Source organism: Nocardioides nanhaiensis, assembly GCF_039542785.1.
GTDB classification, from domain to species: domain Bacteria; phylum Actinomycetota; class Actinomycetes; order Propionibacteriales; family Nocardioidaceae; genus Nocardioides; species Nocardioides nanhaiensis.
On sequence record NZ_BAABIM010000001.1, the window covers coordinates 1,256,445 to 1,313,140 of the forward strand.

The 56,696-nt window shown below is 74.1% G+C and carries 51 protein-coding genes and 1 tRNA gene (2 of these 52 cut by a window edge); 24 read left to right on the top strand and 28 right to left on the bottom strand.

Annotation, left to right across the window (positions count from 1 at the left end):
* Window positions 1–556, top strand: partial view of a preprotein translocase subunit SecA gene (gene secA, locus ABD948_RS05990; protein ID WP_345263646.1) — the final stretch only. 2,276 nt of this gene lie to the left of the window's left edge; only the last 556 of its 2,832 coding nucleotides appear in the window; its start codon lies beyond the left edge, outside the window; it ends in the stop codon at window positions 554–556.
* Between the two features lie 360 nt (window positions 557–916).
* Here secA and ABD948_RS05995 read toward each other — a convergent pair whose 3' ends face one another.
* Both ABD948_RS05995 and ABD948_RS06000 read right to left on the bottom strand, forming a co-directional pair.
* Window positions 917–1,432, bottom strand: coding sequence for an Rv3235 family protein (locus ABD948_RS05995; protein ID WP_345263648.1), 516 nt, complete (start codon window positions 1,430–1,432; stop codon window positions 917–919).
* Window positions 1,429–2,220 (bottom strand): LysM peptidoglycan-binding domain-containing protein, encoded by a 792-nt coding sequence (locus ABD948_RS06000; RefSeq protein ID WP_345263650.1) that lies wholly within the window; start codon window positions 2,218–2,220, stop codon window positions 1,429–1,431. Before ABD948_RS06000 ends, ABD948_RS05995 begins: the two co-directional genes overlap by 4 nt.
* Before the next feature lie 130 nt (window positions 2,221–2,350).
* Here ABD948_RS06000 and ABD948_RS06005 point away from each other — a divergent pair, with 130 nt between their 5' ends.
* Window positions 2,351–2,896 (top strand): hypothetical protein, encoded by a 546-nt coding sequence (locus ABD948_RS06005; RefSeq protein ID WP_345263652.1) that lies wholly within the window; start codon window positions 2,351–2,353, stop codon window positions 2,894–2,896.
* A gap of 59 nt (window positions 2,897–2,955) precedes the next feature.
* Here ABD948_RS06005 and ABD948_RS06010 read toward each other — a convergent pair whose 3' ends face one another.
* The 4 genes from ABD948_RS06010 to ABD948_RS06025 form a co-directional block, all read right to left on the bottom strand.
* On the bottom strand, window positions 2,956–3,297 hold the full coding sequence (locus ABD948_RS06010) for a sec-independent translocase (protein WP_345263654.1): 342 nt from the start codon (window positions 3,295–3,297) through the stop codon (window positions 2,956–2,958).
* A gap of 72 nt (window positions 3,298–3,369) precedes the next feature.
* Complete coding sequence (locus ABD948_RS06015; RefSeq protein WP_345263656.1) at window positions 3,370–4,539, bottom strand: Mrp/NBP35 family ATP-binding protein; 1,170 nt, start codon at window positions 4,537–4,539, stop codon at window positions 3,370–3,372.
* A gap of 11 nt (window positions 4,540–4,550) precedes the next feature.
* A complete protein-coding gene (locus ABD948_RS06020) occupies window positions 4,551–5,153 on the bottom strand; it encodes a DUF1003 domain-containing protein (protein WP_345263658.1) in 603 nt (200 codons plus the stop codon).
* On the bottom strand, window positions 5,146–6,417 hold the full coding sequence (locus tag ABD948_RS06025) for a magnesium transporter MgtE N-terminal domain-containing protein (RefSeq protein ID WP_345263660.1): 1,272 nt from the start codon (window positions 6,415–6,417) through the stop codon (window positions 5,146–5,148). Before ABD948_RS06025 ends, ABD948_RS06020 begins: the two co-directional genes overlap by 8 nt.
* A gap of 61 nt (window positions 6,418–6,478) precedes the next feature.
* Between ABD948_RS06025 and ABD948_RS06030 the strand changes: the two genes are divergently transcribed.
* From ABD948_RS06030 to ABD948_RS06040, 3 genes are all read left to right on the top strand, one after another.
* Window positions 6,479–7,633, top strand: coding sequence for a hypothetical protein (locus ABD948_RS06030; RefSeq protein ID WP_345263662.1), 1,155 nt, complete (start codon window positions 6,479–6,481; stop codon window positions 7,631–7,633).
* A gap of 10 nt (window positions 7,634–7,643) precedes the next feature.
* Window positions 7,644–8,132 carry a hypothetical protein gene (locus ABD948_RS06035; RefSeq protein WP_345263664.1) on the top strand — a complete coding sequence of 163 codons (489 nt, stop codon included), beginning with the start codon at window positions 7,644–7,646 and terminating at the stop codon, window positions 8,130–8,132.
* 106 nt (window positions 8,133–8,238) lie between these two features.
* A complete protein-coding gene (locus ABD948_RS06040) occupies window positions 8,239–10,248 on the top strand; it encodes an RCC1 domain-containing protein (protein ID WP_345263666.1) in 2,010 nt (669 codons plus the stop codon).
* Between the two features lie 9 nt (window positions 10,249–10,257).
* Here the strand turns inward: ABD948_RS06040 and ABD948_RS06045 are convergent, their stop codons facing one another.
* Genes ABD948_RS06045 through ABD948_RS06060 form a run of 4 tightly spaced genes read right to left on the bottom strand, consistent with a single transcriptional unit; the run spans window position 10,258 to window position 14,313 of the window.
* Window positions 10,258–11,358, bottom strand: a complete 1,101-nt coding sequence (locus ABD948_RS06045; RefSeq protein ID WP_345263668.1) for a hypothetical protein — start codon at window positions 11,356–11,358, stop codon at window positions 10,258–10,260.
* Window positions 11,359–11,362: 4 nt separating this feature from the next.
* Window positions 11,363–11,638: a DUF6752 domain-containing protein gene (locus tag ABD948_RS06050; RefSeq protein ID WP_345263670.1), complete on the bottom strand. Its 276-nt coding sequence runs from the start codon at window positions 11,636–11,638 to the stop codon at window positions 11,363–11,365.
* Window positions 11,635–13,215: a class I SAM-dependent methyltransferase gene (locus ABD948_RS06055; RefSeq protein WP_345263672.1), complete on the bottom strand. Its 1,581-nt coding sequence runs from the start codon at window positions 13,213–13,215 to the stop codon at window positions 11,635–11,637. Before ABD948_RS06055 ends, ABD948_RS06050 begins: the two co-directional genes overlap by 4 nt.
* Before the next feature lie 60 nt (window positions 13,216–13,275).
* Window positions 13,276–14,313 carry a glycosyltransferase family 2 protein gene (locus tag ABD948_RS06060; RefSeq protein WP_345263674.1) on the bottom strand — a complete coding sequence of 346 codons (1,038 nt, stop codon included), beginning with the start codon at window positions 14,311–14,313 and terminating at the stop codon, window positions 13,276–13,278.
* A 73-nt stretch (window positions 14,314–14,386) separates the two neighbouring features.
* Between ABD948_RS06060 and ABD948_RS06065 the strand changes: the two genes are divergently transcribed.
* Genes ABD948_RS06065 through ABD948_RS06080 form a run of 4 tightly spaced genes read left to right on the top strand, consistent with a single transcriptional unit; the run spans window position 14,387 to window position 20,001 of the window.
* The gene (locus ABD948_RS06065; protein ID WP_345263676.1) at window positions 14,387–16,504 is read left to right on the top strand and encodes a DUF6077 domain-containing protein; all 2,118 of its coding nucleotides are present in this window, start codon (window positions 14,387–14,389) and stop codon (window positions 16,502–16,504) included.
* 49 nt (window positions 16,505–16,553) lie between these two features.
* Window positions 16,554–17,651, top strand: a complete 1,098-nt coding sequence (locus tag ABD948_RS06070; protein WP_345263678.1) for a hypothetical protein — start codon at window positions 16,554–16,556, stop codon at window positions 17,649–17,651.
* A complete protein-coding gene (locus ABD948_RS06075; RefSeq protein WP_345263680.1) occupies window positions 17,648–18,214 on the top strand; it encodes a hypothetical protein in 567 nt (188 codons plus the stop codon). Before ABD948_RS06070 ends, ABD948_RS06075 begins: the two co-directional genes overlap by 4 nt.
* A 47-nt stretch (window positions 18,215–18,261) precedes the next feature.
* Window positions 18,262–20,001, top strand: a complete 1,740-nt coding sequence (locus ABD948_RS06080; protein WP_345263682.1) for a peptidoglycan DD-metalloendopeptidase family protein — start codon at window positions 18,262–18,264, stop codon at window positions 19,999–20,001.
* Window positions 20,002–20,011: 10 nt separating this feature from the next.
* Here ABD948_RS06080 and ABD948_RS06085 read toward each other — a convergent pair whose 3' ends face one another.
* Together ABD948_RS06085 and ABD948_RS06090 are read right to left on the bottom strand one after the other, a co-directional pair.
* On the bottom strand, window positions 20,012–20,404 hold the full coding sequence (locus tag ABD948_RS06085) for a DUF2304 domain-containing protein (protein ID WP_345263684.1): 393 nt from the start codon (window positions 20,402–20,404) through the stop codon (window positions 20,012–20,014).
* On the bottom strand, window positions 20,401–21,186 hold the full coding sequence (locus tag ABD948_RS06090) for a glycosyltransferase family 2 protein (protein WP_345263686.1): 786 nt from the start codon (window positions 21,184–21,186) through the stop codon (window positions 20,401–20,403). Before ABD948_RS06090 ends, ABD948_RS06085 begins: the two co-directional genes overlap by 4 nt.
* Before the next feature lie 167 nt (window positions 21,187–21,353).
* Here ABD948_RS06090 and ABD948_RS06095 point away from each other — a divergent pair, with 167 nt between their 5' ends.
* The 4 genes from ABD948_RS06095 to ABD948_RS06110 all read left to right on the top strand — a co-directional run bounded on the left by ABD948_RS06095 (window position 21,354) and on the right by ABD948_RS06110 (window position 27,590).
* Entirely contained in the window at window positions 21,354–22,553 is a 1,200-nt protein-coding gene (locus tag ABD948_RS06095) for an acyl-CoA dehydrogenase family protein (protein ID WP_345263688.1), read from the top strand.
* A gap of 138 nt (window positions 22,554–22,691) precedes the next feature.
* Window positions 22,692–24,044, top strand: coding sequence for a phospholipase D-like domain-containing protein (locus ABD948_RS06100; protein WP_345263690.1), 1,353 nt, complete (start codon window positions 22,692–22,694; stop codon window positions 24,042–24,044).
* A gap of 74 nt (window positions 24,045–24,118) precedes the next feature.
* Complete coding sequence (locus tag ABD948_RS06105) at window positions 24,119–26,221, top strand: acyltransferase family protein (protein ID WP_345263692.1); 2,103 nt, start codon at window positions 24,119–24,121, stop codon at window positions 26,219–26,221.
* Between the two features lie 46 nt (window positions 26,222–26,267).
* Window positions 26,268–27,590: a phospholipase D-like domain-containing protein gene (locus ABD948_RS06110; protein WP_345263694.1), complete on the top strand. Its 1,323-nt coding sequence runs from the start codon at window positions 26,268–26,270 to the stop codon at window positions 27,588–27,590.
* Between the two features lie 43 nt (window positions 27,591–27,633).
* Here the strand turns inward: ABD948_RS06110 and ABD948_RS06115 are convergent, their stop codons facing one another.
* On the bottom strand, window positions 27,634–28,074 hold the full coding sequence (locus ABD948_RS06115) for a VOC family protein (protein ID WP_345263696.1): 441 nt from the start codon (window positions 28,072–28,074) through the stop codon (window positions 27,634–27,636).
* Between the two features lie 9 nt (window positions 28,075–28,083).
* On the opposite strand from ABD948_RS06115, the gene ABD948_RS06120 reads away from it, so the two are divergent.
* Complete coding sequence (locus ABD948_RS06120; RefSeq protein ID WP_345264477.1) at window positions 28,084–28,662, top strand: MaoC family dehydratase; 579 nt, start codon at window positions 28,084–28,086, stop codon at window positions 28,660–28,662.
* A 7-nt stretch (window positions 28,663–28,669) separates the two neighbouring features.
* On the opposite strand, the gene ABD948_RS06125 is transcribed toward ABD948_RS06120, so the two are convergent.
* Both ABD948_RS06125 and ABD948_RS06130 read right to left on the bottom strand, forming a co-directional pair.
* Complete coding sequence (locus ABD948_RS06125) at window positions 28,670–29,644, bottom strand: NYN domain-containing protein (protein WP_345263698.1); 975 nt, start codon at window positions 29,642–29,644, stop codon at window positions 28,670–28,672.
* Between the two features lie 10 nt (window positions 29,645–29,654).
* Window positions 29,655–30,815, bottom strand: coding sequence for an MFS transporter (locus ABD948_RS06130; RefSeq protein ID WP_345263700.1), 1,161 nt, complete (start codon window positions 30,813–30,815; stop codon window positions 29,655–29,657).
* A gap of 59 nt (window positions 30,816–30,874) precedes the next feature.
* Between ABD948_RS06130 and ABD948_RS06135 the strand changes: the two genes are divergently transcribed.
* Genes ABD948_RS06135 through ABD948_RS06145 form a run of 3 tightly spaced genes read left to right on the top strand, consistent with a single transcriptional unit; the run spans window position 30,875 to window position 34,099 of the window.
* The gene (locus tag ABD948_RS06135) at window positions 30,875–32,836 is read left to right on the top strand and encodes a CASTOR/POLLUX-related putative ion channel (RefSeq protein WP_345263702.1); all 1,962 of its coding nucleotides are present in this window, start codon (window positions 30,875–30,877) and stop codon (window positions 32,834–32,836) included.
* 38 nt (window positions 32,837–32,874) lie between these two features.
* Window positions 32,875–33,432, top strand: coding sequence for a histidine phosphatase family protein (locus tag ABD948_RS06140; RefSeq protein WP_345263704.1), 558 nt, complete (start codon window positions 32,875–32,877; stop codon window positions 33,430–33,432).
* Window positions 33,433–33,463: 31 nt separating this feature from the next.
* Window positions 33,464–34,099, top strand: a complete 636-nt coding sequence (locus tag ABD948_RS06145; protein WP_345263706.1) for a DUF6758 family protein — start codon at window positions 33,464–33,466, stop codon at window positions 34,097–34,099.
* A 3-nt stretch (window positions 34,100–34,102) separates the two neighbouring features.
* On the opposite strand, the gene ABD948_RS06150 is transcribed toward ABD948_RS06145, so the two are convergent.
* Window positions 34,103–34,855: an SDR family NAD(P)-dependent oxidoreductase gene (locus tag ABD948_RS06150; RefSeq protein ID WP_345263708.1), complete on the bottom strand. Its 753-nt coding sequence runs from the start codon at window positions 34,853–34,855 to the stop codon at window positions 34,103–34,105.
* A 60-nt stretch (window positions 34,856–34,915) separates the two neighbouring features.
* On the opposite strand from ABD948_RS06150, the gene ABD948_RS06155 reads away from it, so the two are divergent.
* Window positions 34,916–35,725 carry a ParA family protein gene (locus ABD948_RS06155; protein WP_345263710.1) on the top strand — a complete coding sequence of 270 codons (810 nt, stop codon included), beginning with the start codon at window positions 34,916–34,918 and terminating at the stop codon, window positions 35,723–35,725.
* A complete protein-coding gene (locus tag ABD948_RS06160) occupies window positions 35,722–36,447 on the top strand; it encodes a L,D-transpeptidase (protein WP_345263712.1) in 726 nt (241 codons plus the stop codon). Before ABD948_RS06155 ends, ABD948_RS06160 begins: the two co-directional genes overlap by 4 nt.
* Here ABD948_RS06160 and ABD948_RS06165 read toward each other — a convergent pair.
* A complete protein-coding gene (locus ABD948_RS06165; RefSeq protein WP_345263714.1) occupies window positions 36,437–37,543 on the bottom strand; it encodes a hypothetical protein in 1,107 nt (368 codons plus the stop codon). The two genes, ABD948_RS06160 and ABD948_RS06165, sit on opposite strands and share 11 nt — an antisense overlap.
* Before the next feature lie 7 nt (window positions 37,544–37,550).
* Window positions 37,551–39,071, bottom strand: coding sequence for a DEAD/DEAH box helicase (locus ABD948_RS06170; protein ID WP_345263716.1), 1,521 nt, complete (start codon window positions 39,069–39,071; stop codon window positions 37,551–37,553).
* A 153-nt stretch (window positions 39,072–39,224) separates the two neighbouring features.
* Between ABD948_RS06170 and ABD948_RS06175 the strand changes: the two genes are divergently transcribed.
* Window positions 39,225–39,926, top strand: coding sequence for a ferritin-like fold-containing protein (locus ABD948_RS06175; protein ID WP_345263718.1), 702 nt, complete (start codon window positions 39,225–39,227; stop codon window positions 39,924–39,926).
* A gap of 43 nt (window positions 39,927–39,969) precedes the next feature.
* Here ABD948_RS06175 and ABD948_RS06180 read toward each other — a convergent pair whose 3' ends face one another.
* Window positions 39,970–41,295: a GNAT family N-acetyltransferase gene (locus ABD948_RS06180; protein ID WP_345263720.1), complete on the bottom strand. Its 1,326-nt coding sequence runs from the start codon at window positions 41,293–41,295 to the stop codon at window positions 39,970–39,972.
* Between the two features lie 46 nt (window positions 41,296–41,341).
* Between ABD948_RS06180 and ABD948_RS06185 the strand changes: the two genes are divergently transcribed.
* Both ABD948_RS06185 and ABD948_RS06190 read left to right on the top strand, forming a co-directional pair.
* Entirely contained in the window at window positions 41,342–42,430 is a 1,089-nt protein-coding gene (locus ABD948_RS06185; protein ID WP_345263722.1) for a DNA polymerase domain-containing protein, read from the top strand.
* A gap of 126 nt (window positions 42,431–42,556) precedes the next feature.
* The gene (locus ABD948_RS06190) at window positions 42,557–42,946 is read left to right on the top strand and encodes a hypothetical protein (protein ID WP_345263724.1); all 390 of its coding nucleotides are present in this window, start codon (window positions 42,557–42,559) and stop codon (window positions 42,944–42,946) included.
* Window positions 42,947–43,223: 277 nt separating this feature from the next.
* Here ABD948_RS06190 and ABD948_RS06195 read toward each other — a convergent pair whose 3' ends face one another.
* From ABD948_RS06195 to ABD948_RS06220, 6 genes are all read right to left on the bottom strand, one after another.
* Window positions 43,224–44,795, bottom strand: coding sequence for a glycosyltransferase (locus ABD948_RS06195; protein WP_345263726.1), 1,572 nt, complete (start codon window positions 44,793–44,795; stop codon window positions 43,224–43,226).
* On the bottom strand, window positions 44,792–45,499 hold the full coding sequence (locus ABD948_RS06200) for a hypothetical protein (RefSeq protein WP_345263728.1): 708 nt from the start codon (window positions 45,497–45,499) through the stop codon (window positions 44,792–44,794). Before ABD948_RS06200 ends, ABD948_RS06195 begins: the two co-directional genes overlap by 4 nt.
* A complete protein-coding gene (locus tag ABD948_RS06205; RefSeq protein WP_345263730.1) occupies window positions 45,499–48,189 on the bottom strand; it encodes a stealth conserved region 3 domain-containing protein in 2,691 nt (896 codons plus the stop codon). Before ABD948_RS06205 ends, ABD948_RS06200 begins: the two co-directional genes overlap by 1 nt.
* Window positions 48,186–49,004, bottom strand: coding sequence for a hypothetical protein (locus tag ABD948_RS06210; protein ID WP_345263732.1), 819 nt, complete (start codon window positions 49,002–49,004; stop codon window positions 48,186–48,188). Before ABD948_RS06210 ends, ABD948_RS06205 begins: the two co-directional genes overlap by 4 nt.
* 194 nt (window positions 49,005–49,198) lie before the next feature.
* On the bottom strand, window positions 49,199–49,789 hold the full coding sequence (locus ABD948_RS06215; RefSeq protein WP_345263734.1) for a hypothetical protein: 591 nt from the start codon (window positions 49,787–49,789) through the stop codon (window positions 49,199–49,201).
* A 175-nt stretch (window positions 49,790–49,964) separates the two neighbouring features.
* Window positions 49,965–51,071, bottom strand: coding sequence for an ATP-dependent DNA ligase (locus ABD948_RS06220; RefSeq protein WP_345263736.1), 1,107 nt, complete (start codon window positions 51,069–51,071; stop codon window positions 49,965–49,967).
* A 40-nt stretch (window positions 51,072–51,111) separates the two neighbouring features.
* On the opposite strand from ABD948_RS06220, the gene ABD948_RS06225 reads away from it, so the two are divergent.
* Window positions 51,112–51,190: transfer RNA gene (locus tag ABD948_RS06225), tRNA-Gln, on the top strand.
* Window positions 51,191–51,220: 30 nt separating this feature from the next.
* On the opposite strand, the gene ABD948_RS06230 is transcribed toward ABD948_RS06225, so the two are convergent.
* Together ABD948_RS06230 and ABD948_RS06235 are read right to left on the bottom strand one after the other, a co-directional pair.
* Window positions 51,221–53,218, bottom strand: coding sequence for a vWA domain-containing protein (locus ABD948_RS06230; RefSeq protein WP_345263738.1), 1,998 nt, complete (start codon window positions 53,216–53,218; stop codon window positions 51,221–51,223).
* 77 nt (window positions 53,219–53,295) lie between these two features.
* Window positions 53,296–55,557: a choice-of-anchor I family protein gene (locus ABD948_RS06235; protein WP_345263740.1), complete on the bottom strand. Its 2,262-nt coding sequence runs from the start codon at window positions 55,555–55,557 to the stop codon at window positions 53,296–53,298.
* Window positions 55,558–55,675: 118 nt separating this feature from the next.
* Here ABD948_RS06235 and ABD948_RS06240 point away from each other — a divergent pair, with 118 nt between their 5' ends.
* Window positions 55,676–56,398: a mycothiol-dependent nitroreductase Rv2466c family protein gene (locus ABD948_RS06240; protein WP_345263742.1), complete on the top strand. Its 723-nt coding sequence runs from the start codon at window positions 55,676–55,678 to the stop codon at window positions 56,396–56,398.
* Between the two features lie 23 nt (window positions 56,399–56,421).
* Here the strand turns inward: ABD948_RS06240 and ABD948_RS06245 are convergent, their stop codons facing one another.
* Window positions 56,422–56,696, bottom strand: partial view of a hypothetical protein gene (locus tag ABD948_RS06245; protein WP_345263744.1) — the 3' portion only. 220 nt of this gene lie beyond the right edge of the window; 275 of the gene's 495 nt are visible here — the last part of the coding sequence; the start codon falls outside the window, past its right edge; its stop codon occupies window positions 56,422–56,424.

Genomic DNA, 56,696 nt, shown 5'->3' on the forward strand with positions numbered 1-56,696 from the left:
GCTCGAGCGCCGCGTCCTGCTCTCGGTGCTCGACCGCAAGTGGCGCGAGCACCTCTACGAGATGGACTACCTGCGCGAGGGCATCTACCTGCGTGCCTACTCCCAGCGCGACCCGCTCGTGGAGTACCAGCGCGAGGGCTACGACATGTTCACCGCCATGATGGACGGCATCAAGGAGGAGACGGTCGGCTTCCTGTTCAACCTGGAGGTCCAGGTCGAGGAGGACCAGGGCGAGCTCGAGCTGGAGGGCGAGGAGGACGAGGCGGAGGAGCCGCTGCGCCGCGAGCTGCCCTCCCAGGAGCAGCCCGACCACCAGCACACGCCGCAGATCCGGGCCAAGGGCCTGGAGACGCCGCGCACCCCGCAGAACCTCTCCTACTCCGCGCCCACCGAGGACGGCGACGTGGAGGTCGTCGGCGCCACGGCACCGGCGGAGGACGACGAGTTCTCCGACGTGGGACGCAACTCGCTGTGCCCCTGCGGCTCGGGCAAGAAGTACAAGCGCTGCCACGGCGCCCCCGGCGGGCCCACCGGCCTCGCCGCCCGCATCGGCTGACGCCGCACGAATCGCTGGTCGAGCAGGACCGCACCACACCGCTGGTCGAGTAGACCCACGAACACCACTGGTCGAGTGGGCCCGCGAACACCGCTGGTCGAGTAGCGCCGCCCCGAGCTTGCGAGGGGCGGCGCGTACCGAGACCCGGTGAGCCAGGCGCCCTCCGGTGAGCGGGCAGGGTTCGGCTCGCTCTCCGCGGGTTCGTTCCTCACCCGCGGGTCGCTCGCCTCGCGCACGTTCGGTGAGCCAGCGGGTCTCGACGCGCTCCTCGCGGGTTCGCGGGCTCACACGCGCTCCGCGCGGGTTCGCGGGCTCACACGCGGTCGCTTGCTCGACCACCGATGAGTTCGGGTTCGTTCCTCACCCGAACTCGAGCGCGGTGGCGACCCAGCGGTGCTGGCGCAGCTCGAAGCGTGCGGCGAGGGCACGGGAGCGCTCGCCGTGGCGCACGTGCACGCTGGCCTCGGCGACGTCGGCCGCCAGGAAGCACAGGCGCACGCTGTGGACGCGCGGGCGCACCGCCATCACGCGGCCCAGTCCCGGGCGGTGGCAGCCGGCGCGCGCCACCAGCAGCGCGCGGCGGTGCAGGTCGGCGTAGGTGTCTCGATCGGTGTGGCGCACCAGCTGCTCGGCGGGCCGGTCGCCGCCGGCGATCTCGACGGCCGCCTGCGCGAAGCGCACCACCCAGTCGTGCAGGCCCCGGTGGCGGCGGGGGTCGAGCGGCACCACCTCGGCGGTCGGCGGCTCGAGCAGGGGCTCCAGCTCCAGGGCCAGGGTGCCCTGCACCGGGGCCACGGCCACGGGACGGCGGGGCAGCTGCACGACCCGGGAGGAGCGCGGGTGCGGTGCCAGGGTGGTCGGGCTGCTGGTGGTCATCGGTGGTCCTCTCGCGGGTGGTCGGTGGTGCTCTCCACGGGCGGCAGCAGCAGCCGCTGCCCGGGGGTGATCAGGTCGGGGTCCGCGCCGAGGACGGCGCGGTTCGCCGCGTGCAGCCGCGGCCAGTAGGCCGCCACGGCCGCTGCGTGCGCCGGGGCAGGGACTGCGGAGCGGGCGATCGTCCACAACGACTCGCCCGGTGCGACGACGTGATGGCGTCCTCCCGGCTCGCGCCCCGGGTCGGCCACGTGAGGGGGCGGCTCGCGGTCGGGGGGTGCGGTCACCGGACCCGGGGACCCGCTCGTGAGGAGCAGGCCGCCGACGAGGTCGGTGACCGAGCCGGCCTGCGCTCGTTCGGGCAGGGGCAGCCCGTGCAGTCCGGGGAGACGATCCTGGCCCCCGGTGGCCGCGGGCCCCGGGGCGGGGTCCGCGGCGTGGGCGCCCGCGGGGATGCCGGCCACCACCGCAGCGCCGCACGCGGCCAGGACCAGCCGTCGGCTCCAGGCGGGGACGCCGGCCCCGGAGGCGGTGGGCGCACCTCGCAGCGCCTCCAGGACGACGACGCTGGTCACGTACCCGGCCCACCCGGCGCACCCCGCCAGCGCGGCGGCGGCCACCCAGGCGAGCCACCGGGCGAAGGGCTGGGCGTCGGCCGGGCCCGTGCCGAGGAGGTGGTGCCCGGCGTCGCGCAGGTCGGGGAGCACCCAGGCCACCACGGCGACGACGGCGGCCAACGCCGCCAGCCAGACGGCCAGGCACCGCGTCCGGGTGGGCGGGGAGTGGTGCACGGCTACCTCGCTGGGGTCTCAGAACCTTGTGTTTGACGTAGTTTGCTTCTGTTGGAAGCAGTCAAGATCGATTCGATACCGATGTCAACGCTCTCTCCACAGTGGTGCCGACGTCTGGCAGGCTGGCGCCATGGCGTGGGAGGAGCAGCTGTTCGCGCTCTTCGAGGACCTCGAGCAGCAGGCCGAGGCGCTGGCCGACGCGGCGCGCGCGCCCGACCTGCTCGACCGCGGGCGCGCGGAGTACCAGCAGGTCAGCCTCGCGAGCCGCCTGGTGGCCTCGCTGGAGCTCCCGCTGCTGCTGGAGGTCGAGGGCGTGGGGCCGCTGCGCGGGCGCCTGGAGCGGGTGGGCACCGGCTGGTGCCTGCTGAGCGGTGACGGCGGGAGCGCCCAGGACTGGATCGTCTCGCTCGCGGCCGTGACGGGTGCGACGGGTGTCTCCGAGCGCTCCGTGCCGGAGGTGGCGTGGTCGCCGCTCACGCGGCTGACCCTGGGCTCGGCGCTGCGCCGGTTGGCGGAGGCGGGGGAGCGCTGCGTGCTGCACCGCCGTGACGGGTCACGCCTCGAGGGGGTCCTGCGTCGGGTCGGCGCGGACTTCGCCGAGCTGCGCGAGCCGTCGGGGCGGCTGGTGCTGGTGGCGTTCGCGGCGATCGCGGCCGCCCAGGGCGAGGACGCGTGATGCCGCGACCGGGGTGAGCCCGGGATCAGGTGGCGCCCGGGATCAGGTGGCGCCCGGGATCAGGTGGCGTCCGGGTCGTACGGCGGCAGCTCGCCGTCGCCCAGCGGCGCACGGCCGGGTCGCGCCTTGGCCTTCTCGGCCTCCTCGCCGGCGTCCTCCATGGCCTCCACGATGTGGCGGCGCACGATCGAGCGGGGGTCGAGGTCGCGCAGCTCGAGGTCCTTGTACTCCTCGCCCAGCTCGGTGCGCAGCTCGTCGCGCGCCGAGTTGGCGAAGTCGCGGGCCTTGCGCAGCATCGCGCCGGCCTGCTTGGCCAGCTCGGGGAGCTTGTCGGGGCCGAAGACGACGATCGCCACGACGGCGATGACGACCAGCTCAGCGAAGCCGATGTCCCCGATCACGACAGTGAACCTAGCGGGTGACCGGCTGGGGTGACCTGCACGGCCCGCACTTCGGCCCGGTCGGGGCCGGCGTCAGAGCCGGTTGGCCGGGGTGAGGCCCAGCTGCATGCCGGCCAGGCCGCGCCCGCGACCGGCGAGCGTGTTGGCCACCTCGTGCAGCACCCGCGCGGCCGGTGCGGTGGGGTCGGACTCCACGATCGGCTTGCCGGCGTCACCGCCCTCGCGCAGCGAGGGGTCGAGCGGCACCTGGCCGAGCAGCGGCACGTCGTAGCCGAACCGCGCCGAGAGGGTCGAGGCGACCCGCTCGCCGCCTCCGGAGCCGAAGACCTCCAGGCGCTGCTCGGAGCCGTCGGGGTTGGTGTGCAGCAGGTAGCTCATGTTCTCGACCACGCCGACCACGCGCTGGTGCATCATCGAGGCCATGGTGCCGGCGCGCTCGGCGACCTCGGCGGCGGCCTCCTGCGGCGTCGTGACGACGACGACCTCCGCACCGGGCAGGTGCTGGCCCAGCGAGATGGCGACGTCGCCGGTGCCCGGCGGCAGGTCGAGCAGCAGGACGTCGAGGTCGCCCCAGAACACGTCGGCGAGCATCTGCACGAGGGCGCGGTCGAGCATGGGGCCGCGCCAGGCGACCACCTGGTCGCGGCGGGGCTTGAGCATGCCGATGGAGATCACCGAGACGCCGCTGGCGGTGGGGACGGGCATGATCAGGTCGTCGACCTGGGTGGGGCGCGAGTCGGCGACGCCGAGCATGGCCGGCACCGAGTGGCCGTAGATGTCGGCGTCGACGATGCCCACGCGCAGCCCCTGGCCGGCCATCGACAGCGCGAGGTTGACCGTCACCGAGGACTTGCCGACGCCGCCCTTGCCGCTGGCGATCGCGTAGACCTTGGTGAGCGACCCGGGCTGGGCGAAGGGGATCTCGCGCTCGGCCTTGCCGCCCGCGAGCACCTCCTTGAGGCCGGCCCGCTGCTCGGCGGTCATCACCCCGAGCTGCAGCTCGACACCGGTGACGCCCTCGACCTTGGTCACCGCGGCGGTGACGTCGCGGTTGATGGTGTCCTTGAGCGGGCAGCCCGCCACGGTGAGCAGCACGGTGAGGTGCACGACCCCGGCCTCGTCGATCTCGACGGTGTCGACCATGCCGAGCTCGGTGATCGGGCGCTTGATCTCCGGGTCGTTGACGGTCGCGAGGGCCGCCTGGACCTGCTCCACGGTGGGCTGGGTGCCGGGGGTGCTCATGGTCACCCAGTCTAGGTCGCGGCGGTGGGGTGCTCCCCATCGTCGGCCGAGGGGGCCCCGTGAGACTCCCCACGCCGCTCGGCCCGCTCCAGGCGGTCCTCGATGCGGTCGTCGAGGTCGCTGAGCAGCGCGCGCAGCTCCGAGCGCAGGTAGTCGCGGGTGGCCACCTCGCCCACCGACATGCGCAGCGAGGCCACCTCGCGGGCGAGGAACTCCATGTCGGCGTGCGCCCGCGCGTTGACCTGCCGGTCCTGCTCGGCGATGACCTTGTCGCGGGTCTCCTGCCGGTTCTGGGCCAGCAGGATGAGCGGCGCCGCGTAGGAGGCCTGCAGGCTGAGCATCAGGGTGAGGAAGATGAAGGGGAACTCGTCGAAGCGCAGCGCGGCGGGCGCCAGCACGTTCCACACGATCCACAGGGCCACGAACCCGGTCATGTAGAGCAGGAACGTGGCGGTGCCCATGAACCGCGCGAACTGCTCGGCGAAGACGCCGAAGCCCTCGCTGGAGACGCTCGGCACCCGGATCTGACGGCGCGAGGCCTGCGGGGTGTCGAGTCGGTTGCCCGGGGAGCGGCTGGTGAACCAGCGCTCGTCGGGATCCCTGCGCTCAGCCACGGCCCGCCTCCTCCCCGCGCCGCACGGCCCGGTCCCGCCAGTTGTCGGGGAGCAGGTGGTCGAGCAGGTCGTCCACCGTGACGGCGCCGAGCAGGTGCCCGGCCTCGTCGACGACGGGCGCGGCCACGAGGTTGTACATCGCGAGGTGGGCCGCCACCTCGTCCTTGGAGGCCTCGGGGCGCAGCACCTCGAATGAGGTGTCGAGCGCGCCGGCCACCAGCGTGGAGGGCGGCTCGCGCAGCAGCCGCTGGATGTGCGCGACGCCCAGCAGCTTGCCGGTCGGGGTCTCCAGCGGCTGGCGGCACACGTAGACCAGCGCCGCCAGCGACGGCGTCAGGTCGGGGTTGCGCACGTGGGCCAGCGCGTCGGCGATGGTGGCGTCGGGCCCCAGGATGACCGGCTCGGAGGTCATCATCGCGCCCGCGGTGTCCTCGACGTAGGCCATCAGGCGGCGCACGTCCTCGGCCTCGTCGGGCTCCATCAGGTGGAGCAGGATCTCCTGGGTCTCCGGGGGCAGGTCGGCCATCAGGTCCGCGGCGTCGTCGGGCGACATCTCCTCGAGCACGTCCGCGGCCCGCTCGGAGTCGAGGTTCTCCAGGATCGCCACCTGGTCCACCTCCGGCATCTCCTCGAGCACGTCGGCCAGGCGCTCGTCGTCGAGGGCGGCGGCGACGGCGGCCCGTCGGTCCAGGGGGAGGTCGTGCAGCATGTTGGCGGCGTCGGCGGGGCGCATCTCGTTGAGGGCCGCGGCCAGGTGGGTGGCGCCCTGCTCCTCCTCGCTGCGCGCCAGGCCGGCGACGTCGCGCCACTCCACGGTGTGGGTCTGGCCCCGGCGACGCAGACCCTTGCCGGGTTCCTGGACGGCGACGCGGCTGATCACCCAGTCGCGGTTGCGCGCCTGCTCCATGCCGACGTCGTAGACCGTGCCGTCGACCGACCCACCGCTGGTGCGCACGGTGACGCGCCGGTCGAGCATCTGCCCGATGACCAGGGTCTCGGTGGAGCGCTGCTCGAAGCGGCGCATGTTGAGCAGGCCGGTGGTGTAGACCTGACCGCTGTCGATGTTGGTGACCCGGGTCATCGGCACGAAGATCCGCCGGCGACCGAACACCTCCGCCACCAGGCCGAGGACCCGCGGCTGGCTGACGTCGTTGCGGATGGTGACCACGAGGTCGCGCACCTTGCCGACCTGGTCGCCCTGTGGGTCGAAGATCGGCAGCCCGACCAGTCGGGCCGCGTAGACGCGGGTGGGGGCGGTGCTCACGCGGCGAGGTTACCGGCGTCGGGCGACCGGCGTGCGCCACGACGGCCCACGGTGGGCCACCATGGGCACCGTGAGCGTCGTCGTGCACGTCGGGCTGCCGAAGACCGGCACCACCTACCTGCAGCGGGTGCTGGCCGAGCACCGCGAGCAGCTGCGCGAGGCCGGCGTCCTGCACCCGAGGTTGCGGCCTGGCGCGCACTTCGAGGCGGCGGTGGAGGTGCGCGGCAGCGCCGCCAAGTTCGGTCTGGACCCGACGGCGATCGCGGGCACCTGGGAGCAGCTGTGTGCCGAGGCCCGCGCCTGGCACGAGCAGGGCGGGACGGCCGTGCTGGGGCACGAGGTGCTCGGGGGCGCCTCGCCGTCCGAGGTGGCCGGAGCCCTGGCGCCACTGGCCGGCTGCGAGGTGCACGTGGTGGCGACGGCGCGCGACCTGGGCCGGCAGGCCACCGCGCACTGGCAGGAGGAGGTGAAGCTGGGCGCCGACTGGACCTTCGCCGACCTCGAGCGCACCCAGCTGCGCGCGGACACCGGCCGCGACCAGGGGCCGGACGCCGGCGGACGCCGTCCGCACTTCTGGCACGCCCAGGACTGGGTGGACGCCCTGACCCGGTGGGGCGGTGGCCTGCCGCCCGAGCGCGTGCACCTGGTGGTCTGCCCGGCCCCCGGTGCACCCCCCGGGGAGCTGTGGCGCCGCTTCGCCGACGCCGTGGGGCCGGGGGCCGGCGCGCTGCGCCCCGACGACGCCGCGCTGCCGCCCGCGAACCCCTCGCTGCCGCCGGCGGAGGTGGCGCTGCTGCGCGAGGTGCACCGGGCACTGGCCGTGCGCGCGGAGCGTGGCGGGGAGGCACTGGACCGCTCCACCGCCCTGCGGCTGGTCAAGCGTGAGTGGGCCGAGCGCGAGCTGGCGCGCGGGGGGCCCGCGGCCCGCACGCCCGCGGCGCTCGGCCCGCTGCTGACCGAGGTGACCGAGGCCTGGGTGACCGAGACCCGCGCCTCCGGGTGGCGCGTGCACGGCAGCCGCGCGGACCTGCGCGACCTCAGCCCGGTGGTGGGGGAGCCCGGCGACCCGCACCCCGACCAGCCTCCGCCCGCGGGCAGCGACCCCGACGCGCTGGCCGCGGCGTTCCTGGAGCGGGCCCGCGAGCAGGCCGGACAGGCCACGACGGCGCGCCGGGGGCTGCTCGCGCGCCTGCGTCGGGGGAAGGGCCCGGCGTAGGGTGGCGGGCATGCGCACCCCTCGTCTGATCGCCGCCCTGGCCCTGCCGCTGGCCCTGGCCGCCGGCCTGAGCGCCTGCGGCACCGACGAGGGGGAGGGGGCCGAGCAGAGCAGCGCCGTCGAGACCACCGAGACGGCCAGCGAGACAGCCAGCGAGACGGCCAGCGAGTCGCCGAGCGAGAGCCCGACCGAGAGCGAGCTCCCGCAGGAGACGCCGACCCCGATCGAGACCGAGAGCCCCACCGAGGAGGTCGGTGCCGACTGGCCGGCCTGTGCCGAGGTGTGGGTCGACGACGCGCGGATGCCCGGCGGCTACGCCGGCTGCCGCGAGGGGGACACCGCGGTGCCCGCCGAGAAGCGCGGCTGCGCGTTCGGGCGCCCGCTGATCACCTACGCCGACCGGTTCTGGGGCGTCCCGACCGGCATCGTCCACGAGGCCGACGGGCCGCTGGAGCGCGACCGCGCCTACCGCAGCGACCTCGCCTCCTGCACGGGCTGACCGCGATCTTCCCGGGAGGATCCGGTCCCGCCCCGCGTGTCGGCTGTCGTCACACGGGTTTCTCTGATACCTGGCGTCACACGAGTCACACGGTTACCCTCCTGGGGTGAATGCGCACAGGTCCCCCCGTCACCTGGTCGCGCTCGGTCTCGGAGGACTGGCCCTCGCGGTCGGCCTGGTCGCACCCACGGCCCCCGTCACCGCAGCCGCCCCCGTGAACGCCCCGGTCACCGTCTCCGCCCCGGCCTCCGCGTCAGCGCTCGAGCCCACCCCCGGGTCGGCCCAGTCCGCCGGGGGCCAGAACACCTGCGAGGTCCGCGCGGACGCCACGCTGTGGTGCAGCGGTGACAACGCCTGGGGCCAGGTGGGCAACGGGACCCGCACCGACGCGCTGGCCCCCGTGCAGGTCGGGGACGCCGAGTGGGCCTCGGTCAGCACCGGCGGAGCCACCACCTGCGCCATCACGCTGACCACCCAGCTCCTCTGCTGGGGGCACAACACCCGCGGCCAGCTCGGCATCGGTGACAAGCCCCAGCAGTGGAGGCCCACCGCGGTGCCGGGTACCGGCTGGACGCAGGTCTCCGCGAGCTGGCTGCACAGCTGCGGCATCAAGGCCGAGGGCACGCTGTGGTGCTGGGGCAACAACGACCGCGGTGAGCTCGGCACCGGAACCAAGGTCATGAAGCGCACCCCCGCCCGGGTCGGCACGCTCAGCGACTGGACGGCTGTCTCCTCCGGCGGCTGGCACACCTGCGGCCTGCGCGCAGACGGCGTCGCCTACTGCTGGGGTCGCAACGACTTCGGTCAGCTCGGCATCGGCTCCTACTCGCCGAAGCTGGTGCCGGCCGGCGTCGTCACGACGGCCCGCTTCGCGACGATCGACACCTCGTGGTCCTCCACCTGCGGCGTCACCCAGGCCGGCGCCGCCCTGTGCTGGGGCCAGAACGACCAGGGCCAGCTCGGCAACGGTGCCGAGGACGCCCCGAGCCTGCGCCCGGCCGCCGTGGCCGGCGAGCGCACCTGGCGCTCGGTGGCCGTGGGCGACGCGCACGCCTGCGGCGTCGACACCGACGGCGCCGCCTGGTGCTGGGGCACCAACCGCTACGGCCAGCTGGGCAACGGCAGCCGGGACCGCTCGCTGGTGCCGGTGCGGGTCGCCCCCAACGGCACGAGCTACTCCGGCGTCGAGGCGGGCTGGATGCACAGCTGCGCCGTGGCGGAGCAGGGTGCACCGCAGTGCTGGGGCAACAACGAGGACGGCCAGCTGAACCGCGGCAACCGGGCCAACCGGGCCCTGCCCCCGGGCGCCACGCAGGTGGCCCCGCGTCGTGCGGCGGCCAAGCTGGAGCCCAACGTCACCATCACCTCCTTCAACGTGCTGGGCACCAACCACACCCAGCCCGGCGGGGGTGCCACCAACTACGCGCCGGGCCGGATCCGCAGCGAGTGGATCGGCAACCTGGTCGACGACTACGGCAGCGACATCGTGGCGTTCCAGGAGCTCAAGCAGGACCAGTACACCGCCATCAAGCGCTCGATGGGCGACCGCTACGCCTTCTACCCGGGCAGTGTCACCGCCGGCAAGATCGTCTGGCAGAGCGTCATGTGGGACACCAGCCAGTGGGAGTTCGTCTCCGCCCGCGACATCGTGGTGCCGGTGATCGGCACGACCCGCCCCAACGCGATGGTCCGGCTGCGCAGCAAGCTCACCGGCAAGCACATCTGGGTGCTCAACGTGCACAACTCCTCGAAGAACACCCCCGAGCGCCAGCGCGAGCGCAACAAGGCCGTCAACATCGAGATCGCCCAGATCAACGCGCAGCGCAAGAAGAACATCCCGGTCGTCTTCGCCGGTGACATGAACGAGCGCAAGACGGTGTTCTGCAAGGTCACCGGTCGCACCGACCTGAGCGCGGTGAGCGGCGGCTCCAACGTCAAGGGCAAGGCGTGCAAGCCGCCGAGGAAGATGCACCTGGACTGGATCTTCACCTCGCCGGAGCTCAAGAAGAAGGGCTTCGCCTTCGACCGCTCGCCGAAGGTCGCCCGGATCACCGACCACAACACGCTCACCGCCGTCGCCACGGTGCCGGTCAAGCGGGGGGCGGCTCGGCGGTAGCCGCGAGGGTCAGCGTTCGCGGCGCAGCAGCGCGGCCAGACGGCGCCGCAGCCGCGACGTCCGGTCCCCGCCGGGAGCAGGCGTCGCCGGAGCGGACCGCGCCCGCACCTCGCCCAGCAGGTCGGCCACCAGGTCGACGGCGCAGGCGGCCACCTCGGCGTCGGTGACGGAGTCGGGGTGGCGCCGCTCGGGCAGGGATGCGGGGACGCGGAGCGCCTCGAGGTCGCCCACGACGTGGTAGCCGGCCTCGCGCACGAGGGCGACTGCCTGCTCGCCGCGGCGCCGGCAGTCCTCGACCTGCTCGGGGCCGGGCCAGTACGGCTCGCCGCCGCGCGGCACGAGGCGGTCGTCGGCCAGGAAGCTGCGGATCCACACCCCGCGGTCGAACGCCCGGTCGAAGCCCTCGAGCCGCTCGTTGACCCGGCGCAGGGTCTCCGCCTCGACCACGCCCATGCTGGCGTTGGGGAAGCCCTCCGCGGAGGCCACGGCGGCGTCGATCCCGAGCACCGTGCAGAACCGCTCCCACAGCTCGCTGCGCGGGCGGTCGCGCCCGGGCGGGGTGATCACGTGCACCCGGGCGGGGTCGCCCACGGCCGGGCCCCAGCGCTCCAGCACCAGGCCCAGGTCCAGGGCGCGCCAGTTCCAGACCACGGTGGGGTCGGGGGAGACGCGTGCGCCGTAGTCGCCGATGCGCGTGGTGCCCTTGTTCTTCAGGTGCTCCTGCCAGCTGGAGGTGAAGAGCCCCAGCGACTCGCGCGCCGTCACGACGACGTGCACCTCCGCGCCGTCGCGCTCCAGGGCCTCGACGCCGGCGCGGGCCTGCTCGGCGGTGGCGGAGCAGAAGAACTCGTGGCTGACGAGCGCGTCACCGGGCCACGCGGCGATCTCGCGACGCACCACCTCCCACGACTCCGGGGCGCGGGGGTTGCGGCGTGCCACGTGCGGGTCCTCGCGCACCACCAGCGAGGCCCACAGGTGGTCGCGGCGCTCGCGCCCCGGCACCAGCAGCCCGACCTCGCGCAGGGTCTCGCGGTGCGGCCACACGATGGCCTGCAGGTAGGAGGTGCCGGTCTTGGGCAGACCGATGTGCCAGAAGACGCGGCGGGCCACCGGCTCAGCCGAGCTGGTCGGTGTACTCGCGCAGCACCTGCTGCAGTGCGGCGTCGTCGCGCGTGGCGAGCGGCACCAGCAGCGCCTGCACGAGGTCGGTCAGCTCGGCGGTGCGGTGGTGGTGCCGTCGGCACTCGGCGACGGCCTCCTCGAGCTCGCGCACCCGGGCGCGGAGGTCCTCGACCTCGGCGCGGCTGGGGATCCCGCGCCGCACGGCCTGCTTGACCTTCCCGACCGGGCCGAGAGCACTGCTCGGCTCCGATCCGCTGACCTGGCTCACCACTCCACCACCATCCTGCACGCGCGTCGATGAGCCCGGAACGTATCGCGCCGGCCGGTCCGCACGCCCATCCGGTCCGAGCGGATCCTGGTCTGGGAGAGCACCTTGCCCCCGCGCGCCTCGATCCCGGCACGCACCTCCGCGGCGCCCACCGGGCGCAGCAGGCTGCGGCGCGCCCACGGGTCCTCGGAGGCCGGGGAGACCAGGAAGTCGAGGTAGGCGCGGCCGCCGTCGTGGCACGCCAGCTCCAGGAAGCGCCAGAGGTTCTCGCGTCCCGCGCGGGGCAGCGCGTCGACCAGGTGCCGGGCCACCACCACCCGGTGGCCGGGCGTCGCGCCCACGCGCGCGCCCCAGGCCAGCGCGTGGCGCAGCTCGAGCAGGTTCATGGCGCCGAACTCCAGCGGAAGCCCGGTGGTCTCGGGCTCCTGGGCCACGAGCTCGAAGGCGCGGGTGGAGTAGTCCAACCCCAGTGCCGGCACCCCTCGCCTGGCCAGGAACCGGGCGTCGGTGCCACGGCCGCAGCCGGCGTCGACGACGAGCGCGGGGGAGTCCTCCCGACGCAGCGCCATGCGCGCCAGCGGGCTGGGCGTGCGCGGGGCCGCACGGTGCCGCAGGCGCTGGTAGGCGCGGTCCCAGTCGGCACGCCCCACCGAGGTGCCGCGGAACCAGTCGTTGAGCCGGGTCGTCGTGCTGGCCGGCGTCTCGAAGCGGAACGCGGGGTCCGGCGTGCGCCACCCGGGGCCGTACATCGCCTCGAGCAGGTGCGCGGGCTCGGCGGGCGCGGGCAGCGTGCGCCCCTCCAAGGTGGTGGTGCCCAGGGGGCGGATCCAGCTCTCCTCGAAGGGGGTGCGGACCTCGCCCAGCAGCACTAGGCGGCCCTCGCCGTCGAAGTAGCCGGAGAAGACGTCGAGGCCGCGCTTGCCGCCGTCGCCCTCCTCCACGGTGACCTTGATGCCACCGCCGCTGTAGCGCACCACCTCGTAGCCCATCGCGGCCAGGTGCCGCTGCACCGCGAACGACTCGAGGATCACGTCGGCGGGATGCGTGTGGCGGCTCACGTACCCCAGGTCGGCGTCGCTGTCGTGCCCGATCAGCGCGCCGTCGCGCACGGCCCCGAGCAGGGTGCCGTAGGCGGGGAAGGCCTCGACGCCGGCGTCGGCCAGCGCCTCGATGACGACCTCGACCGAGTCCAGCAGCGGCTCGACGTCGCGCTCGGTGCGGCCCTCGAAGGTCACCTGCATGCGGCCGGACTTGTCCATCGCGAGCTCGACGCCGCGGCGGTCGACCACCGCGATCCGCTCGGTGCCCGTGCCGAACCGGCGCTCCTCGTCGAAGAGGTCGACGCCGTTCACGTGGCTGCGGACGGTCAGGCAGGTGGTGCCGTCGAGGTAGCGGGCCAGCTGCTGGGGCCAGTCGACCCGACGTCTCTCCGGGTCACCCTGGGAGGGCTCGGTGTCGCGCACCGACCAGAACGACCAGATCCGGCGCCCGTCGAGCAGGACGTCGAGGACCTCGTCCCCACCGGCGTGCAGGGTGATGCCCTGCTCGTCGACGCTGAGCACGGCGAGGTCGGGCACGGGGGCTCCTCTCGGGGGCGGGTGTGGTGCGCGGAGGTGGGTGGGTCGAGTCCGGCGCGGTCACGCCAGGCGTCGGGCAAGCGCCCAGTATGTCCGGCTCAGCCGGCGTGCGGGGCCCGGCACCGTCAGGCCCGGGACCGCGAGGTCGAGGTCGCCGGTCAGCACCCGCGACCACGTGGCGTCGGGGACCACGCGCTGGCCGCGGACCAGGCGACGTCGCTCGCGCAGCAGGCGGCGGTGCCGCAGCAGCCACCACCAGCCCGCCAGCTTCTGCCGGCCCCAGCCGTCGCGCAGCGCCAGCGCGAGGGTGGCCAGCTCGAGGGCGAGCAGCGGTGCCGCGACGGCGAGCAGCATCCCCGGCCCGTACAGCGTCAGCACGAGCAGCAGCCGGTTGCGCTCGAGCAGGTAGAACTTCTGCGGGTTGCGGGAGAACTCGTAGCGGTGCAGCACCACGGCGCGCGGCTCGTAGACCACCCGCCAGCCCCGCTGCCAGCACCGCAGGCTCAGCTCGGTGTCCTCGCAGTAGGCGAACATCGGCTCGCAGAAGCCGCCCAGGGCACGGAAGCGCTCCCGGGCGATCACGGTGGCCGCCCCCGAGGCGGAGGCCACCTCGCGCGGCCGGTCGTGCGCGGAGGCCGGCTCGCCCAGGCCACCCGCCCAGCTCAGCCCGGTGAAGTGCACGGGGTTGCCCACGGAGTTCACCGTCGCGGGCTCGTCGTAGAGCCGCACCGACGCGGTCGCCATCGCGACCTCGCCCTCGCCCGGGGCGGCGCCGTTGGTGAGCGCGTCTACCAGGTACCGCAGGGCGCCCGGTCGCACCACGGCGTCACCGTTGACGAAGGCCAGCACCTCGCCCCTCGCGTGCCGCGCGCCGAGGTTGCAGCCACCGGCGAAGCCCAGGTTCTCGCCGGGCGTCACCACCGTGACGCCGGGCAGGGGCGCGAGGCGCTCGACGGCGTCGGAGGTGCAGCCGTTGTCGACCAGGACGACGTCGACCTCGACGCCCTCGGAGTCGAGGACCGAGGTGACCGCCTCCACGAGCACGGGTTCGTCGCGCCACGCCAGCATCACCGCTGTGACGCCGGGTCGGTCCGGCATGGGTGGCATGATACGGGCGCCCCACCCCCACAGACACCGGCCCACCGGCACCCGCACCCAGGAGTTCCCACCCATGCGCCAGCCCGCGCCCGTCGCCGGGCAGCCGCGGACCCTCGTGGGCCGGCTGGTCGACGCCCTGCTCGACCTCACCGCGCTCTCGCTGGCGCTGTGGACGCTGCTCTACTGCCTGGCGCTGCCGACCCAGTGGTCGCTGTGGCCCAGCGGCTGGATCTGGCTGGTCGGCACCGTGGTGATCGCGGTGCTGCGGGTCCGCGGCGCGCTGCGCCCGGTGGCCGACGTCGAGCCCCACCGGGGGCCCGCCTCCGGGCAGCCCGCCGGCGCGGGCCCGCACCCGCGCCGCGACCTGCTCCTGCTCGGCGGGCTGGTGCTCGTCGCGCTCGCCGGCGTCGGCGGCCTGGTGTGGACGCCGGGCACCTTCAACCCCACGTGGGCGGCGCTGGTGCTGGGCACCGCGGTGCTGGTCGTCTGGGCCTGGCTGAGCGGTCGCGTGCGGCCGGACGCGGCCGCGCCGGACGTGCCTGCGGATGTGCCTGCCGATGTGCCTGCCGATGTGCCGGCCGACGTGCCTGCCCACGAGCCGACCGGCTGGCGCCGCCTGGTCACGCCGAGCGAGCTCGGCGTGCTCGCGGTGACGGGTGCCATCGCGGTGCTCACCGCCTTCGTGCACCTGGCCGACACCGACGACCCCTACTACGTGAACCGATCGGTGTGGGTCGCCGAGCGCGGCAACGCGGCGCTGCTCGACACGATGTTCAGCCCCGAGCAGCTCAACAGCCCCTACGGCGGCGGAGTGCCGATCGCCTCGATCGAGGCGCTGTTCGGCGTCGTGGCCCACATGAGCGGTCTGCTCGCGGGCACCGTCACCTACCTGCTGGCCGGCCCCGCCTTCGCGGCGCTGGCGGTGCTGGCGCTTTGGCGCCTGGCCCGCCGCTGGGCGCCGCGCCGCGCGTTCCTGGTGTTCGCGGGCGCCGTGCTGTTCCTGCTGATGAGCGGCGACTCGATGCTCGGCAACTTCTGGATCGTGCGCATCTGGCAGGGCAAGGTCATCGCCGTCGCCGTGCTCATGCCGCTGCTGTGGGCGTGGCTCACCGACGCGCACGAGGCGCGGACGACCGCCGGTCGGCGCCACGCCGTCCTGCTGCTGCTGGCCGGCGGCATCGCCTTCTTCGGGCTGACCCCCACCGCGGTCGTCTGGGCGCCGCTGATGCTGGCGGTCGCGCTGGTGGCTGCTGCCGCCCTGCGCTCGCCGTGGCTGGCGCTGGGCGGTGTCGCGCTCGCCGTCGGGCCGGTCCTCAGCGGACTCGCCGTCATCCGCTACTCGGTCGAGGAGGTGGGTGGCAGCGACCCGGTCGCGCTGCCGGCTCGCGAGTCGTTCGTGCGGATCCTGGGGGAGACGACGCCGATGGTGGCCCTCGGCCTGCTCGCGCTCGGCCTCGCGGTCGTGCTCGCCCGCCGGGGGGCGCCGGCCGCGCTCGCGGGTGCGGCAGCGCTGGGCAGCGTCCTGGTCTTCGCGCCCGGGGTGCTCGAGCTCGCGAACACCGTCACCGGCTCGGGCCCGATCCTGTGGCGGATGCTCTACGTGGCACCCATCCCCGTGCTCGTGGGCCTGCTGCTCGCCGCCCCGGTCCCCGCCCTCGGTCCTGCGCGCGCCCAGGTCGCCCGCGCGGTGCCGGTGGCCGTCGGGGTGCTCGCCGTCGCCCTGCTCGCCGTCGGGGCACGCCCGATCTGGGCCCACACCGGTCACGGCGGCCCGGTGACGCTGCGCTCGAGCCCGCAGTGGAAGCTCGACACCGAGGCGCTGCGCGACGTCCGGGTGCTGGCCGACCAGGGGATCCGCGGCACCGTCCTGCTGCCCCCGCGGCGCATGAAGGTGCTCACCATGTACACCACCGACGCCTTCCCGGTGGTGCCGCGCGAGTGGTTCATCCAGAACATGCGCGAGCCGCGCGAGGTCAATCGGGGGCGCCGCGTGCTCTACCGCCTCGCCTCGGGCGAGACGCCGCTGCCGCCGCGCCAGGAGTCGTTGGAGGCGCTGGAGGCGCTGGAGGTGACGTTGGCGTGCGTCGGCCCCAGCCCCGGCGAGAAGAAGGTGCTGCGCACCTACCGCGCCGCGGGGCTGTCCCGGCAGTCGAGCGCCGGGACGCTCACCTGCCTGCGACCCCCCGCGTGACCCCCGCCGGTAGGATCGGGCACGCCACACCGACCCCGGAGGACCTGCCGTGACCACCGCCCGCGTCGTCCTCCACGTGGGGCTGCCCAAGACGGGCACCTCCTTCGTGCAGGGCACCCTGCGCAGCAACCGCGCGCTGCTCGAGGAGCACGGCGTGCACCTGCCCTCGGCCGACGGCGAGCCGCTGTTCGGCGCGGTGCTCCACCTCACCGGTCGCGCCGGCTCCTGGGGCCGCTCCGACGACGCCGGGGAGCGCACCTGGGCCGAGCTGGTGCGCGAGGCGCGACGACGAGGTGGCACCACCGTCGTCAGCAGCGAGACGCTCTGCCTGGCCTCGCCGGCGCAGGTGGGGCGCATCGTCGCCGACCTGGAGGGCTGCGAGGTGCACGTGGTGGTCAGCCTGCGCGACCCCGTGCGCCAGCTGCCGGCCGAGTGGCAGGAGGGTGTCAAGCACGGGCGGCGCTCCTCCTTCGCGGAGTTCCTGGGAACGGTGCTCGCCGACCCGCCTCCGGCGAAGGCCGGCGCCCGCCGCACCCACGACCGCTTCTGGCGCGCCCAGGACCCGCTCGGCGTCCTGGACCGCTGGAGCAGCGCGGTGCCCCGGGAGCGGGTGCACGTGGTCACCTGCCCGCCGGCCGGCGCCGAGCGCGACGCGCTGTGGCGCCGCTTCGCCACCGTGCTCGAGGTCGGCCACGTGCCGGTCGAGGTCCCCGAGCGGCAGGTCAACACCTCGCTGGGGGCCGCCCAGACCGAGGTGCTGCGCCGGGTCAACAAGCGCGTCCAGCGCCAGGGCAACGAGCGCACCTACGGCGCCGTCGTCAAGCGCCTCTACGCCGGCACGATCCTGCGCGACCAGGGCGGGCCGCGCGTCGTGCTGCCCCCCGAGCACCGCGGCCGCGCCGTCGAGCTGGCCCAGGGCTGGGCTCGCCACGTCGAGGAGCGCGGCCACCCGGTGGCCGGCGACCTGCAGGACCTGGTGCCGGCGCCGACGCCCGAGGAGCAGGAGGAGGCCGACCTGGCCCCGCGTGCCCTGCTGGCGGTGAGCCTCGACGCCACGGCCGAGCTGCTGCGCGAGGTCGAGCGGCTGCGCGAGGAGCTGGCGCAGACCCGGGGCGGCGGCCGCGGCCGCCGTGCGGTGGGGCGGTGACCGACCCCGCCGGCGCGCGTCGCGCCCTGACGACCCCCCGCTCCCCGCTGGCGCGGTGGGGCGGCGCGGTGCTGGCACTGCTGCTGGTGGCCCTGGTGGTCATCCTGCTGGTGTTCGGGGACTCGCTCTTCGGCGACGGCAACGACGACGAGGCGGCCGGACCCGAGCCCGCCGCTCCCTCGGAGTCCGCCTCGCTCGCGCCGGAGGACGATCCCGAGCCCGCCGCGGTGCGCCAGGTGGCCACCGTCGCCACCACCGTGCTCGAGACCTGGGCCCGCCCCGACACGCCCTACGAGGCGTGGTGGCGCGACCTCGCGCCCCTGCTGACCCCGGCCGGCCGGCAGGCCTACGAGTTCACCAGCCCGGCCGGGCTGCCCCGGCTCGGCGAGCTGACCCTGGACGGCGTCGAGGTGCACGGCCCCGGGTCCACCGCGACCGTCTACGTCCGTGCCGCGGGTGACGGTGACCGGCGCTACGGTGTGGACCTGTCCCGGCGTGGTGCCGGGTCGCGCTGGCTGGCCCAGCGGATCGTGTTCCCCGGGACGGAGTCGATGTTCGGATGAGGGCTCGGACGAGGGCTGGGGCGAGGCGCCCGTCGACCCGCCGCACGGTGGGCGCGCTGGCCTCGCTCGGCATCGCCGCGGGCTCCCTCACGCTCGCCCTCGGGCCCGCGACGCCGGCCGCACCCGCGGCGCCCGCCGCGGCACCGGTCCTGGAGGAGGTCGCCGACTGCGCGCGCCCGGCGCTCTCGCCCGCCCTGCGACTCGACGCCGGGCGTGCCCCCGGCCGCCGTGCTCCCGCGGCGCAGCGCCGCGAGGCCCGGCTGGCGCTCGAGGTGGCCGAGACAGGTCGCGCCCGGGGCGCCACCGCCCGGGCGCAGGCGCTCGCGGTCTCCGCCGCCCTTGCCGGGCAGGTCGAGCCCGGTCGCCAGGCCACCCGCTTCTACGACCGGCTCGAGGCAGTGCACGGCTGGTCCACGCTACCGCCCTCCATCGCCGTGCACCGGGTGCTGGGCACCCCCGACCCGTTCGCCTACGAGCGCACCTGGAAGCGTGCGGTCACCGTGCTGGGCGGCCTCAGCGCCACCCGCGGCTCGGTGGCCAGCCTGGTCTCCACCGCCGGCCGGGCGCCCTCGCACTGCTACGCCTCAGCCACCGACCCGGCCGCACTGCCCCTGCCGCCCGGCTCGGCCTACACGGTGCGACCGCGCTCCCTGGTGGCCGCCTGCGGCACGCCGGTGCTCGCCGCGCTCGCAGGCACGGTGAAGATCGCCGCCGACCCCACCGGCGGCCCCTGGACCATGACGGTCCGCGACGGCTCCGGCATCGTCGCCCGCTACGCGCACCTGCGCTCCCCGGCCGTCACCGACGGTCAGGTGGTCACCGTCGGCCAGCAGCTCGGCGAGGTCGGCGACCTGGGCGACGCCGGGCGCTGCGAGCTGGGCCTGGAGATCTCGCGCCGCGCCGAGGGCGCCGCGCGCACCGTGGCCGCCGTCCCGTTCCTGGTCGAGCGGGGTGCGGCCGGCGGCGAGCAGGCCACTACCGTGCCGGCCACCGAGTTCCGCGTGGCCTCCTACAACGTGCTCGGCCACCACCTCACCGCCCCCGGCGGCAGCAAGCGCGGCTTCGGCTCGGGCACCTCGCGCGTGGCCGCGGGCATCGCCAAGATGGAGGCCCAGGGGGTCTCGATCGCCGTGCTCAACGAGTTCGAGTCGCCGCAGGCTGGGGTCTTCCTGGCCGACGGCGACTGGGGCGTGCACCGCGCCACCCCCAACAACGTCTTCCGCGACGGCAACACCAACGGCAACGCGGTGGCCTGGCGCTCCGACACCTGGGAGATGGTGGACTCCGCGGAGTTCACGGTGCCGTGGTCCACCACCCTGCACATGCCCGTCGTCACGCTGCGCCACCTCGAGACCGGCGCGCAGGTGGTCGTGATCGGCGTGCACAACCCCGCCTCCACCTCGCGCCAGGGCAACCAGGGCGGGGCCCGGGTGATGGCCCGCTCGGTCGAGATCGGCTACATGCAGCAGCTGCGCGAGCAGCTGCCCGGCGTCCCGATCATCTTCATGGGCGACATGAACGAGCGCTCCGAGGCCTTCTGCGCCTTCACCGGCACCGGCTTCCTGGCCTCCTCGGCCGGTGGCTCGGTCGGGTCCCCGTGCTCGGTGCCCAGCCACGGTCCGGTCGACTGGATCTTCGGCTCCACCGAGCTCGACTTCACCGGTCAGTTCATCGACCGCTCGTTCCTGGGGCGGATCAGCGACCACCCGCTGGTCACCGGGTCGGTCCTCTACCCCGAGCACGAGGTTCCCGAGGTGCTGCTCGAGCGGGGCGACCCCGAGGCCTGAGGGGCGGGGATCAGGAGCCGTCGCGGGGCGTGTGCTCCGCGGGACCGTCCGGGCGATCACGGCGCTCGCGGCGCTGCAGGTCCAGCCGCAGCAGGGCGACCTCCTCGGCCAAGGTCCGGGTCTTCTCCTCCAGCCGGCCCAGCTCGTGGCTGTGCTGCAGGGTGAGCACCAGCAGCACCAGGCTGGCCAGGAAGAAGAGCAGGTTGACCGGTACCTCGACGCCGACGAGGTCGGCGGCGCCGGTGAGCAGACCCGGGAAGACGGCCAGCAGCAGCACGCCGAGGGCCACGAAGAACCACAGCACCGCGTACTTCTCGCGCAGCCGGTGACGGCGCATCAGCTCGAACAGCGCCACCAGCACGGTGGCGGAGCCGGCGATGCCGAGGATCACGGTCGAGCTCACGGCTGCTCCTCGCGGTGGACCCGGGCCGCCTCCGCGCGCACGCCCGGCGGCGGGGGAGGGGTCTCGGGCCACCGGCGCACCAGCGCCAGCGACAGGGCGACGACGGCCCGCGCCAGGTACAGCGCCGCCCGGAACGGCGTCTGGCTGGCCACGCCCCCCTGGCGCAGCCGCATCTGGACCGGCACCTGGGTGACCCGGCAGCCGGCGCGGATGGCGATCACGGTGGACTCCACGGTGTCGCCGAGGTACTCGGCGGGGTAGTGCGCGGCGAAGAGGGTCAGGGTGCGGCGGTCGGCGACGCGGAACCCGCTGGTCACGTCGGTCAGCCGCGTGCGCGCCATCCGCGAGAGCGTGCGCGCCAGCACCTTCATCGCGAGCGCGCGCATCGCACCGACCCGGTACGGCTCGCCCTCGCCGGCGAAGCGGGCCCCGATCACGAGACCGACCTGCTCGGGCCCGCCCAACCGGGCGACCAGCTCGGGCAGGTAGCGGGGGTCGTGCTGGCCGTCGGCGTCGATCTGCACCGCGACGTCGTAGCCGCCCTGGACGGCGTGCCGGTAGCCGGTGCGCATGGCTCCACCCACCCCGAGGTTGAAGGGCAGCTGGGCCACCTCGGCCCCGGCCTCGCGGGCGACGGCGGCGGTCGCGTCGCTGGAGCCGTCGTCGACGACGAGCAGGTCGACCCCCGGGTTGGTGGCCCGGATCTCGGCGATCGTGGCGCCCACGGTGTCCTGCTCGTTGTAGGCAGGGATCACCACGAGGACGCGGGGACCGGGCTGCACCCCCGCACCCTACCGAGGCGGGTGCCCGGGGCGCGGGAGCGGGCGCGGGAGCGGGACAACCACCGCCGCGAGTGAAATGCGTCATGGCCGCTGCGTGGCCGCGCGGGCTACCGTGGGGAGTCACGTTACCCACGAGTCACGAAGCGACTCCGCCTCCGAGGAGCACCATGCCCCGCCTGTGCGAGACCGACGGTCTCACCGACGTCCAGACCGAGATCCTCAAGGCCGTCCGGCAGTTCGTGGACGAGCAGATCCTGCCCGTGGCCACCGAGCTGGAGCACAAGGACGAGTACCCCCAGCAGATCGTCGACGGGCTCAAGGAGCTCGGCGTGTTCGGTCTGATGATCCCCGAGGAGTACGGCGGGCTGGGCGAGTCGCTGCTCACCTACACCCTGGCCGTGGAGGAGATCGCGCGCGGCTGGATGAGCGTCTCGGGCGTCATCAACACCCACTTCATCGTCGCGTGGATGCTGATGCACCACGGCACCGAGGAGCAGAAGCAGAAGTACCTGCCGCGGATGGCCACCGGCGAGGTGCGCGGCGCGTTCTCGATGAGCGAGCCCGGCTGCGGCTCCGACGTCTCCGCCATCAAGACCAAGGCGGTCAAGGGCGAGGACGGCGAGTACAGCATCACCGGCCAGAAGATGTGGCTGACCAACGGCGGCTCCTCCAACCTGGTGGCCGTGCTGGTCAAGACCGACGAGGGCGCCGACTCGGTCTACAAGAACATGACCACCTTCCTGGTCGAGAAGCAGGAGGGCTTCGGCGAGACCGCCCAGGGCGTCACCGTGCCCGGCAAGATCGAGAAGATGGGCTACAAGGGCGTCGACACCACCGAGATGATCTTCGAGGGTCACCGGATCTCGGGGGAGCAGATCCTGGGCGGCGAGCCCGGCAAGGGCTTCTACCAGATGATGGACGGCGTCGAGGTGGGCCGCGTCAACGTGGCCGCCCGCGGTGTCGGGGTCGCCCTGCGCGCTTTCGAGCTCGGCGTCGAGTACGCCCAGCAGCGTGAGACCTTCGGCAAGAAGATCGCCGAGCACCAGGCCGTGCAGTTCCGCCTGGCCGAGATGGCGACCAAGGTCGAGGCCGCCCACCAGATGGTGGTCAAGGCCGCGCGGGTCAAGGACAAGGGGCAGCGCAACGACCTCGAGTCCGGCATGGCCAAGTACCTGGCCAGCGAGTACTGCCGCGACGTCGTGGAGGACTCCTTCCGCATCCACGGCGGCTACGGCTTCTCCAAGGAGTACGAGATCGAGCGCCTCTACCGCGAGGCCCCCATGCTCCTCATCGGCGAGGGGACGGCCGACATCCAGCGGATGATCATCGGCCGCCGCGTCATCGAGGAGTACCGCAGCCGCTCCTGAGCACCTGCCGCCGTCGGCGGCACGACCCACCCCAGGGCCCGCGCGTGGATCCCGAGAGCGCGCGGGTGCTGGGGTAGGGTCGCGCACGACCCAGGGCCGTCAGCACGGTCTCGTCCACGTCTTTTGGGAGTCTCCTCCATGCGTTCACCCCGGCTCGCGCTCGGCGCGGCCCTCGTGGGCCTGATGGCGCCGCTGGCCGTCGTCGCCTCCTCACCCGCGCTCGCGACGGCCCCCTCGGCCGCGCCCGCCTCCTCGCAGGTCTCGCAGATCGCGCCCGTAGCGGCCCCGAAGAAGAAGCCCGGCGCCACCAAGAAGAAGAAGGCGGGCTTCACGCCGCCCAACGGCGTGCTGTTCAGCGACCCGATGATCGCCGGCCAGAACCGCAACATCCTGGGCCGCGTCATCCGCACGATCCGCAACACCGCCAAGGGTCAGACCATCCGCGTGGTGGTCTGGAACTACGACGACCGCCCCGTCACCAACGCCCTGCTCGACGCCGACCGGCGCGGCGTGCACGTGCAGGTGGTCGTGTCCGGCTCGGTGGCCAACCCCAACTGGAACCGCACCCAGGCGCAGCTGAACCGCAACCGCAAGGACAAGAGCTTCGCGGTCAAGTGCAAGGGCGGCTGCCGCAGCCGCACCAAGATCATGCACTCGAAGTTCATCACCTTCTCGAAGGTGCGCAAGGCCCGCAACGTCTCGATGTTCGGCTCGTTCAACCTCACCACGCCCGCGGGCAACCGGCAGTGGAACGACATGATCACCACCCGCAACCCCAAGATGTACAACGCGCTGGTGCAGACGTTCCAGGAGTACCGCCGCGACAAGGACATCAAGGGCGCCTACAAGGTGTTCAACCTGGGTCGCAACCAGATCACGCTCTACCCCTCCTTCGGGCGCAACGTGATCAAGGCACAGCTGCAGAAGGTGCGCTGCAACGCCACCAGCAGCGGCCGACCCACCGTGGTCCGCATCGCCATCGCCGGCTGGTTCGACGCCTACGGCAGCGACATCGCCCAGCAGGTCCGCAAGCTCTGGGACCAGGGCTGCAACATCCGGATCATCACCACCCTCGCGGGTCGCGGTGTGAACCAGATCCTGAAGAACCCCCGCGGTCGCGGTCCGGTGCCGATCCGCACGCTCACCTACGACCCCAACAACGACGGGGTCCCCGAGCGCTACCTGCACATGAAGAACATCGCGATCCGCGGTTGGTTCGAGGGCAACCCGGCCGCCAACGTCGTGATCACGGGCTCGCCCAACTGGAGCACCCGCGCGCAGAGCTCGGACGAGGTCCTCTTCCGGCTCACCAAGGCCAACGCGCTGACCACGGCTTACATCAACAACACCGACCGCCTCTTCAACGGTCCGTGGTCGACGATGCGGATGGCGGCCTCGCGGACGATGCTGATGCGTGGTGCCAGCAACTTCGGCGGCGTGCCCAACCTGCGCACCGGTGAGAACGTCCCGAAGTGGTTCGAGCTGAACTGAGCCCTCGCGGCTCCCAGGACGACCGGCCCAGCGTCGGCAGCCACCGCACGTCCTCACCGGGTTTCCGGCCGGACGTGCAGGGGCTGCGGGCGCTGGCCGTCGTGCTGGTCGCGCTCGACCACGCCCGGATCGGACCCTTCGGCGGCGGGTACGTCGGCGTCGACGTCTTCCTGGTCATCTCCGGCTTCCTGATCACCGGTCTGCTGCTGCGAGAGGCCGAGCGCTCCGGGCGCGTCTCGCTGCTCGACTTCTACGCCCGCCGGGCCAAGCGGATCCTGCCGGCGGCCACCCTCGTGCTGGCGGTCACCGCGGTCGCCGGCTACTTCCTGCTCAGCGGCATCGCGGCCGTGCGCCTGTTCAAGGACACCGTCTGGGCCACCTTCTTCGCGGCCAACATCAAGTTCGCGCGCGACGAGACCGACTACTTCGCCCAGGACGACGCCGCCTCGCCGATCCAGCACTACTGGTCGCTGGCGGTGGAGGAGCAGTTCTACCTGGTGTGGCCGCTCGCGGTGCTCGTGCTGGTGGCGGTCTTCGCCGCGCGCGGCCGGCTGCGGCGCGCGGTCGCCGTCACCATCGCGGTGGCGTGCGCGGCCTCCTTCGCCTGGGCCCTGGTGAGCGTCGCCGAGAGCCCGCGCGGCGCCTACTTCTCCACCCCCGCACGTGTGTGGGAGCTCGGGCTGGGCGCGGCCACCGCTGCGGCGCTGCTGCGCCTGCGCCGGCTGCCGCCCGCGCTGCTGGCCGGCGCCTCCTGGCTGGGTCTGGCGATGATCGGCGTCGCCGCGGTCGGCTTCGACGCCACCACCCGGGTGCCGGGCGCGCCGGCACTCCTGCCGGTGGTGGGCACGGCGCTGCTGCTGGGTGGCGGCGTCGCCGCGGCCGGGTGGGGTCCGCAGCGGTTGCTGGCGCTGGCTCCGGCCCGCTGGGTGGGGGACCGCTCCTACTCCTTCTACCTGTGGCACTGGCCGGCCCTGGTGCTGGTCGGCGTCGTCGTGGGAGCCCCCGTGGGCGGCTGGCGCGGCCTGGCGGTGCTCGCGGGCGCGCTCCTGCTCTCCGACCTGACCTACCGACTCGTGGAGAACCCCTTCCGCGAGGGCGCGTTCGTGCGCCCTCGGTGGCGGGGTCTGGCGCTGTACCCGGTCTCGGTGGCGATGCTCGGCGTCGTCGTCCTCACCTCGCACACCGTGCTGGTGCGTGAGCTCAACGCCCCACGGCCCGCCGTCACCGCCGCCGCCTACTGCGAGGCGGACGAGGGGGAGGCGACGGGGGACGGCTGCGCCGAGGACCCGGCCGTCGCGTTGGTGCAGGCCTCGGTGATCGCCGGCCAGGAGGACGCGCCGGTGCCCAACCCGCTGCGACCTGCGGCGCTGGGCCTGGCCGACCACGTGGCCGCCGACCTGGGCGGCTGCGAGTACGCGGGGATCCCGCAGCCCATGCCGCTGTGCCCCCGCGGCGACCCGGAGGGAGATCGCACCCTGGTCGCCGTCGGCGACTCCCACATGCGGCACTGGATCCCCGCGATCGACCGGCTGGCGGCCCGCCACGGGTACACCGCGTACTACTTCGTCCTGCAGGGCTGCACGCCGGCGCTGGTCCAGCCGTGGACGCCGGTCTACGAGAAGCCCGACACCGACTGCACCTACTTCCACGAGTGGTCCCAGCAGCAGATCGAGCAGCTGCAGCCCGACGTCGTGCTGATGTCGACCGACACCCAGGACCGCTACGTGCGCGAGGACGGCAGCTACGTCGACGACAGCCGCGAGATCGCCGAGATGATCCAGCAGGGGATGCGCGAGCGGATCGAGTCGCTGACCCCGGTGGCCGACCGCGTGGTCGTGCTCGGTGACGTCCCCCGCCTGATGTTCGACCCCAGCATGATCACCGACCGCGGCGTCACCCTGGCCGACGGCCTCAGCGCGCCCATGCCGCGCTCGATGCTGATGCGCCGCGCGGTCAAGGCGGCCACCAAGGGCACGCCGGCGGAGTACGTGGAGACCAAGCAGTGGTTCTGCGCCGAGGACCTGTGCCCCGTGGTGGTCGGCGACCTGATCACCCACCGCGACCGCGGCCACATGACGCTGGAGTACGCCCGCCACCTCACCGACGCCCTGGGCCGCAAGCTGCGGCTGGGAGCCGAGGCGGGGGTTCCGCAGACGTCGGCGGAGGGCGCGGGTTAGATTCGCCGGGCCCCGCCCCCCCTGCCCCGGAGTCGCCACCGTGCCCGTGCACACCTCTCGCCCCCGCCCCCGGACCCGGGTGGCGCGTCCGCTCGCGCTCCTGATGCTCGTGGGGCTGGTGCTCGGCTCGGTCCCCGCCGTGGCGAGCGCTCCCGGGGTGACGGCGGCGGCTGCCGCGCCCGCGGCGGCGGCCGCGCCCGGGGGCAACCGCTTCACCCCGCCCAACGGGGTGCTGCTGAGCGACCCGACGATCCCCGGTCGCAAGCGCGTCATCCTGGACCGCATCATCGCCTCGGTCAACGCCACCAAGCGGGGCGAGTACATCCGCACCGCGGTGTGGAACTACGACGACCGGCGCACCACCGACGCACTGATCGCCGCGCACCGGCGCGGCGTGCACGTGCAGGTCGTGGTCGCCGACTCGGTGCGCAACGCCAACTGGAACCGCACCACGGCCGCGCTGAACGCCAACCGCAACGACCGCAGCTTCGCCACCCGCTGCCGCGGCGGCTGCCGCAGCCGCTCGATCCTGCACGCCAAGTTCGTGCTCATCAGCAAGGTGGGACGCGCCGGGAAGGTCAGCATGGTCGGCTCCTTCAACCTCACCCGCCCCGCGGGCTACCGGCAGTGGAACGACCTGGTCACCACCAGCGACAAGCGCTTCTACGACCAGCTGGTGACGACCTTCCGCGAGTACGCGCAGGACAGGAACCTCGCCCGTCCCTACCGCCGCACCACCATCGGCAGCAAGACGATCACGCTGTGGCCCTCGTTCGAGCGCAACACCATCCGCGACGAGCTGAGCCAGGTCCGGTGCAACCCGCCCGGCGGGTACGGTGCGCCCACGAAGGTGCGCATCGCCATCGCCGGCTGGTTCGACGAGTTCGGCACCTCGATCGCCCGCACGGTCCGTCGCCTGTGGGACAGCGGCTGCGACGTCAAGATCATCACCACCCTCGCCGGGCGCGGCGTCAACCGGGTGCTCAAGTCGGGCCGCGGTCGCGGCCCGGTGCCGATCCGGCGGCTGATCATCGACGCCAATGGAGACCGGGTGCCCGAGAAGTACCTGCACATGAAGGCGATCGCCATCCGCGGTGGCTTCGGCAAGGACGCCTCGGCCGACGTCCTGCTCACCGGCTCGCCCAACTGGAGCGAGCGGGCCCACCGCTCCGACGAGATCCTCTTCCGCTTCCTCTCGGTGCCGGTCTACGTCAAGCGCTACTCCGACCACGTCGACCGCCTCTTCCGTGGCCCCATGGCCCGCAAGGACATCACCGACGGCGTCCGGCCCCCCGCCGACGGCGGCGGTGCCTACGAGATCGGCCCGGGTCGTCGTCCGAGCGTGCCGAGCTGGTACGAGCTGAGCTGACGCTCCTGGGTCCGGGCCGTCCGGGCGGGCACCCCGGTGCGCCTCAGACGACGCAGAGCTCGTTGCCCTCGGGGTCCGCGACGACGACGTGGTCCAGGTGGCCGCTCGGGCCGTGGATGCGGGTGAGCACCTGTCCGTCCGCCTCCACGAGGCGGCGGACGTGCTCATCGATCAACCGGGTCCGGCGCTCCCCGTCCACGTGACGACCCCCGGAGACCTGCAGGTCCAGGTGGACCCGGTTCTTGGTCCGCTTCTCCTCGGGCACCTTGAGCAGGCTCAGCGAGGGCAGGACCCCCGCCGGGTCGTGGAGGGTGGCGCCGTCACCCCACTCCTCCCGCGGCACACCGGCGTCGGCGAGCCAGGACTCCCAGGTGCTCCACCCTGTCGGCGGCGGAGCGTCCTCGTAGCCCAGGGCCACCTTCCAGAACTCGACCAGGGCGAGGGGATTCTCACAGTCGATGGTCAGGGACCAGCGCGTCGTCATGCTGGCACCATAAGCCGGTCAACCCGGCACCGGAGATCACGAGGAGACGTCATGCAGTTCGGCCGCAGCTACGAGGAGTTCGAGGTCGGGGCTACCTACAAGCACTGGCCCGGCAAGACGGTCACCGAGTTCGACGACCACATGTTCTGCCTGCTCACCATGAACCACCACCCGCTGCACCTCGACACCAACTACGCCGAGGAGACGACGCAGTTCGGCAAGAACGTGGTGGTGGGCAACTACGTCTACTCGATCCTGCTGGGCATGTCGGTGCCCGACATCTCCGGCAAGGCCATCGCCAACCTCGAGATCGAGTCGCTGCGCCACGTGGCGCCCACCTTCCACGGTGACACGCTCTACGGCGAGACCCGGGTGCTCGACAAGTGGGAGAGCAAGAGCAAGGACGACCGCGGCGTCGTGCACGTCGAGACGATCGGCTACAACCAGGACGGCAAGGTCGTGTGCATCTTCCGCCGCAAGGTGATGGTGCCCAAGGACAGCTACCTCGAGGCGCGCGGGGGCGAGCAGCCCGGCCGCCCGGTGCCGCAGCCGGACAAGAACTGGCCGGGAGCCGACGCCGCCGAGTGATGCGGGGTCAGCCGCGCAGGCGCAGCCGCAGGTGGCCGTCCTCGTCGGTGCGGGCCTCCACCTTGTCCTCGACGGAGTCGACGAAGGCCGAGAACGACTTGTAGCCCAGCGACTTCTCCTTGAAGGAGGGGTCCATCCGCTGCATCTGGCTCTTGACCCCGCCGCCGAAGAGCCACTCGCCGTCGTCGGCCTTGGCCTGGGCGACGGTGATGGCCCGCACCAGCAGCTCACCGGCCTCCGTCTGGGGGTCGGGCTCGGCAGGCTTGCGGCGACGGCGGGTCTTGCGGGCGGGTGCGGCCTGCTCGCCGGAGTCCGCGGGGCTCGCAGGGTCCTGCTCCGAGGTCGGCTCCGCGCTCGAGCCGGAGGCCTTGCCCTTGCCCCTGGTCGGGGCGACGGGCTTCTCGGCCGGCGCGGGCGAGGGCACGCCGGGCAGGGCGTCGTAGCTGCTGAACTCGTCGCAGGCCGCGATCAGGGCCCGGCTGGTGGAGCCGGCGACGCCGATGCCGACGACGAACCGGCCCAGCTGCTTGCAACGCTGTGCCAGGGCGATGTAGTCGGAGTCGCCGCCCACGATGACGACGTGCGTCACGTCGCCGTAACGGGTCAGGTCCTCCATCGCGTCGACCGAAAGCCGGATGTCAGCACCGTTCTTGGTGCCGCTGACCGGGAACAGCTGCACCAGGTCGACGGCGCGGTCCACCAGCTGGCGGCGGTAGGCGGCGTTGGCCGGCACCGACCAGTCGGCGTAGGCGCGAGCCAGCGCCACGGTGCCGAACGAGGCGGCGTAGTCGAGCAGGGCGCCCACCTCGACGGTCGCCCGGGCGAGCTTGACGGCGACGGGGTCGTCGCTGCCGGGGTCGGGGGTGTGGTCGCGCGCGTTGTCGGCGCGCCAGGCCTCGCGGCGGCCGGCGTGCAGCTGGTCGTAGCGGGAGATCACGACGTTGTCGAAGTCGATGTAGACCGCGACGCGGGGGGCTGCCATGCGCCTCACCCTACGGCGCGGCCCGGCTGGGCTCCGACGCCTCCCGACGGCGACCGAAGGCGGGGGCGAGCGGCAGGAGCACGAGCACGAGCACCATGGGGAGTGCGAACCCGAGGCGGAGGTCGTTGCGCCCGATCACACCGGTGAGCACTGCTCCGAGCAGCGCCCCCGCGTAGTTGAAGAGGTTGAAGCGGCCGATGACGGCGTCGACGCGGGCCCGCGAGCCGCCGGCGATGCGCGCCGCGGCCGAGAAGCTGAGCGGGGCGACCACGCCGACCCCGAGGCCGGTGACCAGGAAGCCGATCACCACCACCGGCCAGGTGGGCGCGGTGACCACCACGACGAGCCCGGCACAGCCCACCACCGCGCCGGTGCGCAGCACCGGGACGGGGCCGTGGCGGGCGACCAGGCCGTCGCCGGCGAGGCGGATCGCGAGGGTGGCCAGCAGGTAGGGCAGGGCGGCCACGGCCAGCAGCCGGTCGGGGGTGGTCACGACGGAGTCCAGGTAGAGGGCGCTCCACGTGGTGGTGGCGGTGTCGACCAGGTAGAAGACCACCAGGCAGGTGCCCACCAGCCACAGCGGCCGCCAGGGCACGGGTGCCGGGTCCAGCACCGCCTCCTGTGCCGACGCCGGCACCTCCTCCCGCGCCAGGAAGGGGCCGCAGGCGGCCGCCAGGGGCACCAGCACCAGCACGGCGAGCACCTGCACGCCGAGCGTCCCCGTGGCCAGGGTGAACGCGGAGCCGGCGATGCCGCCCGCGGTCCAGGCCGCGTGCGAGGAGGGCAGCACCGGCCGGTCCAGCCGGTGCTCGAGCGCCACCGCCTGCATGTTGGTGCCGGCGTCGACGACGCCCAGCCCGAGGCCGTAGACCGCCATCGCGGCCACGAAGACGGGCAGCGCGGGTGCGAGCGTGAGCGCCAGGACGCCGAGCGCCCCCACCACCAGCCCGAGCCGCAGCACCTGCGAGCTCGGGCGGCGTGCCGCCGCCCGCTCGGCGAGCACCGAGCCGGCGCCGGCGCCGAGCACGTTGAGCAGCAGCAGGCCGGAGATCTCCACCTCCGAGAGCGACCAGCGGTCCGCGAAGGCCGGCAGCCGGGTCGTCAGGCCGAGCAGCATCAGGCCCTGCGAGGCGAAGGCGGCGGCGACGGCGAGCCGGGCGCGGGAGGTCACGGGCCAACCGTGCCAGCAAAACCGTCCCGGCGGGTCCGAAGCTGCGCGACGATGCCCCCATGGCGAGGACCGGTCAGCAGGCGCGACAGCGCACGACCCGCGCGGCGCGTGAACGGGGGCGCGAGCGCGGATCCACACCCCCGGCCCCGCGCCCGGGGCAGCGGGCACCGCGGATGGGCGCACGGCTGCGCTACCGCTTCGACACCACGATGTCGCGCGGCACCCCGGCGCTCGTCGGCTGGCTGAGCGTGGTGACCCTGCTGCTCATCACGGTCTTCGCGCTGGTGGTGAGCCTCCTGGGGCTGCGCGCGGGCGGTGGCGACGGCTTCTGGCGCGAGCTGGTCTCGGCACTCATGTACGCCCTGGACCCGGGCACCGTGGCCGGTGACACCGGGGCCGCGTGGCGCTACCTGCTGACCATGCTGGTGCTCACCGTGGCGGGCCTGTTCGTCGTCAGCGCGCTCATCGGCATCATCGCCGCCGGCATCGATTCCCGGCTCGCGGACCTGCGCCGCGGCCGTTCCGTGGTCCTCGAGCGCGACCACACGGTGGTGCTCGGCTGGTCGGACTCGGTCTTCACGATCATCCGCGAGCTGGTGCTGGCCAACGAGAGCCGGCACCGTCCCGCCGTCGTGGTGCTGGCCGACCGCGACACGGTGGAGATGGAGGAGCAGCTGCGCGCCAAGGTGCCCGACCGGCGTGGCACCCGGGTGATCTGCCGCTCCGGCTCGCCGATGGACCTCGACGACCTGGCGCTCACCAGCCACCGCGACGCACGGTCGGTGATCCTGCTGGCCCCCGAGACCGACGACCCGGACAGCGAGGTGATCAAGACCCTGCTCGCCCTCACCCACGGGGAGGAGGGCGGCCCCGGCATCGTCGCCGAGATCCGCAACCCCTCCAACCTCGAGGCCGCGCGGCTCGTCGGTGCCGACCGGGCGGTGCTGCTGGACATCCGCGAGACGGTGGCCAAGCTGGTCGTGCAGACCTCGCGGCAGTCGGGGGCCGCCGCGGTCTACACCGAGCTCTTCGACTACGACGGCGACGAGATCTACTTCCTCGAGCAGCACCGCGCCGGCGACCTCACCTACTCCCAGGCCCAGCTGGCCTACGAGCACGCCACCGTGATCGGGCTGGTCGAGGGCGGGGCGCCGGTGCTCAACCCGGCGCCGGGCACCCCCGTGGGCAACCGCACCCTGGTCGTCGTCGCCGAGGACGACTCGGCCCTGGACCGGGTGGACGGCGCGCGGACGACGCCCGACCTCTCGCTGCTGGGCACGGCGGCCCCCACCTCCCCGCGTCCGACCCGGGCGGTGCTGGTGGGCTGGAACGAGCGGGCACCGATCGTGCTGCGCGAGCTCGACAAGTTCGCCGCACCCGGCTCGACCCTCACGGTGCTGACCTCCTTCGGGGACCCGGTGGTGCCCGCGCTGGCCAACCTGGCGGTCACCGTCGCCGCCGGCTCCACCACCGACCGCGCCACCCTCGAGCAGCACGTGGTGGCGGGCCTGGACCAGGTGATCGTGCTCTGCTACTCCGACCACCTCGACCCGCAGGCGGCCGACGCGCGCACGCTGGTGACGCTCCTGCACGTGCGCGACCTGCTCGCCCGGCTGGGGGAGGAGACACCGGTGGTGAGCGAGATGCTCGACGACCGCAACCGGGTCCTGGCCCAGGTGGCCCACGTCGACGACGTGGTGGTGAGCGGCGAGATCGTCAGCCTGCTGGTCACCCAGCTCTCCGAGGACCGCCGGCTCGAGCACGTCTTCGACCAGCTGCTCGGCGACGAGGGTGCGGAGGTGTACCTGCGCCCCGCGGACTGGTACGTCCGCTCCGGCGCCGAGGTCACCTTCGCCACGGTCGTCGCCGGGGCCAGCGCCCGCGGTGAGACGGCGCTGGGCTACGCCTCGCCGGCGCTGGCGCAGGACGGGTCCTCGTTCGGCGTCGTCGTCAACCCCGCCAAGTCGGAGGTCTTCACCGTCGGACCCGGCGACCGGGTGGTCGTGCTCGCCGACTCCTGACGCTGGGCGCCCTGGGAGCGCTGTGCCAGGCTCCGGGCATGCACGAGCTCTGGATCGTCCGGCACGGCCCCACCGAGTGGAGCCAAGCGGGCCGGCACACGTCGACCACCGACCTGCCGCTGCTGCCCGAGGGCGAGGAGCGCGCCCGCGACCTCGCTCCGCGGCTGGCCGACGTCGACTTCGCCCGGGTGCTCACCAGCCCCCGCACGCGTGCCCGGCGCACCGCCGAGCTGGCGGGGTTCCCCGACGCCGAGGAGTGCGAGGACCTCGCCGAGTGGGCCTACGGCGAGTACGAGGGCATCACCACGCCGCAGATCCGCGAGACCGTGCCGGGGTGGACGGTCTGGACTCACCCCGTGCCCGGCGGCGAGACGCCGGCGCAGGTGGGGGAGCGGCTGGACCGCGTCGTCGCCCTGGCCGAGGAGGCCCCGGGCCCGGTGCTGGCCTTCGCCCACGGTCACTCGCTGCGGGTGCTCGGCGCACGCTGGCTCGGGCTCGCGGCCACCGAGGGTCGGCTGCTGCGCCTGGACACCGCCACGGTGTCGGTCCTGGGCCACGAGCGCGAGACCCGCGTCGTGCTGCGCTGGAACTCTTGACCCGGCAGGGTCCTTCCAGCACGGTGAGCGCATGCCGCTCCAGGTCGGGTGCCCACGCTGCGCTGCGCCGGTCACGCGCACGCCCGAGGGCTGGGTCTGTGTCGAGCACGGCCTGACCGTGCCGCTGTGGCGGCCCGGCACGGCCACCTACGAGGACCTGGGCGAGCACCTGCGGCTGGCCGCGGGATTCCCGACCTACCTGCCCTGGCCGATGAGCCCCGGCTGGCGGGTCACCGACTTCGCCGTGGTCGCGGAGGAGCAGGGACGCGTCTGCGCCACCCTCACCTGCTGCTCGGGCACCAGCGCGCTGGACGGGCCCGTCGACGTGCTGGTCGTCAGCGAGGAGACCGGCACCGGCCTGGGTGCCCGCGTGGCGGGTCTGCAGCGTCCCGACCCGGGACCCGACCTGGGCCAGGGGCCGCCGTCGGTGAAGGTGCGCCTGGAGCGGCAGGCGGTCGGCCTGTGGCCGGTCTCCACCGCGGGCGAGGAGAGCGAGTGGGACCGCTCGGTGGTGGCCGGCGAGGCCGAGGGGCGGTGGTTGTGGCTGGTGCTGCGCCCGGCGTCCGCGGTCCTGCTGCTGCGCGACGACTGGATCCTGCGCGACGTCGGCACGGCCGGGCCCTCGCTGGTGGAGATGCCGTTCGGGGGTCCGGGCCCCAGCTGGTGAGGGTCAGCGCCGACCGAGGGTCTGCAGCCCCTGCAGCAGCCGGGTGGGCACCAGGCGGGTGAGCGCCACCACGGCCTTGTACTGCGGTGACGGGATCGAGAAGACCTTGCCGCGGTCGTGGTCGGCGAGCGCGTCGGCCACGAGGCGGTCGACGTCGAGCCAGAGCGGACCGGTGCCGGGGGTGACCTGCATGCGCTCGTGGAACTCGGTGCGGGTGAAGCCAGGGCACAGGCAGGTGACGGTGACGCCCTGGTCGCGGTACTCCGCAGCCGCCCACTCGCTGAACCGGTTGACCCAGGCCTTGGCCGCGCCGTAGGTGCCGCGGGGCAGGAAGGCCGCCACGCTGGAGACGTTGATGATGCCGCCGTGCCCGCGCTCGGACATCGCGCCGAGCGCGGCGTGGCTCAGCCGCAGCACCGCGGTCACGAGCACCTCCAGCATCGCCACCTCGGCCTCCACCGGGTTGTCGAGGAAGCGCTGCTTGAGGCCGAAGCCCGCGTTGTTGACCAGCAGGTCGACCGGACGCTCCCGGTCGGCCAGCCGCGCCTCGACGCGGGCGGTCTGCGCGGCGTCGGTGAGGTCGGCGACGAGCACCTCGACGACGACGCCGTGACTCGCACGGAGGGCTGCTGCCACCTCCTCGAGGCGCGGCTCGTCGCGGGCCACGAGGACGAGGTCGTGGCCCCGGCCGGCGAGCGCCTCGCAGAAGGCGCGGCCGATGCCGGCGGTGGCTCCGGTCACGAGTGCGGTCGACATGCCCCGAGTATGGACGCCGGTGCGCCGCGCGAGGGGGTCGGTCCGGCATGATGGACCTCGATGAGCACCGAGAAGCGTGGCACCACGACGCTCGCGATCGCCAACCAGAAGGGCGGCGTCGCGAAGACGACCACGGTCGCCTCGCTGGGCGCCGCGCTGGCCGAGCTGGGCCAGGCCGTGCTGCTGGTCGACCTCGACCCCCAGGCCTGCCTGACTTTCTCGCTGGGCATCGACCCCGAGGACCTCGAGCTCTCGGTGCACCACGTGCTCACCAAGGGCCTGCCCGCCACCGACGTGCTCATCGAGACCGAGGACGGCGTCGACCTGGTGCCCGCCACCATCGAGCTGGCCCGGGCCGAGGCCGACCTGCTCACCCGCACCGGGCGCGAGCACGTGCTGCGCGGCATGCTCGACGACCTCGCCGAGGCCGGTCGGCACTACGACTGGGTGCTGCTGGACTGCCCGCCCTCGCTCGGCGTCATGACGGTCGCCGCGCTCACCGCCGCCGACGGCGTGCTGGTGCCGCTGCAGTGCGAGACGCTCTCGCACCGCGGTGTGGGCCAGCTGCTCGACACCGTCCACGACGTGCGGCGCTTCACCAACCGCGGCCTGGAGGTGTGGGGCGTGCTGCCCACCCTCTTCGACGGTCGCACCACCCACGCGCGCACGGTGCTCGAGACGATCTCCGAGACCTACGACCTGCAGGTCATCGAGCCGCCGATCCCCAAGACCATCCGCTTCGCCGAGGCTCCCGCCGCGGGTCGATCGATCCTGGCCACCAGCCGCAGCAACAAGGGTGCCCAGGCCTACCGCGAGGTGGCGGCGGCGCTGCTGGCCCGCGGCGCCGGCTCGGGAGCAGACGCGCGATGAGCCGGCACCGGGCACAGGTCCGGCCCCGCTACGGGCGCATCGCCACCCTGGCGGGCTCGGTCGTCGTGGTGCTCGTGGCCACGCTCGGCGGCATCGGAGCACTGCCCTCGGGCTCGGCGCAGGACGACCGCGCCGTCGACCCGGCTGCGAGCGCGGAACCCGCCGCGGCCCCTGCGACCGAGCCCACCGCCGAGCCCAAGAACGAGCCCACCCAGGAGTCCTCCGAGCAGTCGGTGCGCCGTCAGCGTTCCGGGGCCGCGGAGCCCGAGCAGGGCCTGGTGCCCATCGCCCCGGGCGCCGACTCCGCGCTCGACGAGGCGCTGCCCGCCGACTCGGGCGAGGGCTACCGCGTGGTGTTCAGCGAGAGCCGGCAACGCGTGTGGCTGGTGGCCGAGGGCGGTGCGGTGCGCCGCACCTACCTGGTCTCGGGCAGCATCTACGACAACCTCGACCCCGGCACCTACGAGGTCTACTCGCGCAGCGAGGACGCCATCGGCATCGACGACTCCGGCACCATGGAGTGGTTCGTGCGCTTCACGCAGGGCCCCTCGGGTGCGGCCATCGGGTTCCACAGCATCCCGGTCGACGACCAGGGGCCGGTGCAGACGATCGCCCAGCTGGGCACTCCGCTGAGCCACGGCTGCATCCGGCAGGACGAGGCCGACGCGCTGGCGCTGTGGGACTTCGCCCCGATCGGCACGACGGTCGTCGTCACCGCCTGAGCAGGGCGGCCAGGTCGTCGGTGTCGACGCCGGCCAGGTGCGCGCCCGAGGCGTAGCGACGGCTCAGCAGGTCCGCGGTGCGCGACCCCAGCACGCGGGGGGCCAGCAGCCGGCGGACGGCGTCCGCGCGGGAGTCGCCCTCGGTCCACCGCGCGATCCAGGCGTCGACGTAGTGCCAGACCAGCTGCCGCTGGGCGTCGGTGCCGGTGACGGCGAAGTCGGTGTGCTCGAAGCCGCGCAGCGCGAGCACCATCGCCGGCTGCCCGGTCGCGCGCCAGTGCTTGAACCCGCTGAGCTTGAGCTCGCGGTAGCGCGGGCTGCTCCCGGTCTTGCAGGGGGCGTCCATGGCGAGGCCCAGCGCCGGCACCCGGGGTCGCACCTCGCCCTCGCGGGGTCGGCCGCACTCCCAGGCCGCGCCCCCCGGGTCCCCGAGCTGCCAGCGACGCAGGTTGTCGAGCGCCACCAGGGCACGGGTCCCGGGGGTCAGCGCGGTGCCCTGCAGGTAGCTGCTCGACATCGAGCCGAGCGAGGAGCCGCCCAGCACGACGCGGCGGGGGTCGGTGACCGCACGCAGCGGGTTGGCGGTGCTGCGCAGCCACGGGTAGGCCGAGGCGGTGGCGCGCACGGCGTTGAGGTAGGAGTCCTGGCCGCCGAGGTCGCGGCCGCCCGGCGCGGTCCAGGTGAGCGCGAGGCGTCCGCTGCCGGCCACGGCGCGGGCCAGCCACTCCAGCGAGCAGCGGTCGCCGCCGGTGCCGTGCTGCAGCAGCACGATCGGCAGCCGACGGCCGGGCGGAGGCGGCGTCAGCGGGTGGAACAGCGACCCGGCGAACGCGGGCGGCCCCTGGGCGAACCGGGAGGGCAGCGTGACGTCGAGACGACCGCTCTCACCCATCCAGGCGGTGGGGGCGGGAACGGCTCCCCGGCCGCAGCCGGCGGGCCGCGCACCGGTGTCGGCCGCCTGCGCGCCCGGCGCGGCGAGGCGCTCCCCGGGCTCGCCGGGAGTGACCGTGAGCGCCAGCGCGAACGCCAGCACGAACGCCAGCACGCCGGCCGTCGTCAGCCCGGCCGACCGCAGGACCCGCGGGAGCCAGGCCACGCCAGGGTCAGTCGCCGGCCGGGGCGGCAGCGCCCTGGCTGCCCGATCCCGAGCCCGAGCCCGAGCGACGGCGACGACGGCGGCGGTTGCGCGAGGCGCCGTCCGCGGAGCCCGCCTCGGCCGACGCCGGGGTGCCCTGCTCCTGGTCCGGGGTGCTGTTGGCGCGCCCGTTGCCCTCGGTGACCTCCTGGCCCGAGCGGGTGCGGCTGCGCGAGCGGTCGCGGCGGGGGCGGTCGGTGCGGGGCCGGTCGCCGTGGTCGCCGCGGCCCCCACGGTCGGAGCGCTCGGGGCGGTCCTTGCGCTCCACGGGGGCGGGGTCCTTGATGCGGCCCTTCGTGCCGGGCGCGATCCCCTGGTCGTGGTAGAGGTGCTCGGAGGTGGAGTAGGTCTCCTGCGGCTCGTCGAAGGGCAGGTCGAGCGCCTTGTTGATCATCTTCCAGCGGTGCAGGTCGGCCCAGTCCACGAAGGTGATGGCGGTGCCGGTGGCACCCGCGCGGCCGGTGCGGCCGATGCGGTGCACGTAGGTCTTGTCGTCCTCGGGGCAGGTGTAGTTGACCACGTGCGAGACGCCCTGGACGTCGATGCCGCGCGCGGCGACGTCGGTGGCCACCAGCACCCGCAGCTTGTTCTCGCGGAAGCGGGTGAGCGCCTTCTCGCGTGCCACCTGTGCCATGTCGCCGTGCAGCGGGCTGGCCTCGAAGCCCCGCTCGGCGAGGTCGTCGGCCACGCGCTGGGCCTGGCGCTTGGTGCGGGTGAAGACGATCATCTTGTCGGCGTCCTCGGCCTGCAGCAGGCGCCCGATGATCTCGGGCTTGTCGAGGTCGTGGGCCTGGTAGATGAACTGCGCGGTGGCGGGCACCGTGGCGTTCTCGTAGGAGGACTCGGCGCGGATGTTCATCGGGTGGCGCATGTGGGTGCGCGCCAGGGCGACGATCGCGGCCGGCATCGTGGCCGAGAACAGCATCGTCTGGCGGGTCTCCGGCGTCATCGAGAGCAGGCGCTCGACGTCGGGCAGGAAGCCCAGGTCGAGCATCTCGTCGGCCTCGTCGAGCACGAGCGCGTGCACGTGGGAGAGGTCCAGGCTGCGCCGGTTGGCGAGGTCGATGAGGCGACCGGGGGTGCCGACGACGATGTCGACGCCGGCCTCGAGTGCCTCGAGCTGGGTGTCGTAGCCGACGCCGCCGTAGACGGTCAGCACGCGAAGCCCGATGTCCTTGCTGGCCAGGTGCAGGTCGCTGGAGACCTGCAGGGCCAGCTCGCGGGTGGGGGCCACGATCAGCGCTTGGGGCTTGCCCTGCGGCAGCTCGACGTAGGCGGGGTCGGAGGGCGCGACGCTGCGCTGCATCACGGGGATGCCGAACGCGAGGGTCTTGCCGGTGCCCGTGCGGGCCTGACCGATCAGGTCGGTGCCGAGCAGGGCGACCGAGAGGGTCATCTCCTGGATGGCGAAGGGGGTCGTGATGCCGGCGCGCTCGAGGGCGTCGCAGATGCCGGGGAGGACCCCGAGCTCACGGAACGTCGTGGTCAAGCTGTCCTGCTTTCGTGGGGCCACGCTCGCCCGCAGGGGCGGGGCGTGGGGCGGAATCGAGCCGGGATGCGACTGATTCACACGCAGCCGCGCACATACGCGCCCACTCGCGGGGGCGCTGGTCACGCGCCAGTCTATCGGTAGGGTGCGGCCATGGCTGCATTGTCGTCCGGCGGCGAGGTCCCGGTGGCCTTCCAGGACCCCGACTACCTGGCCGCGGTGGTCGATCTGCTCGGGGTCATCTCCTACGGCGAGATCAGCGCCTTCGAGCGCCTGGCCGAGGACGCCAAGCTGGCGCCGACGCTGGAGGACAAGGTCGAGCTGGCCACCATGGCCAGCCTCGAGCTGGGCAAGGTCCAGGCGCTGCACGAGCGTGTGCGAGAGCTGGGCGCCGACCCGTTCGGCGCGATGTCGCCCTTCCGTGCCGCGATCGACCAGTTCCACGCCCACACCGCGCCCTCGGACTGGCTGGAGGGCCTGGTCAAGGCGTTCGTGGGCGACGGCCTGGCCAACGACTTCTACCGCGAGATCGCCGCCTACCTCGACCCCGCGACCCGCGACCTGGTGGTCGCGTCGCTGGAGGAGGGGCACTCGGCCTTCATCGTCGGGCGCGTGCGCGCCGCCATCGAGGCCGACCCCCGCTCCGGCGGACGCCTGGCGCTGTGGGGCCGACGGCTGATGGGCGAGGCCCTGACCCAGGCCCAGCGGGTGGCCGCCGAGCGCGACGCCCTGACGGCGCTGCTGGCCGGCGGCGTCGACCGGCCCGGGCTCGACCTGGCCGCGATCGCCCGGATGTTCACCCGGCTCACCGAGCGGCACGCCGCCCGGATGGCCGAGCTCGGTCTCGACAGCTGAGGCCTGGACCCCGCGCCGACGCGGGAGGCCGACTCAGGCCGACTCAGAAGTCGGTGAGCGAGTGCGGCACCGGTCCACCGGTGCTCATGGTGGCGAAGGCGTGCACCGCGGCAGGGTCACCCGCCACCCGGCCGGCGGCGCTCAGCGTCTCCACCCGCGTGCCGCCCAGGTAGAGCGACCCGAGCGTGTCGGCCTCCAGCCGTACCTGGGCGGGGTCCGTGCTCGGCTCGCAGGTGGCCCGGCCGGCGGACGCCGTCAGGCGCCACCGCCCGGAGGCCAGCCCGAGGGGGTCTGCCACCTCCAGGACCACACTGCCCTCGGCGTACCAGGGCCGCGCCGCCAGCGCGGCGGGGACGTCGACCAGCCGCACCCACAGCGAGTCGCGCTGACCCACGACGCGCACCGCCCGGGGTTCCACCAGGGACCACGGCAGCGGGTCGGCCGTGCTGGCGTGGTTCCAGCGCACGGAGCCGACCAGGTCGAGGTCGGCGAGGAAGCGCCACAGCGCGCGGTGCGCCGTGGGTCCGAGCGTCACCAGGTCGACGACGTCGGCCGTGCGGACCCCTCGGTCGCCCTCCACGCGGTAGGCCACGTGCCCGTCGGGCTCGCCGGCGGCGTCGAGGTGCACCGCCACCCGCAGCCGGTGGTCCGGGCCGTCCTGGGCGGGGTGCCACGCGCCGGTCAGCATCGACTCGTAGAAGCGGGGTCGCTGCAGCGAGCCGCGCTGCCGCTCGTGCCAGCGGGCGAACACCGCGGCGACGGCGGGCCAGGCCTCGGCGGGCTCGAGCAGCACCACGCGGCCCGAGGGCGCTGCGCCGCGCAGCGCGAAGCGCAGCGAGGTGTCCACCTCCCACTGCTGCTCGACGGTGGCGGGACCGAAGCCGAAGCGGCCGTAGATGCTCCCCTCCGAGGCGGTCAGCGCCGCGACGGGCACCCCGGTCTCGGCGGCCTCGCGGAGGTCGGCGGTGATCAGCGAGCGCAGCAGGCCCTGCCGACGGTGGGTGGGGGCGACGGTGATGTCGCTGATCATCCGCGCGGTCACCTGGCGGGCGCCGGTGTGCAGCTGCTTGTCGTAGCTGGAGTATGTGGCGACCGGCAGTGCTCCGGCGCCGAGTGCCGGCTGCTCCTCCCAGATGCCGAGCGGACGGACGCCGTCGCCTCGCAGGTGGTCGAGCCAGACGGCGCGCGAGGACTCCTGCAGCCGCGCCTGGTGGAAGCCGCGGGCCTGCGCCTGGCACCAGCCCTCGAGGAGGGGGCGGTCTGCTCGCCGAGGGACGGCACCGAGGGACGGCGCAGCGCCAGGCCGGCAGGCAGGGTGGGGGGCAGGGTGGGGGGCAGGGTGGGGGGCGGCGTGCTCACGGCTCGCCAACCTACGGCTCCAGCCGGGGCCGGCGCACCGCCACTACGGTGGGTGCATGGCGAGGACCCCCGCGGCAGAGGTGCAGGCGGGCGGGCGCGCCGTGCGCGTCTCGAGCCCCGACCGCGTGATCTACGAGGCGACCGAGCGCACGCCCGAGGTCAGCAAGCTGCAGGTGGCGCAGTACGTCGCCAGCGTCGAGGACGGCCTGATGCGCGCGCTGCGCGACCGGCCGACCGCGCTCGAGCGCTGGACCTCGGGGGTGCGGCCGGGCATGCGGCTGGCCACCGGTCCGCAGGACAAGGACGCCGACGCCTTCTACCAGAAGCGAGTGCCCAAGGGCGCTCCCGACTACCTCGAGACCGTGCAGATCACCTTCCCGAGCGGTCGCACCGCCGAGGAGATCTGTCCCACCGAGATCGCCGTCCCGGTCTGGTGCGCCCACATGGGCACGCTGACCTTCCACCCCTGGCCGGTGCGCCGCGACGACGTCGACCACCCCGACGAGCTGCGCATCGACCTGGACCCGCAGCCCGGTACCGGCTTCCGCGACGTCGTCCGCGTGGCCGACCTGGCGCGCGAGCTCCTGGAGGAGCTGGGCCTGCGCGGCTACCCCAAGACCAGCGGCAACCGGGGCGTGCACGTCTACGTGCGCATCGAGCCGCGCTGGGAGTTCACCGACGTGCGCCACGCGGCCATCGGCTTCGGCCGCGAGCTCGCGGCGCGCGACGAGCAGGTCACCACGGCGTGGTGGAAGGAGGAGCGCGGCGAGCGCATCTTCGTGGACTACAACCAGAACAACCGCGACCGCACCATCGCCTCGGCCTACTCGCTGCGCCCGCTGCCCGGTGCGCCGGTCTCCACGCCGATGACCTGGGAGGAGCTCGCCGGGGTCACCGACCCCGGTGAGTACCACCTGTTCTCGGTGCCCGAGCGGCTCGCCGACGGCGACCCGTGGGCCACCATCGACGACGAGGCGTTCTCGCTCGAACCGCTGCTCGCGCTGTGGGAGCAGCAGGTGGAGGCCGGCCAGGGCGAGCTCAACTTCCCGCCCGACTACCCGAAGATGCCGGGGGAGCCGCCCCGCGTGCAGCCCTCGAAGAAGGTCGCCGAGCACTGGGACGCCGAGGGCAACCGGGTGGAGTGAGTCGACCCGCGGGTGCGGGTGATGATGAGAGCCTCCTCATCCTCGTCTCGTGAACCCCTCACGCGGCCGCACGAGGGTTGCTCCATCAGCCCGGGCGACCGGGACACAGACGGAAGCGAGATCATCATGCGCACTGCCGCCCGCCGCACCACCGCCACCCTCGGAGCTGCCGCTCTCCTGGCCAGCCCGCTGGCTCTCCTCACCGCCGCACCCGCCGCCGCGGCCGACCGGGACTTCCGCTACGCCGGAGCCCAGGTCGACTTCGAGGTCGAGAAGGACGACCGCCGCCTCGAGGTCTCCGTCGACGTCGACGACGCCCGCCCGGGGGAGCGCTTCCGCATCGTCCTGCGCCAGAACGGTCGCGTCTTCGTCAACCGGGTCTTCCGCGCCGACCGCGAGGGCGACATCGAGATCGACCGCAACCGTCCCGACACCCGCGGTCGTGACACGGTGCGTCTGACCATCAAGAAGGTCGGCAACCGCAAGGCCGCCTCCCGGGTGATCCGGGTCCGCTGACCAGGCCCCGAAATCGACTGAACCCCGTCCGCGCCCCCCAGCGCTGACGGGGTTCTCGTCGTCTCACCGGCCCCCCGGCCGGTGGTGAACGGTGGTGCTCCCCTCCCGGACCGTTCCGCGCCCCCGCGCTTCCCTGTCCGGGTCCCTTCACTCGGAGGATCGACTCCTCCGGATGACGAGAAGATTAGGACGCGGGGAGTGACGTCGGGTGCACGCGATCTCCACACTTCGGTGTTGCTTTGGTAACGAAGTCGAAGGTCCGTCGAGGGTCGAGGCGTCAGGTCCGTGGTCGAGACGGGGTCGGGCCGTCGAGATCGACCGTCACCGCCTCGCGCGACGACGGATCCAGCGGTCGCCACGGCTCCAGCCGCACCCGGGGCGGACGGCCCCGCCGCACCGCCGCGGCCACCTGCGGCACGGTGCCGCGGCGCTCGGGCCAGCCGCGGCCCCCGGGATCGACGAGGCAGAGCCAGTCGGGCAGGGCCGGCGGGGGCAGGTCGGCGAGGGCGTCGAGCCAGGCGCGTGCGTCCGGGGCGGCGACGACGAGTCGGTCGTGCTCACGAGCGAGCTCCACGCCCGCCATCCGCCCGGCCTGCTGCGCCGCCGCGGTCGCCACGGCGCGGGGGTCCACCTCCGCGGGGTCGGGGAGCACCACACCGAGGGGTGGGGCGTCCTGCGGCAGCGCCGGCTCGACCGGGGGCAGGTCGTCCCGCACGAGCCCGCCGTAGAGCGCGACCCACCGCTCGGTCACCGCGTCGCTCGCGAAGCGCACGGCGGCGTGCCGGGCGGCCTCGCCCAGCCGGTGGCGCAGGTCCTCCTCGGTGGCCAGGCGCAGCAGGGCCGCGGCGAGCTCGGCGGGGGAGTCCTGGGGCACGAGCACGCCGTCGACGCCGTCCTCGATGATGGCGCGCGGTCCCGAGGGTGAGTCGTAGGAGACCACCGGGACGCCGGCGGCCATCGCCTCCTGCATCACCAGGGGGAAGCCCTCCGAGCGCGAGGTCATCGCCGAGATCGAGGCGCGGGCCCACTCGCTGGCCAGGTCGGTGGTGGAGCCGGGCAGCTCGACGCGGTCGAAGAGGCCCAGGCGACGCACGGTGCGCACGATCTCAGCCCGGCCGGGCCCCTCGCCGAAGATCCGCAGGCGCCACTGCGGCAGCCGGTCGGCCACCAGGCCGAAGGCCTCCACCAGCTGCGGGTACTGCTTCTCACCCACCAGCCGCCCCGCGGCCACCACCAGGGGGGTGTCGCGCAGCGAGCGCGGGCGGAAGCCCGGGGGGACGGCGTTGGGCACGACGGCCGTGCGGGGCACGGTGGCGCCGCGCCCCGCGAGGGTGTGGCGCAGCCAGTGCTCCATCGGCTCGGTCAGCAGGGCCACCAGGTCGGCGTGGGGAGCCGAGGAGAGCAGGGGCTCGAGGCCCGCCCGCCGCTGCGAGGAGGAGCGGTGCTCCTGGTGCACCAGCGCGGCGCCCGGAGGGCGGCAGGCCACGGCGAGCGCCAGCAGGGCCGGCGTCACCGTCACCAGCACGTCGCAGTCCAGGGCCGGCAGGTGGCGTTGCACGGCCAGGTCGCCCCGCGCGTCGAGGGTCGGGTCCCAGGCCGGGTCGGTGATCCGGTCGGGGTGATCGGGCTGCGACTCGTCGTCGACACGGGTGTCGACGAGCGCCTCGGTGGTGACCTGCGGGTCGAGGGTGAAGTGCGGCTGGTCCGTGGGCCGGTACACGCTGACGACGTGCACCCCGGCCACGGCCGGGTGCCGCACCAGCGCGGAGGCCTGGGTGGCGACGGCGCTCGCGGTGCCGCCCTGGTCGTAGAGGGTCGGCACCAGGAAGGTGACGCGCAGCAGGCTCACGGGCGCTCCCGGACGACGACCAGCCGGGCCTCGGCGTCCCAGCGCATCCGCAGCCCCTCGCCGAGCAGGGGCAGCGGCACGGCCTGCTGTGGTCGTCGGAGGTCGTCGACACGTCGGACGAGCTCGTGGCCGCCCGCGACGAGAGCGGTGCTCTCACCGGGTGCCAGGTGGTCGTGCTCGGAGGCGCGCACGTCCAGCGGGGGACCGTCGCGCAGCTCCAGCCGGGCACCCCGGCCGTCGTCGTGCGCCAGCACCCGCTCGACCACGGCGGTGGCGGGAGGGGGCTCCAGGCGCTCGCGGGTGAGCTCCAGGAAGCCGTCCTGGGCGCCGAGGTGCCACCGCCACGCCCCGTCGGGGGTGGGCATCGCGGCGCGCACCGGCCCGGGAGCAGTGCTCTCGATCCACGACACGGCTGCCGCGTGGCGACCGTCGCCCGCCAGCACCTGCACGCGCAGGCTCTCACCCGGTGGTTCGGTCAACGGCGCCAGCGGCACCCGCGCGCTCACCAACCCGACGTCGTCGGGCGCGACGGCGGCGCCGGCCTCGGACTCGGTGGGCTCCACCAGCTCGCCGCCGGGGTAGCGCAGGGTCACGGTGGGTGGGGCCTCCTCGAGGGCGATCCACAGGGTGCGGCCGTCGAGCACCCGGGCGTAGCGGGCCGCCACCGCGGGCAGCCGCGGACGCCGTCGGGTGCGGCCGAGCATCAGGTGCGCTCCCAGGGGGCCGGCACGGGGTAGTAGGCCGGGTAGAACTCGGCCAGCAGCCGGTCGAGCACGGTGGCCCGCAGCGCGTGGTCGTGGTGGTCGCCCAGGCAGATGAAGTCCTGGCCACGCTCCAGCACCTCCTCCAGCTGCCGGTCGACGTCGGCGTTGGAGAGGTTCACGTACGCCAGGTCGGCCTCGCTGAGGAAGGAGTCGCCGGTGAGCAGCCCCAGGTGCTGGGCGAGCGAGCTCAGCGTCGAGACGTCGCTGCCGGCCCGGAACGGCGAGCGCGCCGTGGCAGCCAGCTGTGCGGGGAACGCCCCGTGCACCGCCTCGACCACCGAGACCCGGTGCGCGTAGGGCGCGTGCGCCAGGTGGTGGGTGATGGTGGCGCCGAACCGCTCGGCCAGCAGCGCCCGGTTGTTCCAGGCCGCGCGGAGGTACGGCGGCGCCGCGGGCAGGTCGCTGAGCCCGATCACGCTGGGGGAGGGGAACACCGCGTTGCGACCGCTCGGGGAGAAGAACCGCTCCGGCGGCACCGGGCGTCCGAGCAGGAAGTCGTCGTTGAAGTAGACGAAGTGCTCGCTGAGGCCCTCGATGCGGTGCAGGCCGGTCTCGATGGCGTGGGAGTTGAACGTGGGCAGGGCCTCGGCGGGCAGCAGGTCGCGGTGGTGCACCAGGTTGATCCGCGGGTGGTCGACGTCGAGCCAGGCCGGCACCTGGCCGGCGGTGACCAGGTGGATGCGCCGCACCCACGGTGCGAAGAGGTGGATGCTGCGCAGCGAGTACCGCAGCTCGTCGCGGTCGAGGTAGCGCGCCTGGCCGCTGGACTCCCGGGTCTGGGCCGTCTGCGCGGCATCGCCGGTGACGCCGGCCAGGCGCTGCTCGCGGTCCGCGTTCCAGGCGGGGTCGGCGCCGTCGACCCAGGTGTAGACGACGTCGACGGGAAACCGGCACGTGTCGAGCGCGGGCGTGGCCAGCAGCGGCAGGGTCGGCACGGTGAGGTCGTCGACCTCCACCTCGGCGAGCAACGCGGGGGTCAGCCGGTCCAGCGGCACCGACTCGGCGAAGCGGTTGCGCCGCGGCGCCACCAGCTCCCCCGCGGCCGAGAGCTCCCACAGCTCGACGGCGACGCTCGCGCCGTCGCCCAGCACACCGACGGGCCACGGCTCGACGCACAGCAGCGGCGTGCGGCCGCCGCGCAGACGCTCGGCCATCACCGCGGGGGTGCCGCGCCGCTCGGGCCACCCGTGCTGCTCGGGCTCGCGCAGGCTCAGGTGGGCGGGAGCGCCGGGCTCGGCGAGCGCGGCGAGCAGCCGGTCGCGAGCGACGGCGGGCAGCACCACGGTGGGCCCGTCGTCGCCGTGCGGCGGCACGACGAACCAGGGCACGCCGGTCTCGCGGGCGGCACGCACGGTCCACGCCAGCGCGTCGCGACGTGCCTGGGCCGGCGTCAGCCGGTCGACGACGTCGTGCAGCCCCTCCGGCGACTGCGGCCGGGGTGCGCGGGGCGGCTTGGCCGCGGCGCGTGCCGCCCACCGGCCACGGCCGGCGCGCGCCGCGCGGGCGTCGCCGAGCACGCGGGTCCAGCGCTCGGCGAGCGCGCCGGCCTCGTACCCCCGGGCGGTGACCGCGGCGGCGTGGCCCAGCCGTCGGCGCAGCGTCTCGTCCTCGGCGAGCCGCAGCAGGGCGGCGGCCAGGCCGGCCACCGACTCGGGGGCCACCAGCAGGCCGTTGACCTCGTGCTCCACCAGCTCGCGCGCACCGGCGGCGGCGTCGAAGGCCACGACCGGGACCCCTGCCGCCATCGCCTCGAGCGCAGCCAGCGCGAAGCCCTCGGATCGCGAGGCGATCGCGCACACCGCGGAGGTGGCCCACACGGCCGGAAGGTCGGGCACCGAGGTGACCACCTCGACGCGGTCCCACAGCCCGTGCCGACGGATCTGGCGCACCACGTCGACGCGCTGCGGACCCTCACCCACGATCCGCAGGCGCCAGCCCGGCAGCTGGTCGGCCACCTCGGCGAACGCGGCCACCAGCTTGGGCAGCTGCTTGTCGGGCACCAGGCGGGCCACGGCGGTGATGACCGGGCGGTCCAGCCGGGACCGCGGGCGGAAGCCGGGGTCCAGCGGGTCGGGCAGCACCACGACCTCGGGCGCCACCTCGCCCAGCTGCTCGCGCAGCCAGGTGGCGTGCACCTCGGTGGGCGCGACCACGACGTCGGCCGCCGGCCCGTGCTGCAGCAGCGCCTCGGGCGTCCGGGCGACCGACGGGCGGTGGTCGTGGTGGGCGACGACGACGTGCGCCGGCGTCAGCTCGACGGCCGCGGCCAGCAGGCCCGGGGAGGTGGAGACCACCGCGTCGACGTCGAGGTCACCGAGGGCGTGCTCGAGGGCCGCGTCGGTGAGGGCGGTGAACTTGCGGTCCCAACCGGCCCGCACGAGCGCGGAGGGGCGCTGGTGCCAGCGCGCGGCCTGCGCCGCGTCGGCCACCGCCGGGTCGACCCCGGGTCGGCGCGGGTCGCGCAGGTCCACGAGGTGGCGCACGGGCAGCGGGAGTGCGGCCTCGCCGGAGCGCAGCAGGTTGACCACCTGCACCTCGTGGTGCTCGGCCATGGCCCGCGCCTGCGCCAGCACCCCGCGGGTGCCCTCGTCGGTGGCGGTCACCTCGACCACCAGGTACGCGATCCTCATGCGCCACCTCCCGCGGCCGCCGGGTCGAGGACCTGGGCGGTCAGCCCCCGGTCGGTCCAGCGCAGCCGCAGGCGCTCGACACCGACCGGCTCGCGCACGCTGGAGCCGGGCAAGTAGAGGTCGGGCAGCGGAGCGCCACGGCCGGGGTTGAGCAGGTCGTCGTCGCGGCGCAGCACCGGGCGGCCGTCGGTCGTCGTCACGCGTGCCACCTGGGCCGGCACGCCGTCGACGGCGTCGACGGTCAGGAGGCCGTCGGTCAGCGCGGCCAGCACGTGGTCACCCTCGGCAGCGCGCAGCACCAGACCGGCGGGTGGGTGCACCGCCAGCCGCAGGCCTTCGGCGAGGACCTCCACCGCGGCGAGCTCGACGTGCTCGGGCACGGCGGTGCGGTGCAGGGAGAGCAGCCCGTCGTCGTCGCGGTGCACCTCCCAGCAGAGACCATCACGCGCCGGGGTGCGGCGCTGCGGCAGCGGCGGGCTCCAGATGCGGCGGGCACGGCCACCCGGGGCCACCAGCACCAGGTCGTAGCCGGCCGCGGAGGTGAGGGCGAGCGTCTCGAGGTCGGTGCGGACCGAGCGGTGCTCGGGCTGGTCGTCGAGCAGGTCGGTGGGCAGCGGCAGGGGCTCCGTCGCGTCCTCGGCACGGTCCTGGACGGCCAGCTGGCCCGGGGCCAGGGCGACGGCGAGCCACAGGTGCCGGCCGTCGAGCACCCCGGCGTAGGTGGCCCGGGGAGCGCCGCGTGGGGCGACGGGCGCGGGGGTGGGTGGCTCGAGCCCGTGCTCGGGGGCCACGGGGTCGCGGCGGCGCAGCTTCACGCGACCTGACCCTAGTGCCACGTCCTGAAAGTTCTCGGACGCTTCGCGTCCCCATGGCACGCACATCGCGGCGTTGCCGACGCTTGCGAGACAACCCGGTATGGCAGCGCGCCGGCGCCTTGCGCTGCACACACGCCTTCAGAACGCCCACCGATCAACAACTCACGAGACGCGACACCAGCCAGTGCGCGGGATCAGACGCCGGTGACACCCTCGCCGCCGCCGGCCTGCTCGTCGAAGGTCTCGTGCTCGAGCAGGTGCAGCACCGGGACGCCGATGCGGCGGCGGGCCTGGGAGGTCCAGTCGAGGTGGAAGAACTCGGCCACCACGTGGGGGCGGGTCAGGATGATGGCCTCGCGGCCGTCGACCTGGTTCACGGTCCGGGCCAGCGCGTCGATGGGGGAGTCCTCGACGACGGTGCTGGTGCCCAGCGTGGCCCCCGCCGCGCGCAGGGCGGCCTCGGTGGCTGCCAGGCTGCGCTCGGAACGGTCCTCGCCGTCGGCGCGCACCTGCTCGAGGTCGGCCGCGTCGAGCCCGAGCCCGGCGCTGGGCATCATCTCGCCGGTCGTGAGCGAGCCCATGGACGCCTCGATCTGCGCCGCGGCGTCGTCGAGCGGGAGCAGCACGTGGTAGACGACCGGGTCCTCGAGGCCCTCGTGCAGGGAGCGCACCTGGGCGGCGTCGGCCGTCGTCAGCTCCTGCTCGACCAGGAGCACGACGTCGTAGCGGCCAGAGATGCCAGCGGTGCCGGGAGTTCCAGGGGTCTCGGGGGTGCCGTCGTCCATGCCCCGACCCTAGTGCCACGTCCCGAAAGTTCTTGGACGCTTCGCGTCCCCATGGCACGCACATCGCGGCGTTGCCGACGCTTGCGAGACAACCCGGTATGGCGGCGCGTCGGCGCCTTGCGCTGCACACACGCCTTCAGAACGCCCACCGATCAACAACTTACGAGACGCGGCACTAGCCCTCGAGCACCTCGGCGAGGTCGTAGCGCACCGGCTGCTCCAGCTGGTCGTAGCCGCAGCTCTCGGGGTCGCGGTCCTCGCGCCAGCGCTTGAAGTGCGCGGTGTGGCGGAAACGGCTGCCCTCCATGGCGTCGTACTTCACCTCGAGCACGCGCTCGGGTCGCAGCGGGGTGAAGCTGAGGTCCTTGCCCTGGCTCCAGCGGCTCTGGGTGCCGGGCACCCGGTCGGGGTTGGCGATCGCCCACTCCTGCCAGGCGCCCCACGGGTGCTCGGAGATCGGGCACACCAGCGGCTGCAGCTCCTCGATCAGCTCGGCGCGGCGCTTCTCGGTGAAGCTGGCGCTGACGCCCACGTGCTGCAGCGACCCCTCGCGGTAGAGCCCGAGCAGCAGGCTGCCCAGCAGCGGACGCTCGGGCGTGCTGGTCTTGTGCTCGCGGTAGCCGGCCACGACGACGTCGGCGGTGCGCTCGTGCTTGATCTTCATCATCGTGCGGCCGTTCTCCACGTACGGCCCGCCGAGCGGCTTGGCGATGACGCCGTCGAGGCCGGCCCCCTCGAACTGCTCGAACCAGCGCTCGGCCTCGGCCGGGTCCTCGGTGGTGCGCGTGAGGTGGAACGGCCTGCCCTGCCCCGCCAGGCCGGCCAGGGCCTCGGTCAGGGCCGCGCGGCGCTCGGCGAAGGGGCGCTCGGTGTAGGACTCGTCGTCGAGCGCGAGCAGGTCGAATGCCACGTAGCCGGCCGGGGTCTTCTCGCTCAGCATGGTGATCCGGCTGGCCGCCGGGTGGATGCGCTCCTGCAGCACCTCGAACTGCAGCCGGTCGATGCCGTTCTCGCCGCGCAGCGCCACGTACACCTCGCCGTCGAGGACGCAGCGCGCCGGCAGCTGACGCCGTGCCGCCTCGACGAGCTCGGGGAAGTAGCGCGTGAGCGGCTTGGTGTTGCGGCTGGTGAGCTCGACCTCGTCGCCGTCCTTGAAGACCAGGCAGCGGAATCCGTCCCACTTGGGCTCGAAGCTGAGGCCTCCGTGCTCGGCCGGGTCGGGCACGCCCTTCACGGCCTTCGCGAGCATCGGGCGCACCGGCGGCATCACGGGGAGGTCCACCCGCGGGAGCGTAGTCCGGACACTAGGCTGACCGCACCGATCCCCGGTTGGTCTGCCGGCAGGGCCCGCCTGACTTTGAATCAGGACTAGCGACGTAGGTTCGACTCCTACCCGGGGAGCTCGATCCTCGGAGCCCCATCCGGGAAGCGCTACCGTCCCGGCCCCGTCGAGGGGCGCGCTCGGCGTCGACGGGCGACGACGACGGCCACCAGCGCCAGGACGAGCGCAGCCCCGGCGGCACCGCCGACGATCGGCCACGGGCCGGAGCCCTCGTCCTGCTCGGACGCCGGCTCGACGGCGTCGTCACCGGCCGCGTCGGCCGCCTCGGTGTCGTCGGTCGCGGTGTCGTCGGGGTCGTCGGGGTCGTCGGGGTCGGTGCCCTCCGGCACCTCGTCACCGACCAGGGGCGAGTCGGCGGCGGGCACCGGGAGTCCGGCGCTCTCGTCGTAGGCCGGTGCTCCGCGTCCGGCCTCGCCGTTCACCCGGACCGTCAGCGTGTAGGGCAGGTTCGCGTCCTCACCCCGCACGTTGTAGGCCACCTGGACGTAGCGCAGCCCGGCCACCGAGCTACCCGCGTCCGGGCCGAGCTCGAAGCGGTGGTCGTAGCCCACCGGCTGGGTGCGGGCGCCGGTGCGGAACGGCGTCCCGGCGGGGATGTTGCCGAAGGCCGTCGTCGTCCAGCTCGGTGGCTCCTGGGCGTAGAAGTCGACCTCGTCCCGGGCACGCAGCGGCCCGACGGCGGTCAGGCCCAGGTCGCTGCCGACCGCCGCGGCCTCCGCGGCCTCCCTCGTGATCCGGGTGTCGAGCTGGAACTGCACGTTCTGGCCCCAGTCGACGGGCACGGCGAAGACCTGCGCCTCACCGGGCTGGATGTCGGCCGACCAGGTGCCCTCCCCGATCACCGGCGCGCTGGCCAGGCTGGTGCCCGGGGCGACGTCGGTGGCCTCGGTGTCGGGCGTCAGGGGCTTCCAGGCGCCGCCGTCCAGCAGGGCGACGTCGGCGGGCGGGTTGCCCGGGTCGGCCAGCGGGGGCTCCTCGTGCACCGCGATCTCGAGCGGTTGACCGGTCAGCGGTCCGGTGTCACCGGTGCCGTGCTCGATCTCGAGCAGCAGCTCCTCGTCGGTGTTGCACGGGGCCGTGGGGTCCTCGTCCGCGCTCGAGAGGCCGCCGAGCAGGAGCGGGTTGCGCATGCCCAGCACCACCCCGATGCTGGCCTCGCTCGCGCACGAGATGCCGCCGCCGGAGGGCAGGATGGTCAGGCGCGCGGAGGCCGCGGTGGCGTCCGGGCGGCTGCGGGTGGCCATGCCGACGTGCAGCGTCGACCCAGGCACGCTGCGGGGCAGCCGGTAGTACAGCGCGCCGTCCGCCGGCATGGTGTCCAGCCACTGTCCCGGCCCGATCACCGGCGCCCCGGCCTCGGTCGCGGTGCCCTCCACCGGCGTGCCGGTGAGGTCGAAGGGGCGCGCCGCTCGCGCCGCGGACGTCGTCAGCCCGCTGATGATCTCCTCGACGTCGTCCGCGTCGTAGTAGGTGCCCCGGCCGGCGTCGGCGACGCACTGCAGCTGCTCGCGAGCGGCCCCGGAGACCGACAGGCCGACCACGTCGATGCGCACGTCGACGCCGTCGCGCACCAGCTGCCGGGCCACGGGGCACGGATCGGGATCGCACGTGGGCTCGCCGTCGGAGACCAGGACGATGCTGCGCTGCCCCTCCTCGCCCAGGTCCTCGCCGGCCTGGCGCAGGGCGTACCCGGTCGGCGTCTCGCCGTAGGGGCGGTAGGACTCCACCGCGGCCCGCAGCTCCTCGCGGTTGTCGGTGCCGAGGTCCACCACGCGCTGGGAGTCCTGGCAGGCACCCGGCTGGCCGGCGAGCTCGACCTCGGCGCCGAACACGCGCAGGGCCACCTCCTGCTCCTCGGGCAGGGTGTCGATGACCTCGCCGAGCGCGGTCCGCGCGGCCTCGATCCGGCTCTGCCCGCCGCCGGCGGGCTCGGCCATCGATCCCGAGGAGTCGAGCACGAGCACGAGCTTGCCGGGGGTGTCGGCCGCCCGCTCGCCGTCGACCGCCGCGGGTGACGTCGGGGACGCCGACGGGCCCGCGGCGAGGAGCAGTGTCACCACGGCGGAGGTCAGGAGTGGGAGGCGCACCGGCCTCTACTTCCCTGGCGGGTGCCGCCTCAATCATTGGCGCCCCGCCTCCTGCCCCCGCCGCGGGCGGGCGCGAGCTAGCGGCGCACCTGTGGCGACGCAGAGCGCGCGAACGCGGCGGTGCCGGGGTAGACGGCACGCACCCGCTGCACGCCACGGCCCACGCTCACCCGGGCGACGCCGCGGGTCAGCTTCACCGAGCGCGTGCGCTGGCCGAGCCGCACCGTCACCCGGCCGGTGGGAGCGACCCCGGTGTCGGTGTTGCCCACGCGCACGACGGCGCGGCCCGCCCGGGGGAGCCAGCGCAGGGCGGTGGCGGTGCGCGCCTTCAGCACCCGCAGCGAGCGCGTCGTCGAGGAGGGCGCGACCGCCCCGGCGTCGGCCGGCACGAAGGCCACGGTCAGGCGGTAGGCAGCGGGGCGCAGCCGTGCTGGCAGCACCGGCCGGGCGACGCCGTCGACGACGGGGGCCGAGGCCACGGTGCGGGCGCCGTCGCGCACGACCACGCGACCGGCAGGGGCGGGACCGTCGCCCTCCATGCTCACCGCGACGGTGGGCCGCAGCGGCGCACCGAAGCGGCTGGTCGCGGGCAGGCCGCCGACGACGACGGCGCTGGCCACCGGAGCCAGCTCGGTGACTCCGAAGAGCGTGGTGGTGCCGGAGACCTCGTTGCCGACCGCCACCAGCGGCTGTCCGGTCGGGGAGTCGGCGGCCGAGATGAACTCGACGCCCTCGGGGCCGAGGTCGCCGGCGTCGTCGAGGACGGCGGCGGGGTCGTCGGCGTCCTCGACGGAGACCGAGAAGTCCCGGTTGTTCACGTAGGTGACGAAGGTGGCGTCGGCCGGCGCGGTGATGTCGTAGACGGCGAGCCCACCGACGCGCTCGAACCCGATGAAGGCGTAGGTGCGGCTGCCGACCTGGCCGATCGCCAGGTTCTCGGGCTCGGGGCCCTTGTCGTCGCTGCGCCCCTCGAGGTTGCTCTCGGAGTGGTTGGAGTTGAAGAACTCCGGCAGCGCCTCGGCGGTGACCCGCTCGAACTCGTCGCCGGAGTCGAAGACCTGCTCGCCGTCGGTGGTCCAGATGGAGAACGAGCGGCTGCCGAAGGAGTACAGCTCCTCGTAGCAGGTGCCGTCCTCGCTGAGGCCGCTCGCGGTCGAGACGTTGATCCGGCCGAGGTCCGCGTCGGCCAGCAGGTCGGCGGCCGGCGCGTCCTCGCAGACCGGCGGCAGGCCGTCGTCGCCGAGGTCCTTCGCCCGGGCCGGCTCCACGTAGTCGCCCCACTCGCGGGCGTCGCCCTCGTTGGCGGTCACCAGGTAGGTGCTGCCGCCGGCGGCGTAGGACTCGATCCCGTCGGGCATGTAGATGCCCTTCAGCTGCCGGGGCTCGATGGCGATCGCGTCGTCGCGGTCGGAGCTGTCGATGCCGTGCCCGGCCACGCTGTGGTCGGCGAACCCGAGCGGCCAGATCTCGGTGACCTCGGCGGTGTCGAGGTCGACCACCGCCACGGCGTTCGCCTCCTGCAGCGCGGCGTAGGCGACGCTGCCGTCGGGCTCGAGCGCCACGTACTCGGGCTCGAGGTTGGTCGAGACCCGCCGCTCCTCGTCGAGGACGGGACCGAAAACGCGGACGTCCTCGGGCAGCGACCTGGTGCCTCCCTCCTCGAAGTCGTGGAAGTCGGCCGTGCGGACCGCCGACTGCTCGGGTGCGGCCAGCCCCTCGGGCAGGTCGATGACGCCGACCGAGCCCTCGGGGTCGACGGAGAAGTCGTCGGCCGGCTCGCCCTCGTTGGCCACGACGGCGCGGTCGCCGTCGTCGCTGATCGTGACCATGTCGGGCTGCGCGCCCACCTGGACGGCGCCGAGCCACTCGAGCGTGGTGGCGTCGAGGAACGCGATCCAGCCGTCGTCGGTCTTGACCGGCGCCTCGACGGCGACCGCCACGAGCCCGTCGGCCCGGATCGCGATCGAGTTGGCCGAGGTGCCCTCGGGGAGGCCCTCCACGTCCGCGGCCGCGAGCGACTCGACGAGCGTGGGGTCGGTCGGGTCCCCGGCGTCGAGCACGTCCACCGTCCCCGACTCCGCGTTCACCACGAACAGCTGGTCGGTGGCGGCGTGGAAGCGCACGATCTCCGCGGCCGAGGCGTCGAAGACCCCGGTGCGGTAGGTGCCGAGCGGTGCGAGGTCGAGCGCGGCGTCGTCCGCGGGCGCCACGATCGGCTCGACGGCGGCGGCGACCGTCGGCGCGGCCAGGGAGGGGGCGGCGGCGAGCACCGGCAGGCAGAGCGCCAGGGTCGCAGCGGGCACGGCGAGGCGGGAGAGGGAGGGCAGGTGGGTGTGCATGGGCGCAACGTAGGGACGACGAGGCCGTGGCGAGGGTTGCCCGGGCGACAGGGAGACGTCAACCCGGCGAACGCTCGGTGTCGTGCGTCGCGCTCTCTGCCGGTCCTACCCTGGCCGGGTGAGCGATCGCGACGTCCGGTTCTGGTTCGACCCCGTCTGCCCCTTCGCCTGGCTGACCAGCCGGTGGGTGCGCACCGTGCAGTCCCAGCGCGACCTCCAGGTCGAGTGGAGCCTCATCTCGCTGCGGCTGCTCAACAAGCACGTCGACTACGACGCGCAGTTCCCTCCCGAGTACGAGGCCGGGCACACCGCCGGTCTGCACCTGCTGCGCGTGTTCGCGCACGTGCGCGACGACCACGGTCCCGACGCCGTCGCGCGGCTGTACCCGGCGGTCTCGGGGCGCATCTTCGACTCGGCGCCCGGCACCTTCGACACGCACCGGCCCGGCGTCGCCCGCCGGGTGCTCGCCGAGGCGCTCGACGACGTCGGGCTGCCCGCCGGGCTGGTCGACCACCTCGACGACGCCTCGCGTGACGCCCAGATCCAGTCCGAGACCGACGAGGCGCTGGCACTGACCGGCAAGGACGTCGGCACGCCGATCCTGCACATCGCCCCGCCCGAGGGTGCGGCGTTCTTCGGCCCGGTGATCAGCCGGCTGCCCTCGGACGAGGACGCCGGCCGGTTGTGGGACCACGTCGTCGGCCTGGCCACCTTTCCGGGCTTCGCCGAGCTCAAGCGCAGCCTGCGCGAGCTGCCGCAGCTGCGCGCGCTGGGCGTGGACGACGACGAGGTCGGCGTCCAGGAGGACTGGCACGGCGGGAGCCGGCGCCAGCACCGCTGAGGATCGACAGATCTGTCGGCTGGTCAGCCCACAGGGACGTACGTCGCCAGGCGCTGCACGAGGAAGCGGCTGTAGATCACGCCCAGCATGGCGGTGCCGCGGAACGCGTGGGCCTCGCCGCTGGCGGCATCGACCACGACCGGCCGAGCCAGACATGCGAACTTCACTCGCTGCTGGCTGCTCGCCCACTCGACGGCCTGGCGGTCGACCCGGGCGCCGACGAGCACGGGGAGCACGGCGACACCGGTCTGCAGCCCGCGTGGCAGCCCGCCCTTGTGGTCGGTGGCAAAGGTCTGGC

Bases quoted from the DNA above. Each gene is read 5' to 3' on its own strand.
- ABD948_RS06125 (WP_345263698.1), bottom strand. From the start codon at position 29,644: ATGGCAGCCCCCCGCGTCGCGGTCTACATCGACTTCGACAACGTCGTG.
- ABD948_RS06200 (WP_345263728.1), bottom strand. From the start codon at position 45,499: ATGCTCGGCCGCACCCGACGGCGTCCGCGGCTGCCCGCGGTGGCGGCC.
- ABD948_RS06065 (WP_345263676.1), top strand. From the start codon at position 14,387: ATGCGCCAGCCCGCGCCCGTCGCCGGGCAGCCGCGGACCCTCGTGGGC.
- ABD948_RS06035 (WP_345263664.1), top strand. From the start codon at position 7,644: ATGCGCACCCCTCGTCTGATCGCCGCCCTGGCCCTGCCGCTGGCCCTG.
- ABD948_RS06215 (WP_345263734.1), bottom strand. From the start codon at position 49,789: ATGGACGACGGCACCCCCGAGACCCCTGGAACTCCCGGCACCGCTGGC.
- ABD948_RS06160 (WP_345263712.1), top strand. From the start codon at position 35,722: ATGAGCCGGCACCGGGCACAGGTCCGGCCCCGCTACGGGCGCATCGCC.
- ABD948_RS06155 (WP_345263710.1), top strand. From the start codon at position 34,916: ATGAGCACCGAGAAGCGTGGCACCACGACGCTCGCGATCGCCAACCAG.
- ABD948_RS06150 (WP_345263708.1), bottom strand. From the start codon at position 34,855: ATGTCGACCGCACTCGTGACCGGAGCCACCGCCGGCATCGGCCGCGCC.
- ABD948_RS05995 (WP_345263648.1), bottom strand. From the start codon at position 1,432: ATGACCACCAGCAGCCCGACCACCCTGGCACCGCACCCGCGCTCCTCC.
- ABD948_RS06100 (WP_345263690.1), top strand. From the start codon at position 22,692: ATGCGTTCACCCCGGCTCGCGCTCGGCGCGGCCCTCGTGGGCCTGATG.
- ABD948_RS06190 (WP_345263724.1), top strand. From the start codon at position 42,557: ATGCGCACTGCCGCCCGCCGCACCACCGCCACCCTCGGAGCTGCCGCT.
- ABD948_RS06005 (WP_345263652.1), top strand. From the start codon at position 2,351: ATGGCGTGGGAGGAGCAGCTGTTCGCGCTCTTCGAGGACCTCGAGCAG.
- ABD948_RS06205 (WP_345263730.1), bottom strand. From the start codon at position 48,189: ATGAGGATCGCGTACCTGGTGGTCGAGGTGACCGCCACCGACGAGGGC.
- ABD948_RS06015 (WP_345263656.1), bottom strand. From the start codon at position 4,539: ATGAGCACCCCCGGCACCCAGCCCACCGTGGAGCAGGTCCAGGCGGCC.
- ABD948_RS06140 (WP_345263704.1), top strand. From the start codon at position 32,875: ATGCACGAGCTCTGGATCGTCCGGCACGGCCCCACCGAGTGGAGCCAA.
- ABD948_RS06185 (WP_345263722.1), top strand. From the start codon at position 41,342: ATGGCGAGGACCCCCGCGGCAGAGGTGCAGGCGGGCGGGCGCGCCGTG.
- ABD948_RS06235 (WP_345263740.1), bottom strand. From the start codon at position 55,557: ATGCACACCCACCTGCCCTCCCTCTCCCGCCTCGCCGTGCCCGCTGCG.
- ABD948_RS06115 (WP_345263696.1), bottom strand. From the start codon at position 28,074: ATGACGACGCGCTGGTCCCTGACCATCGACTGTGAGAATCCCCTCGCC.
- ABD948_RS06030 (WP_345263662.1), top strand. From the start codon at position 6,479: ATGGGCACCGTGAGCGTCGTCGTGCACGTCGGGCTGCCGAAGACCGGC.
- ABD948_RS06145 (WP_345263706.1), top strand. From the start codon at position 33,464: ATGCCGCTCCAGGTCGGGTGCCCACGCTGCGCTGCGCCGGTCACGCGC.
- ABD948_RS06060 (WP_345263674.1), bottom strand. From the start codon at position 14,313: ATGCCGGACCGACCCGGCGTCACAGCGGTGATGCTGGCGTGGCGCGAC.
- ABD948_RS06175 (WP_345263718.1), top strand. From the start codon at position 39,225: ATGGCTGCATTGTCGTCCGGCGGCGAGGTCCCGGTGGCCTTCCAGGAC.
- ABD948_RS06135 (WP_345263702.1), top strand. From the start codon at position 30,875: ATGGCGAGGACCGGTCAGCAGGCGCGACAGCGCACGACCCGCGCGGCG.
- ABD948_RS06095 (WP_345263688.1), top strand. From the start codon at position 21,354: ATGCCCCGCCTGTGCGAGACCGACGGTCTCACCGACGTCCAGACCGAG.